This window comes from Pseudomonas sp. 10C3, from assembly GCF_036346185.1.
Taxonomy (GTDB): Bacteria; Pseudomonadota; Gammaproteobacteria; order Pseudomonadales; family Pseudomonadaceae; genus Aquipseudomonas.
In genome coordinates this window covers 1-57266 of record NZ_JASJVE010000032.1, presented here as the reverse complement: position 1 = coordinate 57266, position 57266 = coordinate 1, and the positions used below count along the sequence as shown (strand labels likewise).

The following is a 57266-nucleotide window of genomic DNA, read 5'->3' as shown; positions in this document are numbered from 1 at the left end:
CTTGGAACTGCTCGCCAGAGATGCCAAGGTAAACGTAAACCCCATCTAACGGTACGTGGGGTTTATGGGTCGCTTACAATTTATCTTGGTCTCGCACCGGTTTATTACGTTTATTTGATCTTGAAAATGACCGTGATTTTTGCGGCGCACAGCAGTGTCGCCTGGGACGATAAACTTTACCGCATTCCTGCTTTGCGGCCTCTTGTCTGGATAATGGAGCGCACCTTCTCTACGCCATCCACTCATTCTGCACATCACGGTTTGACGGCTGAGGATGGCGTCACGCATTACAAAGGTAATTTTGGCAATATGTTGTTTCTTTGGGATGTACTGTTCGGGACGGCAAAGATTACGCGCCGTCGTCCACCGGCTTATGGTATCGAGCACTTGTCGCCGATCAGTTGGAAAGAGGAATTATTCTGGCCAGTTGTTCGATCCCGCTGCGTGGCACCGACTGTGACTGCTGAGCAGAAGGTGGCACGATGAGTAGTCATATCGTTCTGCTGTCTGGATCGAATAGATCAGACAGTCAATCGGTCAAGGTCGCCAACTATCTGCGCGACCGATTAGAAAGACTCGAACTTTGCGAGTCAATAAACTTAATAGACTTAGCATCAAGCCGGCTACCACCCTGGCCGGAGAAAGACACTGATAACGTCTGGAGCAAACAGCAGTCAATTCTTAAAAAAGCAACAGCGCTGGTCGTCATCAGTCCGGAGTGGAACGGCATGGCTTGCCCAGCCTTAAAAAATTTCTTCCTTTACGCCGGTCTCGCCGAATTGGGACATAAGCCAGCGCTATTGGTGGGGGTTTCGGCCGGATTAGGGGGCGCCTATCCTATCGCTGAGTTACGTGGGTCCAGTTATAAAAATTGCCGGATCACCTACCTCCCGGAACAACTGATCGTCAGGCAAGTTGAAAGTATGCTGAACAATGGAGAACCTCAAGACGAAAATGACATTCGCCTTCGGGCGCGTGCCGATTGGGCTTTGCATATGCTGTGTTGCTACGATAAAACGTTGCAAACAGTGCGTAACGATATCGATATGTATCAGCCGGACTTCTCCAATGGTATGTAATTCATAAAAACCTCCACCCCAATACAATGCGCAGTCAATCAATTATATGGGGCGTAGCACTCAAACTATGCCCCTGAGGAGACACTGAATAATTCACCTGCTCGCACTTTTTGCCGGCGTTCAGATCACATACCCCCTCTTTGCGAAACAAAGAGGGGGGCGCTGGGTGGTCGCTTAAGGCGTAAACACTAACCCGCTCGATTGACCTGCATGGGTTGATTGATTAATCACTGATAGTCATATGCTGAATGGGTAGCTGGCTTCCAAGAAAATTCATTATCTCGCTAATGCGTTTTTCTCGATCTTTATTAAGTATGTCCCCGTCTTTTTGCTTGACGACTCTGTTGGTTGCGACACTTGCGATCTGCACTGACTCGAAAGCTTCCACGTTGACCATCGGCATGATTCCCCGAGGCCTTGGAATGCCCCAGCGCATTGCAACCTGAACAACCTGGATTCCACATACGCGAAAACCCAGGGCTTGGTAAATCGGAACCGTAGAGCTTGAAACCGAAGCTCCGCAGCCCCCAAGCAGCCTTCCAAGCTGTCTATGAAACCAGGGGCTATTCAGTAAGTTTTCGATTCTCGGGGAGATTGTTTATCAATACAACCCACTGACACCGATGCTAGAGCCTTGGAGTATCCCGTTCCGCAGCATGTCCTGATTGGCCATTCCCCACCCAACACGCTACCCTCGGCCCAATCACCATCCATCGACCGTCACAGTGAGTCACGGTCCGCATTGAATCAGGACGATGAACGACTATTCCTTCAAACTCGCGAACTACTGGCGCAATTCCTTGGCCGATGCCGAAAATGGCAACGGCGCCTTGTCCTCCAGCCAAGCCGAAAAACTCACCGCTTTACCCATTGAGGCCTTATTCGCAGGGTGTGTGCCGGCAGAGCAGGTGAGCCTGTTATTCGCCAACGAACCCGCCGAATTACCCTGCGTAGAAATCACCCTGCGGCCCTTGGTTTACAAGTCACGCCTGGAACACCGCAAAGCCCGCAACGGTCTGCCAGCGTTCATCACCCCGGTTATATGTCGAGTGTTAGTCGCCCACGATGGTCGTCTTTATCCGACATCGCAAACCCTGATGCCCCGCGACATTCTCGAACCGCTGGACCGCGACAATTTCGCCATCGGTGCCCAAGTCGATTTGGACGCGTTTTTGTCCGCCGAAGACGTGCCGCAGTTCGATTCATCCGCCGAGGGTGAAGAACTGACCGCAGACCAGCACCGCGACAAGTGGAATGCCTATCTGCAGTTCTGCATGAAAATGTTCCGCAAGGTCACCAGCGGCTGGGAGGGGGCAGAGGATGGCTTCGACCTGGTCAACTTCTGCTATTTGTTCAAGGAAGACAAAGCTGACGGCTTCAGCCGCAATATCGTCTGCCTCTACGACCACTTGCGCGACAGCAAGCCCGACGCACCCCTGTTCGACCGCTTCGCTCAGCGCGATTCTAGCCCTGACGAAGTTTGCTTGCCCGCCAATAGCCAGTTTGCCGCGCGACTTGGCCATGCCGGGAACGAATATGCCTTGGCGCCCGCCCAACGTGATGGCTTGGCTCATCTCCTCGTCGCTGATGCGGGGGATGTGCTGGCCGTCAACGGGCCGCCGGGTACTGGTAAAACCACCTTGCTGCTTTCGGTCGTCGCCTCGCTCTGGGCCAAGGCCGCAGTGGCCGGTGGCGAGCCGCCAGTGATCGTGGCCAGTTCCACCAACAACCAAGCCGTGACCAACATCATCAAAGCGTTCGGCAAGGACTTCTCAGAAGGGAGCGGCCCCTTTGCGGGGCGCTGGCTGCCCGATATCAAAAGCTTCGGCGCTTACTTTCCCAAGTCTTCGGCCGAAGCAGAAATGGCCCGCACCTACCAGACCAAAAGCTTTTTCACCGAGCTTGAGTCGCAGGCCTATCTGGACAAGGCGCAACAGGCCTACCTGGCCCGAGCCGTCATCGCCTTCCCCGATGATCTGAGCCCGAGCGTCCAAGGTGCGGTCAAGCAGCTCCAGGCCGCGATCCGCTCGCGACAGCAGCAACTCACTGATATTGAGCAGGCCTGGGCCAAACTGGTCGGCGCCCGCGAAGCCATCCAGGCACTGCTGAGCGATGATCCACAGGCAGGCATCGCGCGTATTGACGCGCAGCACCTCAATCAGGCCGAACAGCTTGCGAACGCGAAAGCACGTCTGAAGGATTTCAAACACTATCTGGCCCACGAGCCGCTGATCTACACGCTGTTCGGCTGGTTTGGCCCGGTCGCTGGCAAACGTCTGCGCTTGGCGAAATTACACCTCGATGAGGCCAACACCGAACTGCAAAACGCCGCCAGTGTTTGCGAAATCGAAACCCGGTTGACGGCCGCCGTGGCTCAAGCCAGCAAGGCCCAGGAAGTACTCGAAGCCCAACTGCAGCAGGCCCGACAATTGCTGGAAGCCGAGCAACGTCAGGTATTGAATTGGCAAGCAGTGATTGCCGTTCTGCCGATTCCTACCGACAGGCCTGCTGCCCAGGTGACTCTCAACGACTGCGACAGCTGGGCGGACACTTCCCTGCGTTTCGAAATCTTCCTGCTGACTACCCATTATTGGGAAGGCCGTTGGCTGATGGACGTCGCCGAAAGCCTGCCAGAAATTCTCATGAGCCGCGGCAAAAATGGTCGCAAGACCCTTGAGAAAAACTGGCGGCGGTGGATGAAGCTCACGCCCTGTGTGGTGGCCACCTTCTTCAGGCTGCCCAAGGAACTGCGCTGCAGGCGGCACGACGGTAACGGCTTCGTCGATGACTATGCGTTGAACTTCATTGATCTTCTGATCGTCGACGAAGCCGGCCAAGTTCTTCCTGAAGTCGCCGCGCCGTCGTTCGCGCTCGCCAAGCACGCGTTGGTGATAGGCGACACTCAGCAGATCGAACCCATCTGGTCGATTCCGGCTGCGGTCGATATCGGCAACCTGATAAGCGCCGGTCTGCTATCGCGCGACAAGGTCGATGACGACTATGCCGCCTTCTGCGATAGCGGCCGTAGCGCGGCCAATGGCAGCGTCATGGCCATCGCCCAGGCGACCAGTCGGTATCACTACGATCATGACCTCGCCCGAGGCATGTATCTGTATGAGCACCGTCGCTGCTACGACTCGATAATCGATTACTGCAATGCCCTTTGCTACAGGGGCAAGCTGCAACCGCGACGAGGGCGAAAACCGGAAGGTGGCTTGCCGGGGCTGGGCTACCTGCATATTGATGGAATGTGCCAGCAGAGCAATGGCGGTAGCCGTCATAACCTCTTGGAAGCGCAGACGATCGCTGCGTGGATTCAAGCAAATGGAGCCGAGCTGACAAAGCGCTACAAGAAGGATCTGTGGGAAATCCTCGGTGTGATCACGCCGTTCGGCGCACAGACGCAGGCGATCGTTCAGGCCTGCACAGCACGGGGCATCAAGACCGGTAAAGGCGATGGCGAGATGACTGTCGGCACGGTTCACTCATTCCAAGGCGCCGAGCGGCCGGTGGTGATCTTCTCGGCGGTCTATTCCAAACATGCCGATGGCGAATTTATCGACCGCAAGGACAGCATGCTGAACGTTGCCGTTTCTCGGGCCAAGGACAGTTTTCTGGTGTTTGGCGACATGGACCTGTTCAGCCAAGTGCCGAAAAGCAAGCCGCGTGGGCGTTTGACCCAGTTTCTGTTGGCGGATTCGGCGAACGAGCTGATTTTCGATTATCAACCCCGGGATGATTTACAAACGGCGCATACCGGATTGAGCCACCTGCATGAAGTTGAAGAGCATGATCGGTTTCTGATGCACACGCTGGAAACGGCTCGCCAGCAGGTTCAGATCGTAACGCCCTGGGTGAAATTGCGATGGATGCAGGAAAGCGGCGCGATGGACATCATGGGCAATACGGTGCAGCGCGGCGTCCAAGTGGTGGTGTATACCGACCTGCGATTCAACACGGGTATCAAACGTGCCAAGCCTGAGGGCGATCCCGAGAGAATTGCGGAATTCAAAGACGCGATTGCCGCGCTGAAAACGCGGGATGTTCAGGTGTGCGTGGTCAACAAGGTGCACAGCAAGATCGTTATGGCCGATGAGGAATTGCTGTGTATCGGCTCGTTCAATTGGCTGAGTGCGCAGCGCTATGGCGACTATGTGCACCATGAAACTTCCATGGTCTATCGCGGCCCTGATGTAAGCGACGAACTTGCAATCAACCGCACTAGCTTGGCGCAACGGGTGACGTCCAGCGGACTGTAAAAGCTGTACAGCCTTGGACTCAGAGGGTGTCGGGTCTTGCCGGTCGGCAGCATCGAGTGTCGTCAGGTAACGGTTGATGCTCGATTCAACTTCTTCCATTCTCGCTTCAATTTGGCGCTGGTGAAATTGCGGTCGCGATTGTTGACTGCCGTTGGGCTTCTCGTTCCAGCCGCTGGATCGACTGAATGCGGTTGAGATAACCGTAGATGTAGATCTTCAGCAGAATTGCAGGATGATAAGCAGGTCGGCCAGTGTCTGCCGGTATGTCGCCTTTAAATCCAAACCTGCCCAGGTCGAGTTCGTTGACAAAAACGTCGACTACGCGCACCGGATTGGTCTCGGTGACGTAATCGTCGAGACACTCCGGCAGCAGCGTCACCTGCGTCCGAGTCTCGCCCTCAATGAATCGCTTCATGATCGACCCCGATCAGATCTCGACGATCAAAAGGTTAGACAATCACTGGCGTTTTCACACAGCCTGGGCCGATTGCTGCCCGCCGCGACCAGCGGTAAACGACCCATCGCTGCCGGTGGGGAGTGGCAAAAACCGGCGAGGAGCGGTCCTTCAAAAATAACCTGGCAGGTTTGAGCTATTCAGTCAGGTCCATCCGCCTCTGAGCGCGGCTCAATGAACAATTACGTACCGCCCAACGCAGCACAGGCAAACTGCGTTTGATGCTTGCACGAACCAATTTGCTTTTTAGCGGGTTAGGGGAGATATCGAACATCTCACTGGCCCAGTGAGGTAAAAGGTCGATTCCCGCTTGCATCATCAACGTGCCGAACGGTCTCGCCAGCCGACTAGGTGACGGGGCGGCAAGTAATAGATTCAGAACTTCACGACTTCGACCGTCGCAGAGCAACTGCGGGCGCATCTGCTCAAGGTAGTCTGAAATTTCCCGCCTAGAGCGCGGTACCTTTTCGGCGCCCAACCGCTCAGCGATAGATGCCGTTTCATCGTAGTACCGGTCTTGATCATCCAACGACAAATGTGGATTTTTATATCGCAGGTGTGCTGAAAGAAAACTGCTCACCTCACCGACATGAACCCAGGTCAGCAAAACTGGATCGCTAGCGGCGTAAGGCCTCCCATCAACAGCAGTGCCAGTGATTTGCAAATGAATGGAACGTACTTTTTCGATCAGCCACTCGGCATCCTGTCGTGAGCCAAAGGTGGTTCCAGAAATAAACAATCCGGTTCGCCGCAATCGACCAATCATATCTTCACGAAAAGTTGAGTGATCCCAAATACCTGCCAACGCAAGCGGGTGCAATGCTTGCAACATAAGGGCACTAATGCCACCGATCAGCATGCTGCTGTAGTCCCCATGCACCTGCCAGCAGATCGAATTCGGCCCGAAAAGACCTGGATCACCCTTGGGGTTTTCCAGATCGATTTTGCCAAGAGACAGACCGGTCAAACTCATAACTTGAGTTTCGATATGACGACGAATAAATTCCATGAAAACTCAACTTGGAGAATACAAGTAATTAACATATCGTCTGGCTTTTTAATAAAAACCAGACAATACAATCTACTTAAGCGTACTCAATGATGCCGAGTTGCTTCGCCATGAATAATTCATTTCGCTCAACAATTTCCTCGACAATCATTCCATTTGCATTGAATCGAAAATAGGTTAATGCCGTCCATGCAAGGTCTTTTCCTGTGACATCAAATCCATGCCAAGTATTAGACCCCTTTGTCTGATGCGTCAACGCCACCACTACAATATCGCCAGTCACAACTTCTTTTTGGAAAGTTGTATGTAAAGACTCATATCTATCAGTCACATTCAGTTTCAACGCTTCTTTGAAAAGCTTCACGCCCACGATAGGGGCAACGCAGTCAGGCCGATGAACAACGACATCATCCGCAAAAAACTCAGTGACACGATCCACATCTTTTCCATCAACGCAGAATTTAAAATAGTTTTTTACTACTTCCAGATTATTACTCAATTTAAATTCCTATCGAATTTCCTTCAGCTCGGAAAATCTTTGCTGCAAGGGATAGAAGTAGATTAACGGTAGCAATTAAATTGAAAAAGCCTATAACTGGAAATGACATTTTCGCTCAATGGAACAATGCTGATGGATCGCTGGACCGAATATGAACTGTTTGTAAAGGTCACAGAGCTGGGTAGCTTGAACAAGGCGGCCGAGGCGCTGGGCCTGTCCAATGCTGCTGCAAGCCGCCACCTGGCGGCGCTCGAGGACCGTCTCGGGGCGAGGTTGATAGAGCGCAGTACCCGTCGATTATTTGTGACTGAGGTTGGAAAGGACTTCTACAACAACTCCAAAGCTGCACTGCTAGCCATGCAAGGCGCCACCGACGCCGTCTCCGCGACCAAAAGCCACCCAGTGGGTGTATTGCGCGTTACCGCCTCTTTATCGCTGTGCCTACAGCATATATTGCCGCTGCTGCCGAAGTTCAATCAGCAGTACCCTGATGTTCGCTTAGACATCGTTGCTGAAAACCGTTATTACGACATCATTGACGACAATATCGATGTAGCGCTTCGGACACGTGAAAGTGAACCTGACACCAGCCTGGTGATTAGGCGCTTGACTGAGACGCGGCGCACGCTAGCCGCGTCGCCTGACTATTTGCAACGTCACGGCTGTCCCGAACACCCTAAGGCATTAGTTGACCATCAACTTTTACTTTACACCTACGCCACCGACCCTTACGAAATGGTTTTCCAGCGAGAGAAGGAATCCATCACGATCTCGACAAAAGCATCACTTGAGTCCAACGATGGTCAGCTCTTGCGGGCAGTAGCACTGCAAGGGTTAGGCATTCTTGCTCAGCCCTCGTATGTGATACACGACGATATTGTTGCGGGTCGATTGATTCCAATTTTAACCGACTGGAACCTGCCCAAATTAGCCATCAATCTCGTTTATACGTCCCGACTGCATTTGCCTGCGAAAACGCGAGCGTTCATTGACTTCATTGTCAAAGAGTTTCAGCATTTAGACTAATGCATAGGCTCTATGCCCCGCCGTACCGGATGAAGACGGGGCAAATACTTATCTGTTTCCGTACAGTTTTGATCGGTGTCACACCACCTTGCGCACTGAATTCATGTTTGACATCTGCTTAACTCCTCGCCGAATGACTGCTATGGGTCGATTCTGTTGAAAAAGTCGGAATTTCAGGCGGGAAGAAGTCGAGGTTGGCCGTCACTTCAGGACCTATTCACCACGTTGAGTGGCTTTTCGGTTCTGCGTTGATCGTTGCAGCTTCGTAAGTGGGTTAATTTGAGGTTTTTTACTTACTCCGGGCGCACCTATCCCGTGGTTGGCGGCCCTTGAGAGGTCAGTTTGGCCAGTCTCCGCAGATTCTGTACCGCTGCTGCCAATGTAAATTCATCGTTCGCACCGCTCATGCCGCGTAGCCGCAATCGATCCAGTCTCAGGATTCGCTTGAGGTGAGCGAACAACATTTCGACTTTCTTGCGCTCATGGCGAGAACAAACGTATTGAGGCGTCGCGGCGATCCGCCGAGCAACATCACGCGCGGCTTCATGGATGCTACGGGCGATTTTCCGAACCGGAGTGTTCGGGCAGCAGCGCTCTTTCATCGAGCATTTCGCGCAGTCGGTTTGTCGTGATCGAAAGATGATGGTGTCGGCTTTCGTGACATGTGAGCGCTGGTTCTTGAAGGCTCGCCACTCGCTACGCAGTGCGTGTCCGGTGGGGCAGCGATACTCCTGTGTTTCTTCATTCCATTGAAAATCGCTACTTGAAAGGCTGCCGTTCTTGCGCTCGGTTTTATCCCAAACCGGCACATGTGGCTCGATATCTTTTTCGTCCACCATCCAGGCCAACATCGGTGCGATTCCATAAGCGGTATCGCCAATGAGGCGATCCGGCTTGATATCGAACTGTTCCTCGACCCGCTCAATCATGATCTTGGTGCTTTCGACCTCGGCTGTTCGATGAGCCGGTGTTGGCTCCACATCCATGATCACACCATGCTCGACATCAATCAGGTAGTTCGTCGAGTACGCGAAGAACGCCGGGCCTCCTGGAGCTGCTGTCCAGCGAGATAGTGGATCGGTCAGCGATAGGCGCTTGGGTAGTGTTTCTGCAAGCGCCTCTTCATCGAGCGCTTCAAGATACTCACGTACGGCACGAGTGCTGAGCAACGGGTCACTCCAGTTGACCTCTTCATCGCCTGGTACGCCACGCTGCCGACTGGCATCCGCCTTGATGACGCTGGCGTCCACGGCAAAGCCTTCACCCTTGACCAGACCTGCGTCCATGCAGCGACGCAGCACCTCGTTGAACAGCCAGCGAAACAGAGAGCTGTCGCGGAAACGGCCGTGCCTATTCTTGGAAAACGTAGAGTGATTTGGGACTTCGTCTTCGAGGCTCAAGCGGCAAAACCAGCGATATGCCAGGTTCAAATGAGCCTCTTCGCACAACCTGCGCTCGGAGCGAATACCGTAGCAGTAGCCCACGATCAGCAGGCGAATCATCAGTTCAGGATCAATCGAGGGACGCCCTATCGGGCTGTAAAAGTCGGCGAGGTAGTGGCGTAGATCGCTCAGATCGAGGCATCGATCAATATTGCGCAGGAGGTGATTTGATGGGATGTGATCTTCAATGTTGAACGAGTAAAACAGCCGCCCCTGTCCACTCGACAATTGTCCCATCATGCTGCGAATCCTCCCGCTGGCCGATGACCTTATTTTGCCGCAGGCCAGGCAGGAGATCTACTTTTTCAACAGAATCGGCCAAAAGCAGTCACTGAACAGCCTGTCAGCGAGTCCATAGCCCGCTACCCATGGACTGCTAACACTCGGCAATTTCGGCGGTTCGTCAGTTCATCCTGACGCGCTACAAAGGACAGATCGCCCCTGGGTTCTAGGCGCTAACGCCCGCTGGCTTGCCTGCAAGAGTCGTGTGTCAGGTGTTCGAGTGTTGCTGTCTGATCGGCAACGTAACTCGAAACGTAGTCCCCACGCCAAGCTCGCTGCTGACCGTAATGTCGCCACCGTGCTTTTTCACAATGCCGTAGGAGAGGGACAGGCCCAACCCTGTCCCTTGACCGACGGGTTTGGTGGTGAAGAAGGGGTCGAAAATTTTCTGCACGGTGTCGGGAGCCATTCCTGATCCAGTGTCGGCTATTTCGAGCCATACGTGCTCTGCTTCCATCCCGCTGCGCAGGGTGATTTTCCCGCGCTGAGGGCCCATGGCCTGGGCAGCGTTGACCACCAGGTTCATGATCACCTGGTTGATCTGCGAGGGTAGGCATTCAATGTCGGGAAGGTCGGCGTATTCCTTGATGACGTCGGCCTTGTATTTGAGTTCGTTGGCGACAATGTTCAGGGTCGATTCGATGCCCTGCTGCAGGTTGGCCCATTGCCATTCCTGATTCGAGTCGACGCGGGAGAAGTCTTTGAGGTCTTTGACGATTTTTCCGACGCGGCTGATGCCTTCCTTGGACTCCTTGATCAGCAGCGGGATATCTTCCCTCAGGAAGTCCAGTTCCACGCGCTCGCGCATGGTTTTCAAGTGCTCAAGAATCTCGGTCGAGGCGATGCCCTCTTCTGAGCGCTGGTAGGCGTCGAGCATGTCCTGCAATTTGCTGAAGTAACCTTCAAGGGTGCCTAGGTTGGATGAGATAAAGCCGATGGGGTTGTTGATTTCGTGAGCAACCCCTGCGGCCAGTTGCCCCAGGGACGCGAGTTTTTCGGATTGCACCAACTGGCTTTCCAGCTGTTCGCGTTCGTCGATTTCACGTTGCAGGGCTTCGCTGGCCTGTTTGAACTGGTGGGTCCGTTGCTCGACCAATTGCTCGAGCTTGCTCATCTGCACCGATGCGCGCTCGGTCATTTCCCATTTGGCGGTCAGGGTGTTGGCCAGTTGATGGACTTCGATGTTGTCGAAAGGTTTTTTCAGAATCAACAACCGGTCATGGCCATGCAGCCGTTCCAGTAACTCTTCCCAGGAGTAGTCGGCGTAAGCCGTGCAGACCACTACCTGCAGGCGCGGGTCTTGCTCCCATAGGTGCTCGATGGTCTCTACGCCGTCCCAACCCTGGGGCATACGCATGTCGACGAACGCCAAGGCATAAGGGCGATTGTCCTTGAGTGACTGGCACACCTTAGCCAGACCCTCCTGGCCCTGGTAGGCCGAGTCGAGTTCGAACAATGGAATCTCGATCTTGGCCGTTTGTCCGAACAGCGCTGCCTCCATCAGGTACAGGTCGGAGTTGTCGTCGACGGGAGGCAGGAGGATTTTGCGAAAGTCGTCATGAATGGCAGGGGTGTCGTCAATCAGCAGAATACGGCGGTTCGATAGACTGTTCATTGCTTATCCGTCGCGATTGTCAGGGGCATTTCAAGGGTGAACACTGCACCTTTACCAGGGCCGTCACTGTAGGCACTCAAGTGCCCATTCATCTCGATTGCGGCCAGCGCGCAACTGTGTAGGCCAAAGCCGTGACCCTCTTTGCGGGTGGTAAAGCCGTGGGCAAAGATTCGCGTCATGTTCTCTGGTGCGATGCCCTCACCTTCGTCTTTGACACTGATCTGCAAGATGGAATTATCGATGAATTTTACGCCCAGGGTCATTTTTCGAGCGCGGTCGTCCATGTTGGACATCGCGTATTTCGCGTTGCTGATCAGGTTGATCAGAATCAGCAGCAGCCGATGTTTATCGGCCATCACTGCAGGTACATCGATGAAGTCCTTGACCACCGTGACGTGGTGGCGGGTCAATGCGCCGGAGTTCATGCGCAGAGCATCTTCAAGCAAGTCGCTGATGTTCAGGGATTCAATCAGGTTGGACGCCCCAGCGTAGGACTGCTGGGTAGAGACGATATCCTTGATGTGATCAACACTTTTGGTCAGCTGCGCCAGCTCGTCGGTCATGCTTTCCTGCTCGGCGCCCAGCGCTTTGACCAGTTGGTTCAGGTAACCCGGTAACAGTTTTCCTTTCTCGTCGAGGGTGATGAAATCGCCCAGATCCTGCTCGTGCTCATTCATCATTTGCACTGCTTTACCGAGGCCGATTGACTTGCTGGAGCGCAGTTTTCGAGTAAGCAGATCGGCAGAGATGTTCACGCTGTTCAACACATTGCCGACGTTGTGCAGCACATTGGTCGCAATTTCCGCCATCCCGGCCAGGCGCGCGGTATCGAGCAATTCGCTCTGGGTGTCCTTCAGTTCATGGGTACGCTCTTCCACGCGTTGCTCAAGGCCTTCGTTGGCGGCATGCAGTGCTTTGTTGACACTGTTGATTTCGGCAAAGCTGCGCAGCAATCGGATGGCCAGATATAACAGCAGGAAGACCATCAATGCCGAGAAAATCAGCAGATACAGGTGGTACTGCTGACCAATTTTGACGGCCTGCTCCTGGTTGTTATTGAGAATGTTATTGATGTCCTCCAGTCGAGCGGCCACGGGAACGACGCCGATATGCTCCAGCAGATCGTTGACCACGGGTTGCTCGTGCAGAATCAGCTCCACATGTTTGAGCAGGATTTCCAGCGGAAGATGGAGTGGTTGCGGCAAACGACCTTTGTCCACACCCAACCGGTTCAGGCCGACCTGGATCTCGGCCGCTTTGTCGTCAGAGGTGATTTGAGAGAACTCCAGGCTGCCAAGTAGCAGGTCATAGATGTCCATTGAGGCGGCTTGCAGCACTGGGTCGCTTCTGTTGAGCGTGCCGAACTGCTTCTGGATATCGTCTTCGGCGATGGGCAGAAAGGCCAGTGAGTTACGCAATACGGCGTTATGCGATTTGAATTTTTCAACCAGCCGTGTTTTTTCGTCGACGGCAGCCAGATAGGCAGTACGACTGTCTTGCCAGAGGGCATCGGCATGTAGCACATGCCCGGACTGTATCGTATCGAACTGCCTCCAGAGGGTGTTGATTTTGGTCAGCGGCTCCACCAGCAAGTCGTAGTTTTGGCTGACGGAAACTCTTGCTTTGAGGATCTCTGTTTCCCAACGTGCATCCTGCTGTTTGATCTGACCAATCAGATCCCGTGACGCGATGTAGTTAGAGGTGTTATCGGCACTGGACCTGATATAGAGGAACACCAGAATAGATGCGAGTGCCAGCGTCATCGCGCCCAACAGCAGTGAGCTGAATCGATGAGACAGTTTCATAGGGGTTTGCCTCTGAGTTCACCGGTCAATGTCTTGAGAAACTCAATGATCAGAAGTTTGTCCTGTGCCGAAGGCGTGCGGCCCAGTTGATACGTGAACATCACGCTGACGGCCTCATCCAGCGTCTTGGCCGACCCATCATGAAAGTACGGGGCAGTGAGCGCTACGTTACGAAGGCTAGGAACTTTGAAGACGTTACGGTCGGCCTCATCCCTGGTTACCAGATAACGTCCCAGATCGCTCTCGGCCGGGTTGCCCCGCGCCTTGAAATAGTCGCTCATCACACCGAATTTCTGGTACATGTTGCCACCGATGTTGACGCCTTGATGGCAGGCGATACAGCCATATTGCTTGAAGCGCTGATACCCGTATTTTTCGTTAAGCGTCAGGATGTCGGTATTGCCCTTGAGGTAGAGGTCGAAGCGCGAGTCGGGCGTCAGCAGGGTGCGTTCATAGCTTGCTAACGCATTCTGCGCATTGGCTGCCGTGACCCCGTCCGGGTACGACCTGGTGAAGGCCGCGCGATAGTCAGGGTCTCTGGAGAGCGTGTCGATCAAGGCTTTCCAGGTGTTGCCCATCTCGACAGGACTTTGGACCACCTCCTCGATCTGTGCCTCCAGTGAGTCGGCCCGACCATTCCAGAACTGCTTGAAGTTAAGGCTCGCATTGAGCACGGTGGGTGTGTTGATGCCTAGCAGCGCGCCGTTAAAACCAGTGGAGAAAGGCTTGTCGTCGGCCCCACCTTTTTCCAGGTGATGACAACTGGCGCAGGACACGCTGTTATTGACTGACAGGCGTGCATCGTTGAATAACTGACGGCCTAGTTCGACCTGTACGGAATTGTTTATCACCACGTCAGGTAATGGCTTCAGCGGCTCGTCCAGTGGTGTAGCAGCTGCCAATTGGCATAGACCAAGCAGCAACGCGAAAGCAGTGGGCCATCCATGTAACTGCATCAATGATCCCCGGCTGCCGATAAATTTAATGGTGTCCCGGCCTGAAATACGCCAGCGGTCTCGTCCTGTCCGATTTATTCCAGTCGTGCCGCTTCCAATTGCTCACCACTCAATATTTTGGCGAATGCACGTGGCTCTACCGCTCGGCTGAAGAAATAGCCCTGGCCTTCTTCGCAGTGGTTGGTTTTCAGGAAATCAAGCTGATCCTGGGTTTCGATACCTTCGGCAATGATGTTCAGCTTGAGGCTTCTCCCCAGGCTGATAATGGCGCTGACCAACGCCGCGTCGTTGCTGTCGGTGCTCAGGTCGCGGACAAACGACTGATCGATTTTTAATACGTCGATGGGGAAACGACGCAGGTAACTCAAGCTGGAGTAGCCAGTTCCGAAGTCATCGATGGCCAAGCGGATGCCCATGTGCTTGATCGCTTGCAGGATCTGGATCGTCGACTCGGCATTTTGCATGAGCACGCTTTCGGTGATTTCCAGTTCCAGCAGCTCAGGGTTCATTCCGGTTTCTTCAAGTACGGTTCGAATCCCCTCGAGAAAACCCCTCTGGCGAAACTCAGTGGCAGAAATGTTCACCGACATACGAATCGGCGGTAATCCGGCCGCTTGCCACGCGCAGGTCTGGCGGCAGGCCTCGCGCAATACCCATTTGCTCAGCGGGACGATCAGGCCGCTGTCTTCGGCGACCGGGATGAACTCAGATGGGAAAAGCCAACCTTGCCCCGGTTTGAGCCAGCGGATCAGAGCCTCGGCGCCGACTACTTTTCCAGTTTTCAGGTTCAATTTTGGTTGGTAATGCAGGACAAACTCGTTGCGCTCCAACGCCAGTCGAATGCCTGACTCGATAGAGTGTTGCTCGCGGGCACGCTGGTTCATGGTGTTGGAAAAAAAGCAGAAGTTGTCCGGACCGCTGTCCTTGATGTTGCGCATGGCGGTTTCGGCTTTTTTGATCAGGGTGACGGCATCTTCACCGTCACCGGGGAAGATGCTGATGCCCAGGCTCGCGGTCACACTCAGGTCATGCCCGGCGACATAGCGAGGAACCTTGATGGTGGCCAACAACTTCTCCGCAATGCTTTTGGTTTGTTGGGGGTGATGGACATCGGACAGCACCAGGACAAATTCATCCGAGCCATAGCGAAACACCGAGTCGGACTCGCGTACGGTGTGGGCGAGGCATTGAGCGACAAGTTTAAGCACTTCATCGCCGATGGGATGCCCCAGCGCGTTATTGATCCGCTCAAAACGATCCAGGCCGATGAACATCACTGCCAATTGCGTATCATGGCGGCGGGACAGGGCAATCGCTTGAGTCAACCGATCACCCAGCAGCGTACTGTTGGGCAGCTCCGTCAACACATCGTACTGGAGCAGATGGGATACTTTCAGCAATTCCTGAACGCGCTCGGCGATGGTTTCCTCCAGGTTGCGCATTTTTGCCGCGGCATCCTGTGTCATTTGCCATTTGACCGTCAGCGCACTGGCCATCTGGCGGATTTCCAGGCTGTCGAACGGCTTTTTCAGAATCAGCAGTTGGTCGCTGAACGCAAGGCGCTCGGTCATCGCCTCCCACGAGTAATCGGAGTAGGCAGTGCACAGTGCGATTTGCAATTGCGGGTCGGCTTTCCACAGGTGCTCAATAGTCTCCAGACCATCCCAGCCGGGTGGCATGCGCATGTCGATGAAGGCCAGTGCGTAGGGCCGACCTTCTGCCAGTGCTTGCTTGACCCGTTCAAGGGCTTCTTGCCCCTGATAGGCGGAATCAAGCTCGAAATTTTTCCGAGTGACCTGTACTGTGCCGAAGAGCTCTTCCTCCGCTGCATCAAGGGACTCTTCGCTGTCCGGCTTCGGGCAGAGAATTTTACGAAAGTCCTGATGAATCGATGGCGTGTCATCAATGATAAGCACGCGGCGATTGGCGTGAGTGGTCGGGGTGCTCATTCAACGCTACCCGGCAGGTCTGCGATCAGATGAAAAATAAGCATACGGATTTCCCTTCCTGAAGGCGCGACAACGGTTACGTATACATTGGATCCCATTTTTCGGAGCATAGCCCTCGACGAGGCACTTCGCTGGGAAACCGTAGCTAATGTGCCATCAGTTTGTTAAAAATGCCTCAGCCCTTAGCCAAAAAAGCGAGGGAGCGAGGTTTTTATCATGAAAAACCCGAAAATGCCCTCAAATGAGTGATGTCAGGTAACGCTATGGATGAGCAATCCGCTTCTGTTTCGGCTTATAAACCCTGCGTGCTGCTGGTGGATGATGAAGAGTTCATTCTTAACAGTTTGCGCCGTCTGCTGCGCAGCCAGCCGTATGATTTGTTCTTTGCCGAAAGCGGTGAAAAAGCACTTGAGTTGATGGCCCACCAGCGTATCGATCTGGTGATGACCGATGCCCGCATGCCAAATATGGATGGCGCTACCTTGTTGGCGGAGATTCACCAGCGCTATCCAGGTACCACACGGATCCTGTTGACGGGATATGCCGACCTGGACACCATCGTCAAAGCGATCAATGAAGGAAAGATTCATCGCTACATCAGCAAACCCTGGAACGACGAGGAGTTGCAGCTGACCTTGCGGCAGGCCTTGGAACATCAGCATTCCGAGCGCGAGCGGCAACGCCTGGAGCGTCTGGCCCATGAGCAGAACGAGGCGTTGCAGGCGCTTAATGCCACCTTGGAAAAGCGGGTTGTCGCACGCATGTCCGAGCTGCAACAGACGGCGGACATGCTCGACCTGGCCTATGACGAGTTGAAGCACAGTTACGCGACCAGTACCGAGGTGTTCTCCCTGCTGGTCAATCAACGGTTGCCTAAAAGCAAGCAGACCAACCGGCAAATCATCGATTTGATTCGCACCTACTGCAAATCCCACCCCATGGACGAGGCGAGTAGCCGCGATCTGGCCATGGCGGCAGCGCTCTACAACATCGGCAAGTTGAGCTGGAGCGACAGCATGATGAGCGCGCCTGCCGACCTGTTGCACCATACGGATCGTGAGCGTTATCGCGGTTATCCGAAACAGAGCGAGTCGCTGTTGATGACGTTGGAGCCGATGCAGGACGCGGCCCAGTTGATTCTTCACCACCAAGAGCGTTGGGATGGCACGGGATTCCCCGACCACCTCAAAGGCGAGGCTATCCCGTTTGGTTCGCGCTTGCTGAAGCTGGCCGTGGACTTTATCGAGTTGCAGCGCGGGTTGATCCTCGAACGGCAAATGAACAGTGATGAAGCCCTGGTGTTTATCCGTAAGTACGCCGGCCGTCTTTATGACCCAGCGCTGGTGGAAGACTTCGTTCAGGTCTGTGCCGCCTACCTGAGCGATGTCACTCTGAACGATCCAACGGTCAAGGTGGTTGGCACCCGTGAACTGTTGAGGGGGATGGTGCTTGCACGCAACCTCAATGCCGACAATGGCATGCTCCTGCTCAATGCTGGCAAGGTAATCAGCATCGCGTTGGTCGACAAGTTGATCGCCTTTGAAGCCATGGAAGGCGCGAAGTACAGCATTTTCGTCAAAGTGCCGGACGAGCTGGCCGCCAACCGCCTCGTGAATGAGCCTGTGCCAGCCACTACGTGATGCGCAGGGGTGGCATGGCTGTGTGGTCAGGTTGCCCTGTTTATGTCGTCAGTTTTTTATGTCGTTAGAAACAGCATCTGCGGTGGTTCATGCATCAGAAAGTCCCGGTGCGAAATGTTCCAGGCATAGGCGCCTGCCAGGGTGAACACCAGCAGGTCATCAATCGCGAGGGCGGTGACTGTTTGCTGGCTTGCCAGCACATCTTTTGGCGTACACAGCTGGCCGACCAGGGTAACCTGCTGATTCTGCAACTGCGCGGGTTGCTGGCCCCGTATCACGACAAAAGGATGGTCATGCCCCTGGGCCGCCGGTGTCCGGAAGTGGTGGGTGCCACCCCGGCCAATGGCGAAGTACTGACCATGGCTGCGTTTGATGTCCAGGACTTGCATCACGTAGTAGCCGCAGGCCGCGCTGATAAAACGGCCGATCTCGAAGCGAATGCGCGTATCGCCCATGCCTTCTTCCGCGATCAATGCCTTGAGCCCTTGGCAGAATGTCGTCCAGTCGAACGAGTTCTGCGGGTCCTGGTAATTAATGCCCATGCCGCCTCCGACGTTGAGCAGGGGCAGCTGCAGACCGTGTTCGGCGCAGAGCTGGCTGAAGGTGCGACAGTAGCTGCGGATCAGTCTCAGGTGAGCGCCCACATCAAGCTGATGAGACAGCACATGAAAATGCAGGCCCTGCAGTTCCAGCCAGGGCTCATCACGCAACAGCTTCAGCGCTTCGTCCAATGCGTCTTCGTCCAGGCCGAAGGGGGTCGGTTTACCGCCCATCACCAGACGGCTATCGGGTGCTTCAGCCAGTTTCAGGTTCAGGCGCAGCAGGACCGGCGTCCGTTGGCGCCGTCTGGCAGCGATGCGCGCCAGGCTGCGTAACTCTGTCAGGCTCTCGACGTGAAAGGCCGAAATCCGGTAGTCCATGGCGATTTCCAGCTCACTGTCGAGTTTGCCGGGGCCGCCGAAAATCAGCAAATGCCCTGGGCATTGCTCATACAGCCAGCGCAACTCACCACCGGACGCGGCCTCGAAGCCGTCTACCAGCGGCGCCAGGGTTCGCAGGATCGGTGCTTCCGGGTTGGCCTTGGCGGCATAGAACAGCTCGCAGTTGGCGGGCAGCGTTTCACGCATGTTCCGAACGTGCTGCTCCAGCGCGACCAGATCATAGACGTAAGCACAGAGCGGTGTTTGCTGTTGCTCGCGCAATTGGCCGATGGCCTGGGTGACGCGTGTCGGCAAACTCATGAACGGGCCCTCGCGCGAGCAGTGAACAGCGGGCTGGGGAGGGCGGTGTAGCCTGCTTCGCGGTCGGCACGCATCATCAGCCGGGTCATGAAGTTTTCCTTGCTGGGCAGCGGTGCCCCTGCACATAACTCGCGCAGCTGCACGGGGTCATCCAGCACCGCTCGTTGTGCCTGCAACAGCGTGCCGATATGCATCCACAGTTGGTTTTCCAGCCCTGAATCGGCGTTGGCCAAATGGAAGATCGCTTCGCCCAGGTTGTTCACCAGCGCGCAGTAGGCGACGCGCTGCCAGGCCTTATCCTCGTTGTAGTACAGCGAGGCGCGGGTGCGCTCGTTGAGTTCGCTGAGTCGTTCCGGTGCCCAATGGCTGGCCACCAGCTTGGTGCCCTCCAGGTCGCGAATCCAGACCCGACAAGGCAAGCCGTCGGCGTCGAAACCCAGCAGGGTGTTCTGCAAGTGTGGCTCCAGCACCACGCCCTGACGGAACAGGCAATGCATTACCCCGCCGAGCAGTTGACGGGCATAGCCGTCGAGCCAGCGCAGGGTCGCCTCGGCCACGTCGATACGAAGACGCTCGGCACATTGCTGCACCAGGCTTTGACAAACGCTACGACCTTGCAGATCCCAGGTGAATAGCGCCATGGCCACTTGCGGTTGGTAGCGCTCGCGGGTGGCCTCATCCAGGTTCTGGCGGTAGAGGATGCCGAAGCATTCGGTGACTTCGCGGGCCTGCTCCTGGGTGCCAAGACTGCTCAGGTCCAGGGTGCTGGCGGCCGGTTCCGGCATCAGCAGAAAATCCGGAAGTGCGTGGGCCAGCTCGGCCATCACCGGTGCGAGCAAGCGGGTCAGGGCGACCGCGCTGTCCAGTTCGTACCAGGCGTTCTTGCGCACGCAATTGGTCAGCCGCACATGCATCGAAAATTTCAGGAAATAGGCAAGCTCGGGGTGATAGAGGGTGCGTACCGACGAGGTCGGGTACAGCGCCAGGCCTTGAGGGCCGAGGTACTCCAGCAGGCCACGCTGTTGTGCGCGACGGACCAGCGGGTCGGCCAGAATCCGCTCGACTTCCCACGGGTGGCAAGGGTACAGATCGTTTCGACCACACAGCTGATACAGGGTCTCTCGGGGATCGTCACCTTGATGCTGGATCAACGCCGGATCAACACGAAACCAGTGCAGCTCGAAGCACGCGCCGACTTCCGGCGAGCAGGCCAACAGGGCATTTTGCGAGATGCCTTCGCGGCTCTTGGGAGTTGGATGCAGGGCGTGCCCCCAAATCTGATGCTGTTCTGAAGCCAGCAGGCTGTCAGTCGGTTGATCGCGATCGGCGCGGGTATGCCGGAGAAAGGTCCGGGTGATCTGCAGGCTGTTATCGACCTGCTGCAACATCTCGCCCACACGGTCCGGCTGGCTCAGCGGCACGCACAGCAGACGCGCCAGTTCGGTCGCGTTCAACGGGTGCCAGCTGTGCCCATTGCCCTTGAAATAGGGGGCGCTGACAAAGCGGCAACGACCGAGCACACTCGCGCGGTCGACTCGCACCACCAGTCGCCCGCTGGGCAGCCGGATGCTGATGCACTGGCCATTGAGTTGACGCAGGCTCATGGGCAGATCCTGAGCACGATAGTCCAGGCTCGCCTCGTCGCGTGGCAGGGCGTATTCACGCAGATAACAATTGAGCAGGCATTCAATGGCGTGCCGTTGGGCTTCACCATCGAGAGCGCGTTCATGCAGGGAAGCGGTGGTCAGAGCAAGGGTCATGCTGGTATCTCCCGCGAGGTCATGAGTAGGGGGCGTGCCAAGGCCATCGCAGCAACGGCGGCCAGACAGGCAACGAGAAAAGGTGAGGTGATGCCGCAGGTCTGACTGACCAGCCCGGCGGTCACACCGGCAGCTGTGCCGGCCCATTTACCGCTGGCATCGAACCAGCCAAACATGCGCCCGGCACTGCCTTGGCGGCTGCGTTGGCTCAGGCAGCGATGCAAGCCGACAAAGCCCAGCAACATTCCTGCACCGCTGAGCAGGCGCAGGGCAAATAAAGGCTCGGCCTGGCTGCTCCAGAACTGCAGGGCATTGCTCACGGCCAGCAGCCCGAGGCCGGGCAGCAGCAAGTTGCTGGCATGCCGTTGGACCCAAGGCAGGGCGATGAGGTAAACCAGATGCGGCAGGCTGTAGAGGAGGCCGATCAGCGCGTCGTTGCCAATGCCCAGTGCTTCGCCGTAAGGGACGAAATAAGGGAAGGTGACGACCATGGCGAAGCTGAACAGGAATTGCACCAGCAGCAGACGTGGCATGTCCGTCGGCAGTTGGCTAAGTGGGCCGGCGGCTGTGGTCGCATTCGCCTGATGACGGGGTGTATCGGCGGGCAACGGCAGGATCATCACGAACGCCAGTAACGGTAACCAGGCCAGGTAGCGATACAGCTCCAGTCCCAACCCTTGCGCCGTCATAAGACCGAGCAGAATGGGGCCGCTGATCATGGCCAGGCGTGCCGAGTATTGAGTCCAGTTCAGGGCCCGAGACAGGTCGCCGTCCTTGAACTGGGTCGCCAGGTAGGCATTGGATGCGGCCATCGCCCCGCCAAAGGTGCCTTGAATGATCAAGGCCAGCACGAACATCGGCAGGTTGGTACTGAACCCGGCCAGGAGAAAGCCCGCAAACAGTCCGGCATGGGCACGCAGCAAGGACAGGCGACAGCCCCGTCTATCCGCCCAGCGACCCCAGAGTGGCGCCGTCAGAGCGGTACACAGGGTCGGCAGGACAAACAACACACCGATGCTCCAGCCCGGCGCATCCGGCGCCAGGTCGGCGAGGATGCGTGGCAGGTACAACGGAATGCCGAGGGCGGTGAAGGCCGATAGATAGTGGCCAAGCAATACACTGGCGATCAGTCTGCGTTGCACGGGTGCGCCTCCCGCAGGAAGTTTGCCGCGCTGTAGCCATAGAACTTGTTGATGTCCTGGGCGCCTGAGTATGCTTTGCTGAACAAGCTGCCGGCACTGAGCAGGTATTTCACCGGTAGTTTCGGGCTGTCCAGCAAAACGCGCTTGGCTTCAGTGCAGTCCAGGCCTTCGCCCTCTAGTTGCCCGATGCAATCGATCAGGCGCTGGCGCAAGGTGGCGTAGAGTGGCCCGCGGGGTGCCAGGTCGGCGGCAATGATCGCTTCCAGCACCGCGACGATGTTCAGTTGCAAGGTGATGGTGCAGAACATCTCGGCCAGTGGCTGGGCATCGTTGACGCGGATGCGCTCGTCCCGCAAGTCTGCAGGACGCTGCGCAAGGTCGGGGCAGGCTGCGGCGAAGCGCTCGGGCCAGAGGCGTGCGGCGTCGTTGTCTTTCATCAGCAAACGCAGTGGGCGATCAGCCTCGAAGATCAGCACGGCGTTCTGCTGATTGGCTTCCAGCGCGATGCCATAACCCAGCCACAAGCGCAGGTGCACGTGCAGCAGCAGGTCCAGATAATCTTCGAGCCAGCGTTGCAGTGAGCCCTGGTAGAAGCGCTCGACCAGTTGCTCGACGAACAGTCGACCATCGGGCAACGGGCTGGCGAGGCCGGCGACCGGCACCAGTGTGGCGACGCCCAGTTCGCCGGGGTAGTGACGCGCAATATAGGCCAGGTGGCGGCTTTCATCGGCATGCCCGCCATGTTCCTCATCAACGTGCAGATAGCGCATGCCCAGCTGAGGATCGCGTTTAGCCAGTGCTTGCAGCGTGGTCTGAAACCAATGGCCGTCATACAGCGTGCTGGGTTTGATCAGGCGCAGGTTGCGGGCGCCCAGGGTGGTCACTAGCAACGGTAGTTTGATGTGCCAGTGCGGTCGCTCGACGCACATTACGGTACGCACCGACAGGGTCGGCTCAACGTCCATAGCGCTGTGCGGTGCCTTGATCGTGCCTTCGGGTAACCCGTATTTTTCCAGCTCTAGCCACGTCAGCGGATGCACCGGTAGCAGGGTATGGCTGGTTTCGAGGCTCTGTTTCAGACCCAGCTCGACAAAGCTCGGCCAATGTTTGGGCGGCGAACTGCTCAACGTCAGGGCCGCATTTGGCAGCGCCAGCCAATTGAGTTTGAAGCGCGGGGCGAACTCCGGGGCGTAGCGTTTGAGGGCTGTGCTGTCGAAGCCACTTTTGGCGCGGGCGGTAGGGTAATACGGATGGTCCAGGTAGCTGGCGAGTCGGTCGATACCGATCAGGCGTTGGTCCCAGGCGGGCTTGTCGAGGATGTCGCTCAGTTCGGTCGCGTGTTCTTGATAGGCTGCATGACACAGCGCGCGATGGTGCACGGCGCAGTCGGCTTCTTTGCGGTACGCGGCAAACAGCTCAAGGCTGGCGTCGTCCAGGCCGTTGCTCAACTGTTCGAGCCAGCGTGCGTAACCGTGCTCGATGCGGACGTGCCCGTCTTGCTGGCAGAGCCAGGCATGGCTGGACGTGCTCCAGGTCTGCAACGGGCCGCCTGGGTGAACCGGCAGCCAGAGTTCATCGGCGTCCAGGTGGGCGATGCGCAGCCAGTAAGGACTGACGGTTGCGGTCCAGTGTTCGTGCAGTTCGGTGGGCAGGTGCTGGACGATGCCTTGGCTGAGCAGCCCGCGAATATCTTCGCGCAGGCAGCAATCGATAATGCGTTGGCTGATGGCTGCGTGATCAGCATCCTGCGCCACAACGCTCATGCCATCACCCAGCGCAGATCGGCCAATGTGGCGGCGAAACGTGCGTCCAGACTGGCAGTATCCGGGGCGATCAGGCGCAGTACGCCCAGATAATCCTTATTCGAGTGACTCACGTGAATGTCGTCGCCAATCTCGCGCAGCGCACGGTAGTCGCTCCAGTGATTGTCCTGCTCGTAACGAAAACTGCTGGAAGCCTGCTGCAAGCGGCCAGGTGTGTCGGCGACCAGATAATGCACCAGCGCTTGCGCCAGGCCGGGCTGGGCATCTACCAGTGGTTCGCCAAGGTGCACGCCGAGGATGCGGTCGAACCAGCCTTGGGGCAGCAGGCGGTCGAGAAGGAACTCGCGGCCATCGCCGATACTGCGGTAGTTGATTTCCACCAGCACCGGTCCTTCGGCAGTGAGGATGAATTCGCTGTGGCACACGCCGAAGTTGATGCCAAAAGCAGCGACCTGAGCCAGCGCTCCCGCCCGATGGTTAACGCTCAATGAGCCGTTCCAGCGCGCAGCGAGTTCGACGAAGTGCGGGGGTGGCGACAGGCTGACATCAAAGCCGCCGATGGCTTGCAACCGCTGACCGTCGCCGAGAGTCTCGAGGGTAAACAGTGGGCCTTCCATGTAGGCCTCCAGCAACAACGCACGACCGGGTTGTTGCTGCCAGAACCGGGCGCAGTAATCGCTCAGCTCGTCGGCGTTGTGGCACAAGCGCACATCAAGGCTGGCCACGCCTTGGGTGGGTTTCACCACTAGCGGAAATACTGCATCGTCGGGCACCGCGCTGCCAGCGGTCAGCACATGAAACCAGGGGCCGGGCAAGCCCAGATCCTGCATGCGTTCACGCATGACCGCCTTGTTTTTTGCCCAGTGACACATCAGCCAGACCTTGCCGGGCACGTTGAAGGTTTTCGCCACTAACGCAGTGGCGGTTTGCAGGTGATCGCTGTTGGAAAACACTGCTGCAGGGCGCAGGCCATGAGCGTTGATCAGTTCAATCACCGCAAGGGGATTGAACACGTCGCACTCGAGGATCAGTAAGTCCTGCGCGGGAAAGTCGGACGTGGCGAGCAGGCGCCGATGCTCCTGGGCATGGTCGCTGATCAGCACCACTGACAGTCCGCGCTTGCGGGCGGCGGGCAGAAAACCTTCGGTAACGGCGGCGTGGGTGACGTGGCTGAGGATGACGAGAGGACGGTGCATGACGAGTTTCCTGGGGGCAGCAGTCGCCCGTCCCAAGCAGGTGGGCGACTGATTTTACAGGGGCGCGGGTGCGCAGTTAGAAGCGGTAATTTGCGCCGAGGGTGAGGGCGCGCTCCGGGGCCGGCTGGCGACCCCATGGGCTGGTGTCGATACCACGGAAGTAGTATTCGCGGTTGAGCAGGTTGCTGATGCCGACGGATGTGGTCAGCACACTTTTGTCGTCAAGCTTGAATTCGCGCTCAAGCGCCGTATTGAAGACCCAATAGGCCGGTAGCCTGCCAACCGATGCACTGGCGTTTTCCGCGCCGCTGTTGGCCGCATCGGTGTAGGCACTGCTGACGTAGAGGCCATCAAGGCTGTAGGTCCAGTGCTGGGCGAAGTGATAACGACCTTCGGCGTTGAACTGGTGTCTGGACGCGAAAGGCACTTCGTTGTCTTTGAAGTCACCGGCTCGCTGCTTGGCATCGAGGTAGGCGTAGCTGACATGCAGGTCCAGGTTCGGGGTCACCGACGGGGTCCAGAACAGTTCAGTCTCGATACCCTGATGGCGGGTGCTGCCCAGGTTCACGTAACGGTCGGTGGTGGCGTTGTACTCGATCTGATTATCGAAATCGATGCGGTACAGACCGACATCGACGCGCAAGCCTTGCCATGGCGTGTAGCGCACGCCGGTCTCGTAGTTCCAGGCGATTTCCGCGCCCACGTCGCCTTCCTTGACGATTTGGGTGATCTGCGGTGGACGCAATGAGCGCTGGGCGTTGGCGTACACGAACCAATCGTCGTTGGCCTGGAAACCCACGGTCAGGCCGGGCAACCATTCTTCGGCCAGGTTGCTGTGCTGAAAACCGGTGATCCCGTCGCTATAGTCCATTCGCGCGTTTTCGTAGCGAATGCCCGGGGTGATGGTCAGGCGCCGGTCGAACAGGCTGATGGCGTTGCTCAGGTAGGCGGCTTTGGCTTCGTCGTTGAAATGCCAGTCACGGAAGACGCTGGTCACGCCAGTGCCGAGGGCTTCGCGATCAACCCGGTAATCGATGTCTTCCTTGACGTAGCGGGCACCCAGCACCCAGGTTTGACCGACCTTGTCACCGTCGATGCTCATGCTCAGGCGCGGTTCGCTGCCCCAGACCTTGAAGTCACGCGGACCGTCCTGCTGGGTCACAGCGGTACCCTCCGGGGTGAACGGCAGGCCAACAACGAAGTTGCGGTAGCTTTTGTGGGCGAAGTTGGTCCAGCTGAACTCGACTGAATCGAAAGGGCCCATGGCGCCAAACTGTTGCGTGTAAGTGCCCCAGACCCGGTCGGTATCGCCTTCGAAGCGGTCTAGGGGACGGGTCGACTGGCGCGGATCGTCCTTGTAGTCCTTGACACTCAGGGCGCCTGCCAGGTCCATATCGGCCGTGTAGTGCTGCACGCCAAAACTCAGTGAGCGGTCATCATCGATGTTCCATTGACCTCGCAGACGGTAGTTCTGGATGTCGGTATCGGAGTGCTCGCGGCCGTATTCGCCCTGAATGGTATTGACGTCCAGTTGCAGGCCGAAGTTGTCGGTCAGGTAGCCACCGGTCCCCAGGTAGGTGTCGAACAGTTGGCGCCCGCCGGCGGCGAAGGTGGTGCGCTCCTGAATAGTGGTCTGCATTTCATGGGGAATCGGCGCGCTGATGAAGTTGATCACGCCGCCGACATTGTTCGGGCCGTATTGCACTGCCGCGCCGCCGCGCACGATGTCGACGCGGTCGATTGTCGCCAGAGTCATCGGAAACAGCGACAACCCCGTCTGGCCATAGGGCGCCAAGGCCAGAGGAATACCATCGGACAAGGCCTGAATGCGCCCGCTTCGGCTCTCGTATAGACCGCGTACGGAAATCTGCGGCAAGGCGCCGGTGCCGGTCTCATCGAAAATCTTGACGCCGGGCACGCGCTGCAAGGCATCGTCAATCCCGCGGACACTGCCTTTCCTCAAGTCGGCGGCGTCGATCACGCTGCGGCTACCGGAGTAGGTCCGCACTTCCGGATCGCTGGCGGTACCGAGCACGTCACCCTTGATCACCATAGGGGCGAGCGAGTAATCGGCAGGCGGGTCGTTGGCCAGTACGGTTTGGCAGATGCTCAGAGAGAGCAGGCTGAAGGGAAATGCAAACAGATAGTTTGTTGTTTTCATCTGGACTTCGTTCAGGCTCAGTTGGGAAATTGAAGGCTGTTCAAGCGCGCTTTCAACGCGTTGTGCAGCAGGCCGCGGTCTTCGCCAGCGAGAAAGCTGCGAATCCCCCGGTCACGCCACCAGGCATGTTGTTCGGGCGAGCGTGGATTTGCGCAAAAGGGAACTTCAGCGGCGGCGCAGGCATCGGCCATGCCTTGTAGGGCTTGCCAGACACGCGGGTGCAATGGATCAGGACCCAGTTGCAAATCGAGGGCGAGATCGAGCGCGCCTTCGAGCACCATGCCAACGCCGGGCAGCGCGAGAATGTCGGGCAGGGCTCGAAGCCCTGCGGCGCTTTCGATCATCGGTACGATGGGGCGTTGGCGATTCGCCAGTTCGATATAGTCGGGCAATGACACATGGCCAAAACCAGTGATGCGACCGCCGCTGATTCCGCGCTTGCCCAGCGGTGGGAAATACGCCGCTTCCAGGGCGCGGGCGACTTCGTCGGCGCTTTCGACACGCGGCAGAACGATGGCTTCGGCGCCTGCGTCCAGCGCACGGCCAATCAGTTTGACGTCGACTTCCGGGATACGCAGCCAGGCCGAAATCCCTGTTGCTTCGCAAGCGCGTATGCAATGCATCAGCTCATCGCCGGACCGCAGCAGGTGTTCCATATCGAGAATGACGAAGTGATAACCGGCGCTGGCAATCATTTCGCACAGCAGGGGGGAGGGGACTGAATTGAGTAAACCGTAGACGCTTTCGCCGCCATTGAGGCGAGAAAAAACGGGTGACTTCCTGATCACTGGGCATATTCCGTAATGTGAAACATATCGCCAATGATAATCGTTATCGTTTGTATGTAAAGCTCTTATTTATCTAGGCGGATGCCCAAGGCCTGATTCTAGATGGCTGAAATGCCCAGCCAGGCCCTCATAGCCCGTCTCGCAGCATTTGCAAATACTGAGGGCTGTCGGAGATAGAGTTGTGGTCTTTGCCGGGGATTACCTGCAGCGTGGCCACGCCGTTGGCGAAGTGTGTGCGGAGTTGCTCCGTGCTGGCGCGGGGTATGATTTCGTCTTGCCCGGCCGCGATCAGCAGTGTCGGCACGGTGATGAGTGGCGCGTAACGCCAGGATTCAAACGTGTCCCGCATAACCCATTTCACCGGGAACAAGGGCATCCTGCTTTGGGCCAGTTCCAAGAGGCTGTTATAGGGGGTAATCAGGATCAGTCGCGATGCCGGGCGTTCGCTGGCGAGGCGAATGGCGACGCCCGAACCCAGGCTGCGACCCACAATCGTAACGTGAGGGTGGACAGCGTGGACCTTGTCGAACAAAGCGAGGGCGTCACGGTTAATCGACTCCTCGGAGGGTGAACCGGTGCTGCCGCCGAAGCTGCGGTAGTGGAGCAGATAAAGGGCCTGGTCCGGGAACGCTTGCGAAAACTGCAACAGGTTCAGGGAAACATCCTCGGCATTGCCCCCGAAGTAAATCAGCGCATTGGGGCTGGCGCGTGGCCAGACCGATACCAACACCTTCGCATCCGGTTGCGAGAGCTCAAGAACAGTCGAGGGGCTACTCATGGCGCGAGGTTGCGGGAAATAGATAAGCGAGCGCTGGAACACGAACAGCAGCACACAGGCCAGTACGTACAAAACAGCGGCTAATGCCAGCAGTGAAATCAGGATTCGCGCGATGCGGCTAATCGTTGTCATGAGCGGCAATCACCCTATAGAGTCAACCGTTCTGCTGAGGTTAGTCGAGTGTCCGCACTTGGATGCCTGGAATGTTTTTTTCGTCGCTCTGTTCCTGCCGGAAACCCTTAACAAGGAGCTTGAAGTCTATGCCTGAACTCATCGAACCCCGCAGCGGCGGGAAAATCCTGGTCGATGCGCTGCTGCACAATGCTGTGGACACGGTCTATTGCGTGCCCGGCGAAAGCTATTTGCCGGTGCTCGACGCCCTGCACGATGCACACGCCATCCGCACCATCGTCACCCGCCATGAAGGCGCCGCCTCGAACATGGCCGACGCTTACGGCAAGCTGACGGGGCGGCCGGGCATTTGCTTTGTGACCCGTGGCCCTGGCGCCACCCATGCGAGCAATGGGGTGCACACGGCCAAACAGGACTCGACCCCGATGATTCTGTTCATTGGCCAGATCGAAAGTGGCTTCAAGGGCCGCGAGGCCTTTCAGGAAGTCGATTACACCCAGATGTTCGGCGGCCTGGCGAAATGGGTGACCGAGATCGATAGTCTGGAGCGTATTCCGGAAATCGTTGCGAAGGCGTTCAGCATTGCACTCTCCGGGCGCCCGGGGCCGGTGGTGATCAGCCTGCCGGAAGAAGTGCTGTTCGGCAGCGGTCTGTGTCTCGACGCGTCGCCGGGCCGCGTTGCCTGCGCAGCGCCGGACCCGGCCGCGATGATTGAGTTGCGCGAGCTGCTCCGTGCCGCTCGCAAGCCCTTGGTGGTGTTGGGTGGCACGGGTTGGGATGCCGAGGCTTCCCGGGCGATCAAGCATTTCGTTACGGTGAACAACCTGCCGGTGGCGGCGTCGTTCCGTCGCCAGGACCTGTTCGATAACCGTGATCCGCATTATGTCGGTCAGTTGGGCCTGGGCATTTCGCCCAAGCTTGCCGAGCGCCTGTGCACCACTGACCTGTTGTTGGTGATCGGTTCGCGCCTCAGCGAAACTGTGTCCAATGGCTACACGCTGATCAAAAGCCCGGTGCCGACGCAGCCATTGGTCCACGTGCACCCCGATCCGCAAGAGCTGGGGCGGGTGTATCAAGCCCGATTGCCGATTGTGTCTTCCCTGCGCGGTTTTGCTGCTGCACTGACGCAACTCGAGCCGCTTGCGGAGCAGCCGTGGACGTCCTGGACCGAAACTGCGCGGGCTGATTACGTGGAGCATTCAACGCCGCCCCAGGCTCACCCGCAACTGGTCGGCGTGGACATGGCGCACGTGGTTGCACATTTGAACGATGTACTGCCCGATGACGCCGTGATCAGCAACGGCGCCGGTAACTACACCGTCTGGGTTCATCGTTTCTACCGCTATCGGCAACCGGGCACTCAGTTGGCGCCTACCAACGGCGCGATGGGGTACGGTTTTCCCGCCGCGATTGCCGCCAAGCTACGCAACCCCGAGCGCACCGTGGTCTGCTTTGCCGGCGACGGCTGCTTCATGATGTACCCGCAGGAGTTGGCGACCGCCATGCAGTTCGGTGCACCGCTGGTGGTCATCGTAGTCAACAACGCCATGCTGGGGACCATCCGTATGCACCAGGAACGCGAGTACCCCGGCCGGGTGTTGGCGACCGACCTGGTCAACCCTGACTTCGTGGCCTTCGCCAGATCCTTTGGTGCTTATGGTGAATTAGTCGAGCGCACCGAAGATTTTGCCGATGCGTTTCAGCGTGCCCGGCAGGCGGGCGTTCCTGCGTTGATTGAATTAAGTACGGACCCACGGCAGATATCGCCCCAGGTGCGCCTCTTTGACGGGCCACGAGAGCATTGAAATGATTAAGCTTTGGACCGTGTTGTTTATGTTGGCATCGACGGCTGCCCATGCCGACACAACACTGCACACCGACCTGCCGTTGAGTTACATCGAGCAGGCCGGTCCCGACTCACACAATAAACCGCTTATTATTTTTCTTCATGGCTCTGGGAGCAATGAAGAGGACCTGTTCGACATAAAAGATCAATTGCCCGCCGACTACACCTATCTGTCGGTGCGGGCACCGTTTGAGGTCGAGTCAGACAGCTATCAGTGGTTCAACAAAAAGGCGGGCGAGGGTGATTACGATGGCGAGACGGATGAGCTGAAGAGCAGCGCAGGGAAGATCGTTGATTTCATCGCCAAAGCCACCGGGAAATACCACACCCAGCCTGACAAGGTGTTTCTGGTTGGTTTTAGCCAAGGGGCGATCATGAGCTATGAAGTTGCCCTGCGCGATCCCGAGGTCGTGCGCGGGATCGCGGCATTGAGCGGGAAGATTCTGCCGGTGTTGAAGTCTGAATTGAAGCCTGCCGACAACCTCAAACAGGTGGCTATTTTTATCGGTCATGGCACCGCAGACCGAAAGCTTCCTTACGCGGGTGCAACCGACGCAGAGACGCTGCTGCAAAGCCTGTCCCTGACCCCGGAGTTTCATGCCTACCCAGGCATTGGCCACACGATCAGTCAGACCGAAATAGTGGACCTGAACAGTTGGTTGCAGCAGATCAATCAATGATGCCTGGAAGCGGAGCCTCACTCGCTTCACAGGCGCATCACCTCATTGACCACCGACGATTTGCTTGATCAGTTTATCGTGCCCAGCCTGGTCGTCCGCGCGGAATATGACCTGAACCACCGACATGTGAGTGCCCGACCCGGCCAGGAAAGTGGTGCTGAGGGTCCTGCCGCCGCCCATGGTGGCGGTGCTGTCGATCTGGCGCACGCCTAGACCTTTGAGGGTCAGTTTCTTCTCGCTGAGCTTCTTGAAATCAGGCAGTCCTGCACTCTGTTGTTTGAGAAAGCCGGCAACCGCGCCGTCGAGAAAATCAGCGTCATTGTCTTTCGCGTTCACCCCAGCCTGCAGAGGGTGTTCGACGGCGATGACCACGCTCTTCGTCGTTTTATTGACGTACATCGTTCCGGTCTCACCCGCAGTGCCGCTGGCTTCATCGCCTGCGGGCAATGGGTTGGCCACATAGCTGTCGGGAAGTTTGAATTCGAATTTTCCGCTGAGTGTCGATACTGTCTGCATCGCCGGTTTTTGTTTGGTCGGCGCAGTCGCCGCATAGCTGTTTATACCGCCCAGACTGGCCGCCATCGCCAGGATCAAAACAGCGGCCTTTTTAACGAAAAAAGACATTTAATCTCTCCTGATTGATTGCGCGCAGCGCCTTGTGGGCGTCGAAATGAATGACGCCACCGCGCATTGATGGGCTGGTGAAGGTGCGAAAATACCCTGCGGAACTATTGCAGGGAAGTAAAAGCTGCCAGGAAGTAAAAGCACACGGCTATCCGAAGAACACACCGTTCAACGATCCCAATAGGGTGTCGGTCCAAACCGCTCGACAAAGAAATCGATCACTGTTCTGACTTTGACCGAGAGGCGTCGGCTGGTCGGCCACAGGGCCGCGATCTGTTGGGGTTCGAGACTGGTCGATACGTGAAACTCGCTCAGTACCGCTTGCAGCGTCCCTTTGTGCAGTGCCTCGCCAATCAGCCACGAGGGAAACATGACCAGGCCCATGCCGAGTTCGGCGGCCTGGGTCAGGGTTTCGGCGTGATTGCCGGTCAGTGGGCCTTTGACGGTGTAAGGCACCCAGTTGTCCTGGCCAAGGCGAAAGAACCAGCGCTGCTGGCCGGTCATGCCTTTGTAGGCCAGGCACTGATGCGCCGCCAGCTCATCCGGGTGCTGCGGTGTACCGTGGCGTGCCAGGTACGCCGGGCTGGCGGCAAGCCGATAGCGTTGCGGGGCGAGGATGCGCGCCTGCATGCTCGAGTCATTCAGGACGCCGATGCGGAACAGCAAGTCCGCACCTTCCTGCAAAGGGTCAACGAATGTATCGGTCTGCTGCACGTCGAGTTGCAACTTCGGATAGCGGCGGCACAACTCGGCCAGCCCGGGCGCCAGATGCCGTTGGCCGAAGACCACCGGTGCATTGATCCGTACGAGACCGCTGGGTTCACTGTCCTGCTCCTGCAAGGCCCGCTCGGCTTCCTCCAGTTGCGCGAGTACCAGGCGGGCATGATGTTCGAGCAATCGCCCCGCCTCGGTCGGCGTAACGGCGCGCGTATGGCGATACAACAGTTGTTGTTGCAGCGCGTTTTCCATCACCTGGATTTGCCGCGAAATCGAGGAGGGCGCCACACCTTCACGGCGCGCAACTTCGGAAAAACTCCCTCGATCAAGCACGGCGACGAACAGGCGCAGCGCCTTGAATCCCAACTCGTTGAAGCCGTGCATGATTAATCCTGCTGTGCGGGTTGCGCAAAAGTACTTTGTGAATAGTCCCATTTTACGCAAAGGACGATCAACCCATACTTCGTGCCCTCGGCAAGGCCTTGGTCTTGCACCTCGATTTTTGTAGAAGGCGCACCTGATGCACGTCACACCGCTGGAAAACGCTGTACTTGAAGATCAGGACCGGCACGCCCGGCTGAAAAAGTTGCTGCTGCTGCCGCTGGTGATTCTCGCGGGCATGGGCCTGTCGGTCGAAGCCGGATTGCTCGGCCCATTGGGTGTGCAGGTCGGACACTTGTGGGCAACCCTGAGTATCTTTGGTGTCGGTGCCGCCCTGCTGTTTTTGCTAACGCTGCTCAGTGGGCCGCAACAGGGGCCCGCGTTGTCTGAGTTGCCGCGCTGGCAATTGCTGGGTGGCTTCCTTGGGCCGATGTATGTTGTGGTGCTGACAGTGGCGACGCCCCACATCGGCATCGCGATGACCATGATTGCCATTCTGTCCGGCCAGGTGGGTAAAAGCGTGTTGATCGACCATTTCGGCTGGTTCGGTGCGGCCCGCAAGCGGGTCAATGTTGAACGCTGGGTGGCCCTGATACTGATTCTGGTGGCACTTATTCTGATTGCGCGAGGTTGATGATGAACGTGACTCTATTGTTGATTCTGGTGGTGGCTGCTGGCGCCGTTCTAAGCATTCAGGCCGCCATCAATGGTCGTCTTGGAGAGGCTGTGGGTGTATTGCGCAGCAGTTTGCTGACCTTCGTAGTGGGCGCGGTGATCACCGCACTGCTTATCCTGTTCTTCGAACCCGCGCATTCCATCAGCGTGCTGGATGTGCCGAAATGGCAGCTGGGCGGTGCCTTTTTCGGGGTGATCTACATGATGGTGATGGTCGGTGCCGTACCACGGGTGGGTACGGCTGTCGCGACCGTTGCGGTGATCGTCGGTCAACTGGGCATGGGCATGTTGATTGATAACTTTGGCTGGCTGGGCAATCCCGCCATCGAGTTGTCGGGCAGCCGTATCCTGGCAATGGTCTGCCTGGGACTTGCCTTGGTGTTCATGTACCGCAGCAGTGCGGCCGCGCCGGAATCCGCCGATAAAGCGCAATGAACTAAGTTGTTATTGGAGGGGGCCGTACAAAAACATATAAAACAATTGAAATACAGCGCGATAAGCTTTAAACAAAAGGATTGTTAGCACATCGATTACTACAAATAAGATGTGTACCGCCAGTTTCTGGCTCATGGAGCGCAGATGAGTTTCCGTCCTTTGACCGACACCTTGGGGCAATCAAATGATTGCGGCGATGTCGCCTCTCAAACTATCGGCAGCTCGGGCGGCGCCAGGGATGCGATTGAAACGCTGTTGGCGGCAGCTCAGAGCTGGAACCACACAACGTCATGGGTCGTGTACAGAGCCGGTGAGCAAATGCACCGGGTGGGGCAGGGCGATCCGCAGGTGCAATGGCCTGCCAGTATCGCCAATGACGCGTTCGATGCTTTTTGCGTCGCCTGGAAACTGCACCGTTGGCCAACGGGTAGTGGCGAAAGCGCACTGGGTTGGCTATTGGCGCCACTGGATGACGCCGCAAATCCTGCTTTGGCCGACTTTGCCCTGCGTCTGGGCCTTCAGGTGCAGACCGATACGCTGGCTCGGGCACAAATTACCCAACGTGTGCTGTATGAAATCACCTACCTGGCCAGCTCCACACGTGAGCGTTCGGTCTTTCTGGTCGGGGTTCACCGTTTACTCGCGACGCTGATCGACGCCGAGAATTTTTACCTCGCGCTCTACGATGCTCGCAGCGGCAAAATTACCTACCCCTATTACGTCGACATCATTGATGTTGATGCACTGGAAGCCGAGAACTACGAATTTCTCGATCCCACGCACGTGTCCTTGACCGGGCAGGTACTGACCAGCGGCCAGCCATTACTGATCGACGCCGCCGGTATCCGTACAGCCCAGGCGCAGGGTCGATTTTTTTGTGTAGGCCATCGGCCCAAGTTCTGGATGGGCGCGCCGCTTAAAAATGCATCGGATGATGTGTTCGGCATGTTGGCGATGCAGGTGTATGACGTTTCGCGCGTTTACAGTGCCGAGGACCGGGCGCTGTTCCTGGTCGTTGCGCGGCACGTGGCCATGGCGCTCGACCGGATTCTGCACCGTGCCGACCTAGAAGAAACGGTGTTGCGACGCACGCTGGAACTGTCGGAGCTCAACAATGCACTGCGTCAGGAAGTGGCGGACAGAGAGCGTGCTGAACACCTCCAAAGTGCGCTGTTTCAGATTGCCGAACTCTCGAGCCAATCCGGCGACATGGAGGAGCTTTTTCAGCGTCTGCACGGGATCGTGGGCGATCTGTTGTTTGCGAAAAACTTCTACATCGCGTTCTTCGACGACACGACCGCAGAGGTCACGTTTCCTTACTATGTCGATGAGCGACAGACGGCGCGACCATCGTCACGACGCGGTCAGCGTGGGTATACCGAATATGTGATATGCCAGCGCCGGCCGCGTCTGATTGATCGAGATGAAGCCTTGAGGCTGGAGAGACTCGGCGAAATCGAAATTATCAACGAGTCCACCCGATCTTATTCCTGGCTTGGCATCCCACTGTTCGATGGTGACGTGGTTCGTGGCGTGCTCGCGGTGCAGAGCTATACTCCTGAGGTGAGCTATTCACAGCGCGATCAAGAGTTGCTGTCCTTCGTGTCGCGTCATATCGACACTGCGTTGTCGCGTCGTAGCGCTGCCGAAGCGATCCACGCGGCCAACCTCAAGCTCGAAGCGAGGGTTCAGGATCGCACCCGCGCACTCGACCACGCCAATGCCAAGTTGCAACACGAGAACTCCCACGACGCCTTGACCGGTCTGCCAAACCGCGGCTATTTGCAGCAGCGCCTTGATGTGGCATGGATTCAGTTTGGCAACGACGGCCTGCCGCTCGCCGTGATGTTCATCGACCTTGACCGCTTCAAGATGGTCAACGACAGTCTCGGCCATCACTTTGGCGATCTGTTACTGATGCAGGCGGCTTATCGTTTGCGCAGCTGTCTGCGTGAGAGCGACCTGCTGGCGAGGCTCGGCGGCGACGAGTTTGCGGTGCTTGCGCCCGATGCACCACTCGATGCGGTGGTCGATATAGCCGAGCGGATTCTGGCTGCGTTCGACCTGCCATTTTTTATCAATGGCCATGAAGTGTTTTCCTCCTGCAGCATCGGTATTGTCAGCGCTGACAGTCAATTTCACCATGAGCCGGCCGACCTGTTGCGCGATGCGGACATGGCGATGTATCGGGTCAAGAGTGGCGGTCGCGACAGCTATGCCGTGTTCAATCAAGAGGTGCGGCGCGAGGTGTCGGACCAGGTCGAGCAGGAAGGCGCACTGCGTAATGCACTTAAGCGCACTGACGAACTGGTGCCCTATTTCCAGCCTATCGTCTGCGTGAGAACTGGCGAGTTGGTCGCGTTAGAAGCGCTGATTCGCTGGCACCAGCCTGACGGCCGGGTCATTGCCCCAGGCCAGTTTCTACCCGCTGTAGAAGGCCTGCGCCTGATCGGACGACTCGACCTGTACATGCTGACCAGTATCGTCGTCATTCTGGCGCAGCCCGAACACGCCCACTGGCCGCCCGTACATGTGAACTGCTCCAGTTACAGCATGACCCGGCCGGAGCTCGCCAGTGAAGTGCTGACGCTGCTCGCCCGACACGGGGTCGCACCGTCGCGGATCTGCCTGGAACTGACCGAGGGCGCGCTGGTGGCCGAACCGGACATTGCGCGGCAGACCATGCAGCAACTGGCCGACAATGGTATGTCGGTGGTGCTTGATGACTTCGGCGCGGGGTTTTCGTCACTGAGCTATGTGCACCAGTACCGCTTCAGCGGCCTGAAAATCGACAAGTCATTCATTCTCGAACTCACCGCCAGCCCGCGCAGTCGCGCCATCGTCAGGGCCATCGTGCGTATGGCCGAATCACTCGGCCTCTCAGTGGTGGCCGAAGGCGTGGAAGACGTCGAGACCCTCGACCTCCTGCGCGAAATGGGGGCTGGTCAGGCTCAGGGTTATTACTTCGCCAAGCCCATGGCGCTGAACGAATTGATCCAGACCTCAAAGGCTCCAGGGACCTGGCGGCTGGGGTAAAGAGCAAAGCACTCGCGGGGATACCCCACGCGCGGGCCTGTTTGTCGGACAAAGTCCTCTGCCGAGAACGCCTTTAGCTTGATCGGTAACCTTGGCGTGCGCATGCGCTGGTGAGTCCCCCCTTAAACCCATCCGTCCGGGGCTGGCGTCAACTAAAATGACAGGTGACAGTCGGCGAGACATGTTTGGGAGGTTTCTGTGAGCAGTCGTTGGTGGCGCAATACAGTGCTGTTGATGTGGCTGCTCGGGGTGCCCGTGGGGGCGACTGCTGCAGACGGTTCGGTCAGGGTGTTGGCGGTGGATGATGTGATCGGCCCGGCCAGCGCCGAGTACGTGGTTAATGGTTTGGCCCGGGCTGCGGACGAGCAGGCTCAGTTAGTGGTGCTCACCATCGATACCCCTGGCGGGCTGCAAAGCTCGATGCGGGTGATTGTGCAAGCTATTCTCGCTAGCCCGGTGCCGGTGGTCAGTTATGTGTGGCCCAGCGGTGCCCGTGCGGCGAGTGCCGGCACGTATATCCTCTACGCCAGCCATATCGCGGCCATGGCACCGGGCACCCATCTGGGCGCCGCCACACCTATTCAGCTTGGCGTTCAGCCTGCGCCGTCAGAATCTCCCGCAACCGACACCGAGACGCGCAAGCAAATCAGCGATGCGTCAGCTTTTTTACGTGGGCTGGCTCAATTGCGCGGGCGTAACGCCGAATGGGCCGAGCAGGCGGTACGTGACGCTGTCAGCCTGACTGATTCTGAAGCCGCGAAACTTGATGTCATTGAGTACCGTGCCAAGGATTTGAGCGATCTGCTCGGGCAACTGGACGGCAAATTCCTGAACGTGGAAGGCCGGAATGTGCAGTTGCATACCGCGAATGCGACGGTGATTCACGACGATCCGGGCTGGCGCATCCGCGCCTTGGCGATCATCACCAATCCCAATGTAGCGCTGGTGCTGATGATGATCGGCGTGTTCGGTCTGATTTTCGAGTTTTTTAACCCTGGCTCGGCAGCTGGAGGTGTCATCGGTAGCATTTGTTTGCTGCTGGCGATGTATGCCTTGCAATTGTTGCCAGTGAGTTATGCCGGTGTCGGTCTGATCATGCTGGGGATGGCGCTGATGGTGGCCGAGGCGTTTCTGCCGAGTTTCGGGGTGATCGGTTTTGGCGGCATTGTTGCTTTCATCGGCGGCGCGACGATGTTGATGGACACCCAGGCCCCTGGATTCTCGGTGGCGTTGCCGTTGATCATCGCGATGGCAGCGGTCAGCGCCCTGTGCCTCATCGGTTTGGTCGGGGTGGCGCTCAAGTCCCGGCAGCGCCAGGTCGTCAGCGGTGACGCGGGCCTGGTCGGCAGTATGGTCACGATAACCGCATTGCAGGCGGATGACCCCTTGGGCGGTTGGGTGCAACTGCAAGGTGAAAACTGGCAGGTGTTGAGTCAAACACCGTTACGGCCCGGTCAACGGGTCCGGGTAGTGGCGCGTCGTGGCCTGCTGCTGGAGGTCACGGAGGTGCCGGATAAGCCTCAACAAGGAGACTGATCATGTTTGTGCAACTGGGTTTTGGCGCGCTGGTGTTGCTGTTGGTACTGCTGGCGCTTTCTACCTTTCGTATCCTGCGTGAGTATGAGCGAGGGGTGGTGTTTCAGCTGGGGCGATTCTGGCAGGTCAAGGGGCCGGGCTTGATCCTGCTGATTCCGATGGTTCAGCAGATGGTGCGGGTCGATCTGCGTACGGTGGTGCTGGATGTGCCGCCGCAGGACGTGATCACCCGGGACAACGTTTCGGTGAAGGTCAACGCAGTGCTGTATTTTCGGGTGCTTGATCCGCAACGGGCGATCATCCAGGTCGAAGACTTTCTCATGGCCACCAGCCAACTGGCGCAGACCACGCTACGGGCCGTGCTGGGCAAGCACGAGCTGGATGAGCTGCTGGCCGAGCGTGAGCGGCTCAATGTCGATGTTCAGAAGGTGCTCGACGCACAGACCGATTCCTGGGGGATCAAGGTGGCGAACGTCGAGATTAAACACGTCGACCTCAACGAGTCGATGATTCGTGCCATCGCCAAACAGGCAGAGGCTGAACGTGAGCGTCGGGCCAAGGTGATCCATGCCGAAGGCGAGTTGCAAGCCTCGGAGAAGTTGGCAGAAGCCGCTGAGGTGCTGGGCCGACAACCTGGCGCCATGCAACTGCGCTACATGCAGACCCTGAGTGTGATTGCCAACGACCGCACCTCGACGATTGTCTTCCCATTGCCCATTGAGTTGCTTAAGGGCATGGCCGACCTGTCGCCCAAGGTGTGAGGGCAAGATGTACACCTGATGCAACTTCCGACACGGCCTCAATGAGCATCAGGTGATGGCGAGGCGGGTGGCACGACCGTGTGTATCAGTGGCACCGTTGCGCCCTCCGCTTTGAACCCGCACAAGGGGGGGAAGGGCGATTGGGACGAAGATGTGTGGACGTGTTCGAGGGCTACGCCGTATTGCGTATTGTCTTTGTGGGCAGTCACTGAGTTTAACGGAGTGCGGGGTTATTGTTACCAAAACAGCACATAGTCTTTATCAGAATAGGCACTGTAAGTAAGCACCGTTGCCGCCTACCCTTCACCTCACTAACCATTGAAACCCGAACAGACACGTTGATCACTCACGCCTGCAAGATGAAATTGACGTGTCGTGAGTTCGGCTGCCTGTCGCACCTAAAGTGAGAGGGATGTAAAGATGAAAGCGTCACTGCTGTTTTTATTAGCCTGTGTGTCTGCAGTCAGCATGGCCGATGAAAAACATGAAGGGACTGCCCAGCAACAGCCTGCCGTTGAACACTACGACTATTCAATGAAACCGGACATTGCGAAGGTCCTGTCAATTTCCGATGCCCGAGGGGGCTGTGAAGCGGTTCCGGTGCAAATGAACTACCTGGACTCTGCTGGCAAGGCACATATCCTTGAATACTTGGTGATGGGTACCGGTTGCTCTAATGGTGGATAGGCCATCGTCGGGTGCGCTTTGATAAAAGCTATATGACCTGATTTATAAAAAAGGCTCTGTGATACAGAACCTTTTTTATCGGTATGTTTTTTGGTGTTCAGGTCGCTGATAGTTAGGCGGACAGTTCTGTCAGTCGTTGGCTGCACGCGTCATCAAACGCCACATAAAGACGCTCCGCGATCTGACTTTTAATGCACTTGCCGCTCTCCAGTCCCAGGACGAATCCTTCAGCTTTGCCCCCAGCGCGATTCAAATCATCGGCCGTACCTGCTTGGGTAATGGCGTCCAGCAGCTTCTCGGCGTCGGGTCCCACGCCTTTTGGTAACACGATCCCGTCGAGGCTCATTGTTCGACCCCTTGCTGTGGATGCCGGCCATCAAGTCGGCCTGAATGCATGCGGTGTTGGTCGGTCATGGTGATTCCTTAGCGTAATCGGGCCCTGCGTGAAACCACAGGCCGTGGCGATGGTAGGCCAGCGCCCGGCTAATGGCGAGCGATTGAGCGGGGTCAGCCGTCGCGGTACGCACCGTTGACGTGCAGACGGCTGCCGAGTCGATAGCGTGATGAGGGATGAACCAGGCGTACGTAAGTGACAACCTTGCCGCCGCACCAGGTTCGACGCATCAGCACCAGGCAGGGTTCGTTGGCGTCGATCTGCATGTATTTGCTTTCGTCGTTGCTGGGGTGACTGGCTTCTACGATGTGTTCCATTTCGTCAGGGTGGATCACCTGTAGCAGGTACCGGGACGCTTGCAGGTGTTCGCCGAATGTTTGCTGAATGAACTCGGGCGCCAGCTCGGGGTTGACGTACCGGTCCTCAAGTTGCACCGGCACGCCGTCTTCACAGTGCACGCACAACAGGTGAAACACCGAGGTGCCGGTGGACAACGCCAAGGCAGCGGCCACGGCCATTGAGGCGGCTTCGCGCCCCAGATGCAACACATGGCAGGAGTACCGGTGGCCACGGGCGGTGATTTCGTCAGCGATGTTGGTGATGCGCAGCAGGTTCGATTGCGGCTTGCTCTTGGCGACAAAGGTGCCGACCCCTGAGACCCTCACCAGATGGCCTTCCTCGGTCAGTTCGCGCAGTGCCCTATTGACGGTCATGCGCGACATGCTCAGTTCCTGCACCAGACGGTTTTCCGAAGGAATCAAATCGCCGGGCTTCCATTCGCCGGAGCGAAGTTTGCCTTGAACAAAGTCCTTCGCCCGCTGGTAAAGGGCCTGCGGTGCGGCTTTTATCATCAGGCGCTCCGCACGTGTTGTTGGGTGAGGACGCTTGCCAAGGCCTCAAGAAACAGGTCGTTATCCTCACGACTGCCGACGGATACTCGCAAATACCGGGTATGCCCGGCCTCACGCCAGGGTTTGATGATCACGCCCAGGTGTAACAGCGCCTGGTTGACGGTCTCGGCGGCAAGGGGTGTGGAGAAAAACAGGAAGTTGGCCATCGACGGCACACTGACGATGCCCAAACCCTGCAGCGCAGTGGCCATTCGTCTACGTTCGCCGGCGACATGTTCGAGGGCCGCGTGCAGGTGCTCATCATCGGCCAATGCCGCAACCGCCGCAGCCTGGGCCACGCGGTTGATATTGAAAGGCGTGCGCAGGCGATCAATCAGGTCTGCCAACACGGGATCACTGACGATACCGTACCCGATGCGCAGACCAGCCAGCGAGTAGGCTTTGGAAAAGGTGCGCAGCAAAATGAAAGGTTTAGCGCTGTCTTGGATCAGGCCCAGGCAGTCCGGGTACCCGGCTTCATGTTGCGCGTATTCGTAATAGGCTTCGTCGAGCACCAGCAAACAGTACGCAGGCAATGCCGCGAGCAATTGCTGCAGTTCATCGGCGTTTAGGGTGCTGCCGACCGGGTTGGACGGGCAGGAAAACATCAACAAGCGCGTACGCGGCGTCAGTGCAGCAATCATTGCCGCTACGTCGAAGGCGCCGTCGGCGGTCATCGGTACGCCCACAACCCGGGCGCCTGCGGCCATCGGATAGATGAAGTGCAGGCAGAAGAACGGCACCACAGTCACCACTTCATCGCCGCGGTCGAGAAACACTCGGCTGACGATACTCAGGAGATCCTCCGAGCCATTGCCGAACACCAATTGATTACCCGGCACCCCGAGCTTTTTCGAGAGGGCGGTGCGTAACGTCAGGGAGCTGGCGTCCGGGTATAGGGCAATTTCGCTGCACGCCTGGGCCATGGCGGCGGCCACGGCAGGTGCCGGGCCGAGCGGATTTTCATTGCTGCCGAGTTTGGCGACGCGGGTCAGGCCAAAGCGTTTGCGCACCGCCTCCGAGCTGAGGCCGGCGTTGTAGCTGGCAAGGTCGCGTACTTCGGCGCGAGCCAGCAGGTTCAAATCGGTCGTGCTCATGCCGGGTTCGCTTCTTTGCTGTCCTGCCAGAACGCATTGCGGTCCAGGTAGTTCTGCAAAAACTGCTGTAGGCGCGGGTGTTCGGCGTTATGAAATATCTCGTGCGGCGTGCCGCGCGCGACGACTTCCCCCTGATCGAGAAACACCACCGAATCGGCCACTTGCGCGGCGAAGCCCATTTCATGGGTGACCACGACCATGGTCATGCCTTCTTTGGCCAGGGTTTTCATGACGTGCAACACCTCGCCGACCAGCTCCGGGTCGAGGGCCGAGGTCGGCTCATCGAACAGCATGATGTGCGGCTCCATGGCCAGGGCTCGGGCAATCGCCACACGCTGTTGCTGACCACCGGAAAGTTGGGCTGGATAAGCATCCGCCTTGTGGGCGAGGCCAACTTTATCGAGCATCGCCATGGCCCGCTGCCGCGCATCGGCGGCAGACAGCTTACGCACGCGCAGCAACGCTTCACTGACGTTGCCCAGTGCGGTCATGTGCGGCCACAGGTTGAACTGCTGAAAGACCATGCCGACATTGCGCCGCACCAGATTGATCTGGGATTGCGCAGCGCGCTTGCGGCCTTTGCCGTTGTCTGGCACCCAGCCAAGCAGTTTTCCCTCAATATAAATCTCGCCTTCGTCGTACTCTTCGAGAAACGCCATGCTGCGCAGCAGGGTACTTTTACCCGAGCCTGAGGGGCCGATCAGACACACCACTTCAGAGTGCCGGACCTGCAAGTCGATACCCTTGAGTACGCGCAATGGACCGAAACTTTTGCCGACGCGGTGCAGTTTCAGCATCGGCTCGCGGTTGTCGGAGAGTGCTTCGGGAGTTTTCATCGCTTCACCTGATTCTTGCAAGGCTGATAAGTGCGTGGGTGCCAGGCGCGGGTCTGTGGCGGGGCGGAGGGCATTGTTCATCGCGGTTGCTTCTGCATGAAACGCCCGACCCGCACTTCAAGCAGCATGCCCAACCGTGAGCACGCTTCCACCAGCAACAGGTAACCAATGCACAGCACCAGCAGGGTTTCGACAAAGGCGAAGGTTTCCGAGCCGATGCCGGTCAGGACCATGGTCAGTTCGGGGATGGTGATGATCGACAGCACGGCGGTTTCCTTGCACAGGATGGTCACCAGATTGACCAGTGCCGGGAGGATGATCACCAGCATTTGCGGAATCTGAATACGCGTGATGCATTGCAGGCGGCTGATGCCCAGGCAGTCGGCTGCTTCCAGTTGGCCGCGGGCCACGGATTCAAAGCCGGTACGGAAAATCTCGGCGAAATAGACACTGCCATAGATGCCCAGGCCGAGGATGCCGGCCGGGATGGGCTCCAGGCTGAGACCAAAAGACGGCCCGCCGTAATACACCAGAAACAGCTGGACCAGAAACGGCGTACTTCGAATCACCTCGATGAATACGCGCAGCGGCGTGCGAACCAGGGTGTTGCCGAACAGCTGCGCGACGGCGATCAGCATGCCCAGCATTAATCCAAGGACAACACCGGCAGACCAGGTGCCGAGGGTGACCATGAAACCCTGGCCGATGTCACCGAGGTGCTCGGTGATGATCCTGGGGTCGAAAATCATAGGGCTCGCTTCTTCAGATGGCGTTCCAGCAGGCCACCACAAAATGCCAGCGGAATGTTGATCAGGCAGTAGAAGCCAGCCAGCATCAGGTAATCCTGAACGAACATGTAGTCACTGGCCGCTATGTTCTGTGCGGTACGGGTCAGGTCGGCCAGACCCACTACGGATACCAGCGACGATGCCTTGATCAGCAGAATCATTTCATTGACCAGCGCCGGCAGGGTCAGGCGTACGGCTTGAGGCACGCGAATGCGCACCAGCATTTGTCCTGTGCTCATGCCCAGCAGGCCGGCGGCTTCCAGTTGCCCGCCGGGAATGGCGAGAAAACCACCGCGCATGATCTCGGCGATATAAGCCCCGGCCGCTAGCGACAGGCCGATCACTGCCGCCACCATGGGCGAGACGTTCGGCAGGCCGATGCGCGGCAGGAAGTAATAGATGAACAGCAATTGCACCAGCAGCGGAATGCCCCGGAACACGAATATATAGGCGCCACCCAGGCGTCTTAACAGCGGCACGGGTGACAGCCGCAAGCTGCCGACGATCACGCCGATGACAAAACCAAAAACCAGTGCCGCGACCGAAACCTCAAGGGTCACCAGCAAGCTGTTCAGCAGTAACGGCAGGTTTTGCAGCAGTAAAGGCCAATCGAACATCGTCGTGACTCCACCCTCGATGATCGCCGGCCCGGTTGAGCCGGCGATCCGTTGATTCAACCCGCTAAAGCTGTTTACCAGGTTGGGTCGAAGTCAGCTTTAGGCACGTCCATTTCGGCCCCCAGCCATTTTTTCTGCAGGCTGGCGAGGCGACCGTCTTCATGCATTTTCAGCATGGCGGCGTTGAGGGCGGCGATCAGGCTGTTGGCGTCGTCATCCTTGCGTCCCAGATAGGCGAAGTAGGATTTCTTGCCGAACGGTGGCATGACCACTTTGTACAAGTTTGATTTCTCGGCCGCGACGTAGGAAATGTTCGGCAGGGAGTTGGCGACTGCGACGATGCGCTTGGCAGCCAGGTCGGCATAGGCTTGGTTGTTATCGACGTACTCGCGGATCGTGACTTTCTCTGGCAGGGTCGCGGCGAAGGATTTGAGTTCTTCGAGCTGTGCCGATCCTTTGCCTGCGCCGACGGTTTTACCAGAGATGTCTTCAGGCTTTTTGATGGTCTCGTCTTTGGCGCCAATCATTAGCGCTACAGTCGCTTCGGCAATCGGCATCACGAAGTGGTAGCGCTCTTTGCGCGCCTTGGTGACGATAATGGGGCCAGCGACCACGTCGAATTTCTTCGCTTCCAGCCCTGGCAATACGCTCGGCCACGGCAGGTCGAGAAATTTGATTTTGACCCCCAGTTCTTTGCCCAGTTGTTCGAACAGTTCGGCGTTCAGGCCTTTCTGTTTACCGTTGTCGGTGAAGTCGAACGGTGCAAATTGCAGTTCGGTGCCCACCACCAGCTCACCGGCTTTTTTCACATCGGCCAGTTGATCGGCATGCGCCGTCAGGGGAGCAACGGCCAGGGCCATGGCGACGCACAGGCCGTTGAATGTCTTACTGAACAGAGAATCGAGTTGCATGGGGTAACTCCTTCATCAGATGCAGTGAACGCTGGTGGTTTGTGTCGGTTCTTGTATTGGCTGTGGTGTTGATTTTTATGATCGTTGCGTAAGGGTTATTGCCTATTGCCTATTGCCTATTGCCTATTGCCTATTGCCTATTGCTCAGTGCAGTTAGCGTGCCGTACCTGTATGTACAACCTGAGATGAGCTTCAGCCGAGTATTTTCCCCGGATTGAGAATGCCGTTGGGGTCATAGCAATCCTTGAGCTGCTGCATCGCCTGACGCGCTTCATGGCTGACCGAGTGATGAAGAAATTCACGCTTGAGCAGGCCGATGCCATGTTCAGCGGACACCGATCCGCCCAACTCGCCGACAGCGGTATAGACCAGTTCTTCAATCTCGAAAACAGGCGCTGGCTGTGGCAATGAATCGCAGTCCACGGTCAGGTGCAGGTTGCTGTCGCCGATGTGGCCGAAGTACACGCTGCGGTTACCCGGCCAGCGTTGCTCAAGGCGCTGCCGACACAGCTCGGCGAAGTCGCCGATCTGGCCAATGGGTAAGCTTACGTCGAAATTCAACGGCGTCATGCGCAACGGAAATTCACCGGTCGCTTCGCGAATCTTCCACAGTGCGCGGGCTTGGGCCTGTGAGCTGGCCAGCACTGCATCCACCACTTCGCCAGCGTTGATGGCATCTTCCAGGGCCTGTTCCAACCGCTCGCGGGCGGCGGCGGATTCCAGCAGCACGTACAGTGGATAATCCCGCGACATCGGCGCTACCGGACTTTCCAGCCAGGAAACGCCCAAGCAGAAGAAGTCCTGCCACATCAGCTCATAGGCTTGCGGTGTGCCAACGCTGCGTTGCACTCGCCGCAGCAGGCTCACCGCGCTGGCGTAGTCGGGCAGGGCGCACAGCAGGGTCGTGGTTTCACCGGGTAATGGCGCGAGCTTCAAGATGGCGCGGGTGATTACCCCAAGGGTGCCTTCGCTGCCGATGAAGCACTGTTTCAGGTCATAACCGCAGTTGTTCTTGATCATCTTGTTCAGCAGATTGAGCACGCGGCCATCGGCCAAAACCACTTCCAGGCCGAGCACCAAGTCTCGGGTCATGCCATAGCGGATCACGGCATTGCCACCCGCGTTGGTCGCGATATTGCCGCCGATCTGGCATGAGCCTCGGGCACCCAGGTCCAGCGGAAATAGAAAGCCTGCGTCGAGCGCCGCGTGTTGAATTTCTTGCAGGGTGGTGCCTGCCCAGACACTGATGGTGGCGGCGGCGGGGTCGATTTCCTCGATGCCGTGCATCCGCTCCAGGGACAGGGCGATGTCGGTTTCCCGAGGCACCGCGCCGCCGGCCAGCCCGGTCATTCCCCCTTGAGGCACGATCGTTTGCCGCGCTGCGTTGCAAATACGCAAGGCGGCGGCGACGTCCTCAGTGCTCCTTGGCAGCAACACCGCCGCCGGACAGGCAGGTGCGTGGCCGGTCCAGTCGCTGTAGTGCCGTTGATTGATCGCGGCGCCCGTGACTACCGCCGCGTCACCCAATGCTGCGCGCAATTGCTCGAGGGTCTGTTGCAAATGAGGCATCGGCCTAGCTCACGGTAAGAGAAGAAAGAGGATTCAGGCGCAACCCGCGACTGTCGAGTTGGCTCAAGTCCGGTTGACCGAGCAACGACAGGGCCAGACGTAACTCTTGTGTCAGCAGATCAAGAGCATGCCCTGCACCGGCCTGGCCGCCGACGGCCACTCCATACAAGGTAGCGCGTCCCAGCAGAACCGCATCCGCAGCAATCGTTGGCAAGCCATATGCTCTTGTCTATACAGGTAAGGCAAGATGCAGGCCAATGCGTCGATTGCAAATCATGAGGGTCGTTCCTTCGCCTGTGTTTATAGAATCAAACAGGATTGCCGGGGTATTCCTGGCAGCTGCTGTCACCGAAAGTTGCACCCATTGAGGTCGTTCCGCCCACTGATGAGGCAAAGGGAAACCAGGTAATTGCTGATGACAAGGCGGCGTTGGTCGTTAGAAAAACAGGCGGTCAGCGTGAGCATGAGGGTTTGCGGAAAAGGACAATGTCGGCGGCACAGTAAATGCTTACACCTGTATATACCGCGCATTCTGCTGTTCGATTGATCCCTCCATTCCAGCCCGGTATAACCCCTGTAAACAGGAGCGAGCATGACCTCTAGCGCTAATCTGCCCTTGATCGATATGTCCGGTGTTCGTGAAGGTGACCAGGCGAGTATTCGCCGGGCCGGTGAGGCCATTCGCGTGGCCTGCAGCGAAACCGGCTTCTTCTACATCATCAATCACGGTGTGCCGCAGGAGGTGATTGATCGGGCGATGGCGGCGGCAGCGCAGTTCTTTGCCTACCCGGCCGAGGTCAAGCGGCAGGTGGCGGTGAATAAGCGGCACCGAGGCTGGCATGCGTTGGGCGGGGCGACCATGTATGAGGCGACCAAGCCTGATTTCAAGGAGTTCTTCAGCATCGGGCTGGAACTGCCTGAAGACGATCCGTGTGTGGTAGCTGGAGAGGCTTTACGCGGACCGAACCAATGGCCGGCATTTATGCCGGGGCTGCGCACTGCGCTGGCTGAGTATTACGTCGAAATCGGCAAGGCCGGGGCCGATCTGTTGAAAGCGGTGGCAGCGGGTCTGGGCATAGAACAGGATTTCTTCAACAGCAAGTACCACACACCGCTGCAACGGACTCAGATGGTGTATTATCCACCCCATCCGCCGATGGCCGAAGCCGATCAATTCGGGGTTGCACCGCACACGGATTACGGCTGCATTACGTTGCTGTATCAGGACAACAGCGGGGGCTTGCAGGTGCGTGAGCTGGGCTCTAACCGCTGGATCGATGCCACGCCGATCCCTGGCAGTCTGGTGGTCAACGTCGGCGACCTGCTGGCGCATTGGTCCAACAACCGTTTCCGCTCGACCTTGCATCGAGTGATCAATAAGTCAGGTCATGAACGCTATTCCATCGCGACCTTTTACGACCCGACCTACAGCGCGGTGGTCGATCCCTGTGATTTAGGTATCGATTCGGCATCGAGCCTGTACCCACCCGTCGCAGCGGGAGATTACATCCTCAAGCGGATTGATGATTCGATGGCGTATCGCAAAAAAGCGCAGTAAATCACGTGCCTTTGATGGGTGTCTGGCTTACATAAAAAAGGGGAGTCAGCTCACGCTGACTCCCCTTTGTCTACCGCCAACGACCGTCAGATCACCTGAACAATCGCCTTGGTCACGACGTCGATGTTGCTCTGGTTCAGTGCGGCAACGCAGATCCGGCCGGTGTCGAGGGCGTAGATGCCGAATTCATTGCGCAGGCGATGAACCTGTTCGGTGGTCAGTCCGGAGTAGGAGAACATGCCGCGTTGACGACCGACGAAGCTGAAGTCGTGATCGGTCTGGGCCGCCAGCTTCTCGACCATGGCCTTGCGCATGCCACGAATCCGCAGACGCATTTCGCCCAGTTCCTGCTCCCACATCTCGCGCAGCTCAGGGTTGTTGAGCACCGCAGCGACGATGGTTGCGCCGTGGGTTGGCGGGTTGGAGTAGTTGGTGCGGATTACGCGTTTGACCTGTGACAGAACCCGTGCGGTTTCGTCTTTCGATTCAGTGACGATCGACAACGCGCCAACGCGTTCGCCATACAGCGAGAACGATTTGGAGAACGAGCTGGAGGCGAAAAAGGTCAGGCCCGACTCGGCAAACAGGCGCACTGCGGCGGCGTCTTCTTCGATGCCGTCGCCGAAGCCTTGATACGCCATGTCCAGGAACGGCACGTGGCCTTTGGCTTTGAGCACGTCGAGGACATTTTTCCAGTCCTCAGGGCTCAGGTCGACACCTGTCGGGTTATGGCAGCAGGCGTGCAGGACCACGATCGAACCTGACGGCAGGTTCTGTAAATCTTCGAGCATGCCTGAACGGTTCACGTCATGGCTGGTCGCATCGTAATAACGGTAGTTCTGAACCGGGAAACCAGCGGTCTCGAACAGCGCACGGTGGTTTTCCCAGCTTGGATCGCTGATGGCCACGATCGCGTCGGGCTTGAGTTGCTTGAGGAAGTCGGCACCGATTTTCAATGCACCGGTACCGCCCACGGCCTGAACAGTCAGGGCGCGCCCGGAATCCAGCAACGGCGACTCGGCACCGAACAACAGTTTCTGCACGGCCAGGTCGTAAGCGGCGATGCCATCGATCGGCAAGTAACCGCGTGCGACGTGTTGAGCCACGCGAATGCTCTCAGCTTCGGCGACGGCACGCAGGAGTGGAATTCGCCCCTCTTCGTTGCAGTACACCCCGACCCCCAGGTTGACCTTAAAGGTACGGGTATCGGCATTGAATGCTTCGTTGAGGCCCAGGATTGGATCGCGTGGTGCCATTTCGACAGCGGAGAACAGGCTCATTTTTACGGCAGCTCTGAATGGAGGATTGAAGAGGTACAACGCTCCGGCCGAGTGCACTAGAGCGGTGCGCAAACGGGGACCTAGTATAGAGAGCATCGTTCAGCGCTGCGACAGGCTGAAGCGCGTTTTTCAGAGTTTTTTAGGGTTTTCCACGTTTATTTTTCGACCGTTAGTCAAATTGCAACCGCAATTGTTTTGGGCTTGTAGGATGGGTCGCTTGAAAGGTGATGTCTTTGACTCCATTTATAGTCTCTTCATGTCTTTTCCCGGCGGCATCGGTCGTTCGCGGTTTTCTCGTTTCAGCGCTGTTTTGCAGGCCGGAATGAACCCAGAGGTAGCGTATGTCTGAGTTTGAGCTCGTAACCCGTTTCCAGCCGGCCGGTGATCAGCCGGAAGCTATTCGCTTGATGGTCGAAGGGATCGAGGCCGGGCTGGCGCACCAGACATTGCTCGGCGTAACCGGTTCGGGCAAGACCTTCAGCATCGCCAACGTGATCGCGCAAGTGCAGCGTCCGACCCTGGTGCTGGCGCCGAACAAAACCTTGGCAGCGCAGTTGTATGGTGAGTTCAAGGCGTTCTTTCCGAACAACGCAGTCGAGTATTTCGTTTCTTACTACGATTACTACCAGCCAGAAGCATACGTGCCGTCGTCGGATACGTTTATCGAGAAGGATGCTTCGATCAATGACCACATCGAGCAGATGCGGTTGTCGGCGACCAAGGCGTTGCTGGAGCGCAAGGACGCGATCATCGTCACCACGGTGTCGTGCATCTACGGTTTGGGCAGCCCCGAGACGTATTTGAAGATGGTGCTGCACGTCGATCGTGGTGAAAAACTCGATCAGCGCGAGCTGCTTCGGCGTCTGGCTGACTTGCAATACACTCGCAACGACGTGGACTTTGCTCGTGCGACGTTTCGCGTGCGCGGGGACGTGATCGACATCCACCCGGCTGAATCGGACTTCGAAGCGATCCGCATCGAGCTGTTCGACGACGAGGTCGAGAACATTTCGGCCTTCGACCCGCTGACGGGCGCAGTGATTCGCAAACTGCCACGCTTTACGTTCTATCCGAAGAGTCACTACGTAACGCCGCGCGAAACACTGCTGGATGCGATGGAAGGGATCAAGGTCGAGCTTCAGGAGCGGCTGGAGTACCTGCGCAGCAATAACAAGCTGGTGGAAGCGCAACGGCTGGAGCAGCGCACCCGCTTCGATCTGGAGATGATCCTGGAACTGGGCTACTGCAACGGTATCGAAAACTACTCACGCTACCTGTCTGGACGACCTTCCGGTGCGCCGCCGCCGACGTTGTATGACTACTTGCCGGCCGATGCATTGCTGGTGATTGACGAATCCCACGTCAGCGTGCCGCAGGTGGGCGCGATGTATAAGGGGGACCGCTCTCGAAAGGAAACCCTGGTCGAGTATGGCTTCCGTCTGCCGTCGGCTCTGGATAACCGGCCGATGCGCTTCGATGAGTGGGAAAGCGTCAGTCCGCAGACGATTTTCGTCTCGGCCACCCCCGGCAACTATGAGGCGGAGCATGCCGGTCGAGTGATTGAGCAGTTGGTGCGACCTACTGGTCTGGTCGACCCGCAGATCGAGATTCGCCCGGCACTGACTCAGGTCGATGACCTGCTGTCAGAGATCGGCAAGCGTGTGGCCGTGGGGGAACGGGTATTGGTGACCACCTTGACCAAGCGCATGTCCGAAGACCTGACCGATTACCTGGCCGACCATGGTGTTCGGGTGCGTTACCTGCATTCGGATATCGAAACCGTGGAACGGGTCGAAATCATCCGCGATCTGCGTTTGGGTACGTTCGATGTACTCGTGGGCATCAACCTGCTGCGCGAAGGCCTGGACATGCCTGAGGTGTCGCTGGTGGCGATTCTCGACGCTGACAAGGAAGGCTTCCTGCGTTCAGAGCGCTCGCTGATTCAGACCATTGGCCGCGCCGCACGTAACCTCAATGGACGGGCGATTTTGTACGCCGACCGTATCACCGGCTCCATGGAGCGGGCGATTGGCGAAACCGACCGTCGGCGTGACAAGCAGATTGCCTACAACCTGGAACACGGCATCACCCCTAAAGGCGTGTTCAAGGACGTTGCCGACATCATGGAGGGCGCCGTCGTGCCGGGTTCGCGCAGCAAGAAGCGCAAAGGCATGGCCAAGGCCGCCGAAGAGAACGCCAAGTACGAAGCCGAATTGCGCACGCCGGGCGAGATCGGCAAGCGTATTCGTCAATTGGAAGAGAAGATGTACCAACTGGCCCGCGACCTCGAGTTCGAGGCCGCGGCACAGATGCGCGACGAGATCGGCAAGCTGCGTGAGCGGTTGTTGACGGTTTGATGTTGCCCCGGGTCAATGCAGGTGCTGGCACTCTTTAATGCGCCGCCCCGCCCTTGACGCCAACAGGCAGCGCTTTGGTCAGCAGCACGGCGATCATGCTTATCCCTAGTGCGATACCGACGAAATGGAAGGCGTCGTTGTAGGCCATGATGGATGCCTGCTGGTGCGTGATCTCACTGAGTCTGGCCAAGGCGGCTTGTTCGTTGCCCAGCTTGTCGGTGAGCAAGGCCATGCGCTCGGCGACTTGCGGGTTGCTCGGGACAATGGCTTCGCGCAAATAGTCGAAATAGGTCTTGGTCTTGGCATCAAGCAGGGTGGAGAGCAGGGCGATACCAACGGCGCCTCCCAGGTTTCGCAGGATGTTGAACAGGCTCGAGGCTGAGCCCGCGTCCTTCGGCTGGATATAGACGGTGGCGATCAACGAAATGGTAACCATGATCATCGGTTGGCCGAGGGCGCGCACGATCTGGATCTGATTGAGCTGCGGTCCTGCGAAGTCCAGGTTGAGTGCTCCGGACGCGAAGCTGGCAAACCCGAACAGCCCGAAACCGATGGCGCACAGGAGCTTCGGCGGTATCACTTTCATCAGTTGTGGCACCAGCGGGATCAAAAACAACTGCGGAATGCCCATCCACATGATCACTTCGCCGATCTGCTGCGCGTTGTAGCCTTGAATTTGCGCGAGGTACAGCGGCAACAGATAGATCGAACCGTACAAGCCCACACCCATCCCCACGCTGGAGATACTCGACAGGCCAAAATTGCGTTCTCCTAAAATACGCAGGTTGATCAGTGGCTCGGGTTTGGACAGTTGCAGAATCACGAAGGTGATCAGGCTGACCAGGGCGATGCTGCCCAAGCTGACAATCAGGTGGGATTCGAGCCAGTCCTTGCGATGACCTTCCTCCAGAAACACCTGCAGGCAGCCTAGGCCGACCCCCAGGGTAACGATGCCCGCGTAGTCGGTGCTTTTCAGCAGTTCCCAGTGCGAAGCTTTCTTTTCCAGCCCGTAGAGCAAGCCGGCGATCATCAGCAGGCCGGGCGGTATGTTGATGTAGAAAATGTACTGCCAGCCATAGTTCTCTGTCAGCCAGCCGCCCAGTGTCGGGCCGATCGAGGGCGCGAATGTCGCTGTCATCGCAAACAGGGCCATCCCTTTGGCACGATGATGCTCGGGCAGTTTGATCAGGGTCATGGTGAACGCCAGCGGGATCAGCGCGCCACCGGTGAAGCCCTGCAAGGCGCGGAACACGATCATGCTGTCCAGACTCCAGGCCATGGAGCAGAGCATGGAGGACAGCAGAAACCCGCCCGAAACCCAGACCGCCAGGCGTCGCGCTGAGAGCAACTGCACCAGCCAGGCGGTGAGCGGAATCATAATAATTTCCGCCACCAGGTACGAGGTGGAAATCCACGAGCCTTCTTCAAGGGTCGCCGACAGCGCGCCCTGAATGTCCTTGAGCGAAGAGTTGGTGATCTGGATGTCCAGCACCGCCATAAAAGCGCCCAGCATCACGCTCATGACCGCGATCCAGTCCCGTCGGCTTGGCTCGCCAGCGGGGCGGATCAGTTGATCACCGGCCACTGTCAGCGCCGTTTGCCTTGATGTTGACCTTGACTGTCACCGACATGCCGGGGCGGATTTTGCCGTGCAACGGGTTATCGGCGGCAAAGGTCAGCTTCACTGGAATACGCTGTACCACCTTGGTGAAGTTGCCGGTGGCGTTGTCCGGCGGCAGCAGGCTGAATTGCGCACCGGAGGCGGCGAACAGGCTTTCCACCCTGGCGTTGATGGGGGTGTCGGAATAGGCGTCGAAAATCAGTTCGGCTGCTTGTCCTGGCGCCATATGGCCGATCTGGGTTTCCTTGAAGTTGGCCTGAATCCAGATGTCTTCATCCGGCACGATAGACAGCAGGTACGCGCCGACCTGTACATATTGGCCGTTGCGCGCCCCGCGTTGGCCTATCATCCCGCTGAGTGGCGCACGAATCTCGCTGCGTTGCAGGTTGAGTTCAGCTTGGGCAAGGTCGGTGCGGGCATTGGCGATCTGCGCGTCGAGGCGTTTGATTTCCGCCGAAAGGGCGACCACCTGTTGCCGCTGGCCTTGTACTTCGGCCTGGGCCTTGGTGACCTGCGAACGTGCGATATGGCTGTCGGCAGACAGGGTGGTGACGCGCTCTTCGGAAATGTAGCCGGGTTTGCGCAAAGTCTCTGCGCGGTTTAAATCGATTTGTGTGCGTCCGAAGGTTGCTTGACTGGCTGCCACTTGGGCTTCGGCGGACGCAATCATGCTGGCTTGCTGGGTCAACTTGCTGTTTGCCTGAATCCGCTCGGCTTCACGGGTATCGAGCATGGCCTTCGCCCGGTCAACGGCCAGATGGAAGTCAGCGGCATCTAGCTTCACCAACAGTTGACCTTTTTCGACGTGCTGGTTGTCCTGGACCAGAACTTCGTCGACGCGCGCGGCGAGCTGGCTGGAAATTCGGGTGATTTCGCCCTGTACATAGGCGTTGTCGGTGGTTTCATAGAAGCGGCCCTTGAAGTACCACTGGGCAAAAAAGGCGAGGGCGATCAGTAGGGCAATCGTGAAGAAGATGTACAGGCGGCGTTTAAGTTGGGCGGGCATGGGCGTTCTAAATTATTTGAAATGTAAGCAAACTTATCAGTGTTTAATTCTGGCATATAGCCATACGCCAGAATAATGACTGCAGGTGATGTTTGGGTATTCATTTAGTCCGTTATGCCTTGTATCTACCTTCTATGAGGTATGCAGGCGCTCGGCCGTACGTTGATTACGCCCCTGCGCTGGAGCCATGGGGGGTGCGCCTGTTAAGATTCGACGCTTGTTCGACCTATTCGAGATCTTTCATGACCACCGTCCGCACCCGCATCGCGCCATCGCCCACTGGCGACCCCCACGTTGGCACTGCCTACATCGCATTGTTCAATTATTGCTTTGCCAAGCAACACGGTGGCGAGTTCATCCTGCGCATCGAAGACACTGACCAAGTGCGCTCGACACGTGAGTCTGAACAGCAGATTTTCGATGCGTTGCGCTGGTTGGGAATCGAGTGGAGCGAAGGCCCGGATGTCGGTGGTCCTCACGGCCCGTATCGGCAGAGCGAGCGGGGCGACATTTACCAGAAGTATTCCAAGCAGCTGGTCGAGATGGGCTACGCGTTCCCGTGCTTCTGCACCGCGGAAGAGCTCGATCAGATGCGTGCCGAACAGATGGCCCGGGGCGAAACCCCGCGCTACGACGGCCGTGCACTGTTGCTGTCGAAGGAAGAGGTTCAGCGTCGACTGGACGCTGGCGAACCGCATGTAATCCGCATGAAAGTGCCAAGCGAAGGCGTTTGCGTGGTGCCGGACATGCTGCGTGGCGACGTCGAGATCCCGTGGGATCGCATGGACATGCAAGTGTTGATGAAGACCGATGGGTTGCCGACCTATTTTCTGGCCAACGTCGTCGACGACCATCTGATGGGTATCACCCATGTCCTGCGCGGCGAAGAGTGGCTGCCGTCGGCACCTAAACTGATCCTGCTGTACGAGTATTTCGGTTGGGATCAGCCGGAGCTGTGCTACATGCCGCTGCTGCGTAACCCGGACAAGAGCAAGCTGTCCAAGCGCAAGAACCCGACTTCGGTGACGTTCTACGAGCGTATGGGTTTCATGCCTGAAGCCATGCTCAACTACCTGGGTCGCATGGGCTGGTCGATGCCGGACGAGCGCGAGAAGTTCTCGCTGGAAGAAATGGTCGAGCATTTCGACCTGTCGCGGGTTTCCCTGGGCGGGCCGATTTTCGATATCGAGAAGCTGTCCTGGCTCAACGGCCAATGGCTGCGCGAGTTGCCGGTCGAAGAGTTTGCCCGTCGTGTGCAGAATTGGGCGCTGAACCCCGAGTACATGATGAAAATCGCTCCTCACGTTCAGGGGCGCGTAGAAACTTTCAGTCAGATTGCGCCGTTGGCCGGTTTCTTCTTCGCCGGTGGCTTGCAGCTGGATGCCAAACTGTTCGAACACAAAAAACTGTCGCCCGATCAGGTCCGGCAGTTGATGCAGTTGATTCTGTGGAAACTGGAGACTCTGCGCCAGTGGGAAAAAGATCCGATTACAGGCTGCATTCAGGCTGTGGTCGAGCACTTGGAGCTCAAACTGCGCGACGCCATGCCGCTGATGTTTGCTGCAATCACGGGGCAGGCCAGCTCGGTCTCGGTCCTCGACGCGATGGAAATCCTCGGTCCGGACCTGACACGCTTCCGTCTGCGTCAGGCCATCGACTTGCTTGGCGGCGTATCGAAGAAAGAAAACAAGGAATGGGAAAAGCTGTTGGGCGCCATTGCCTGACACGCTCACCAGGCGTTGTGGGTCATTGTGTCTGCCTGGAGTAGGGCGCACAGTGGCCGTTGCGCCCCCGGATTTACGGGGGTTGGACGGTAAGTGATTGTTATGCCGACGAAAAATATTGAAATTTGTTGAAAATATATTTGACAGGTTCCAAGGTCGCGCTTAATATGCGCCCCGTCCACAACGTGGGGCTATAGCTCAGCTGGGAGAGCGCTTGCATGGCATGCAAGAGGTCAACGGTTCGATCCCGTTTAGCTCCACCAA

At 57.6% G+C, this 57266-nt stretch carries 45 protein-coding genes, 1 tRNA gene and 1 pseudogene; 17 read left to right on the top strand and 30 right to left on the bottom strand.

Annotated elements, in window-relative coordinates; translation table 11 throughout:
* The 3 genes from QN399_RS23360 to QN399_RS23350 all read left to right on the top strand — a co-directional run.
* Window positions 1-486 (top strand): sterol desaturase family protein (locus tag QN399_RS23360; RefSeq protein WP_330201761.1); only part of this gene is annotated, 486 nt, incomplete at its 5' end.
* On the top strand, window positions 483-1079 hold the full coding sequence (locus QN399_RS23355; protein WP_322179613.1) for an NAD(P)H-dependent oxidoreductase: 597 nt from the start codon (window positions 483-485) through the stop codon (window positions 1077-1079). The genes QN399_RS23360 and QN399_RS23355, both read left to right, overlap by 4 nt.
* A gap of 755 nt (window positions 1080-1834) precedes the next feature.
* Window positions 1835-5338, top strand: coding sequence for an AAA domain-containing protein (locus tag QN399_RS23350; RefSeq protein ID WP_330201760.1), 3504 nt, complete (start codon window positions 1835-1837; stop codon window positions 5336-5338).
* Here QN399_RS23350 and QN399_RS23345 read toward each other — a convergent pair.
* From QN399_RS23345 to QN399_RS23335, 3 genes and pseudogenes are all read right to left on the bottom strand, one after another.
* Window positions 5339-5753, bottom strand: a pseudogene (locus QN399_RS23345) (transposase); the annotation flags it as partial.
* Between the two features lie 175 nt (window positions 5754-5928).
* Window positions 5929-6801, bottom strand: coding sequence for an oxygenase MpaB family protein (locus QN399_RS23340; RefSeq protein ID WP_330201759.1), 873 nt, complete (start codon window positions 6799-6801; stop codon window positions 5929-5931).
* A gap of 76 nt (window positions 6802-6877) precedes the next feature.
* Window positions 6878-7300, bottom strand: a complete 423-nt coding sequence (locus QN399_RS23335; protein WP_330201758.1) for an ester cyclase — start codon at window positions 7298-7300, stop codon at window positions 6878-6880.
* Between the two features lie 132 nt (window positions 7301-7432).
* Here QN399_RS23335 and QN399_RS23330 point away from each other — a divergent pair, with 132 nt between their 5' ends.
* Complete coding sequence (locus QN399_RS23330) at window positions 7433-8326, top strand: LysR family transcriptional regulator (protein ID WP_322215785.1); 894 nt, start codon at window positions 7433-7435, stop codon at window positions 8324-8326.
* 308 nt (window positions 8327-8634) lie between these two features.
* On the opposite strand, the gene QN399_RS23325 is transcribed toward QN399_RS23330, so the two are convergent.
* The 5 genes from QN399_RS23325 to QN399_RS23305 form a co-directional block, all read right to left on the bottom strand.
* On the bottom strand, window positions 8635-10008 hold the full coding sequence (locus QN399_RS23325; RefSeq protein ID WP_330201757.1) for an IS1182 family transposase: 1374 nt from the start codon (window positions 10006-10008) through the stop codon (window positions 8635-8637).
* Window positions 10009-10258: 250 nt separating this feature from the next.
* On the bottom strand, window positions 10259-11665 hold the full coding sequence (locus QN399_RS23320) for an ATP-binding protein (protein WP_323566059.1): 1407 nt from the start codon (window positions 11663-11665) through the stop codon (window positions 10259-10261).
* Window positions 11662-13470: a DAHL domain-containing protein gene (locus tag QN399_RS23315; protein ID WP_322179608.1), complete on the bottom strand. Its 1809-nt coding sequence runs from the start codon at window positions 13468-13470 to the stop codon at window positions 11662-11664. The genes QN399_RS23320 and QN399_RS23315 overlap by 4 nt, the downstream gene beginning before the upstream one ends.
* On the bottom strand, window positions 13467-14426 hold the full coding sequence (locus QN399_RS23310) for a cytochrome c peroxidase (protein WP_322179607.1): 960 nt from the start codon (window positions 14424-14426) through the stop codon (window positions 13467-13469). The genes QN399_RS23315 and QN399_RS23310 overlap by 4 nt, the downstream gene beginning before the upstream one ends.
* Before the next feature lie 74 nt (window positions 14427-14500).
* Window positions 14501-16375, bottom strand: coding sequence for an EAL domain-containing protein (locus QN399_RS23305; protein ID WP_322179606.1), 1875 nt, complete (start codon window positions 16373-16375; stop codon window positions 14501-14503).
* 263 nt (window positions 16376-16638) lie between these two features.
* Between QN399_RS23305 and QN399_RS23300 the strand changes: the two genes are divergently transcribed.
* Window positions 16639-18015 (top strand): HD domain-containing phosphohydrolase, encoded by a 1377-nt coding sequence (locus QN399_RS23300; RefSeq protein WP_322179605.1) that lies wholly within the window; start codon window positions 16639-16641, stop codon window positions 18013-18015.
* 56 nt (window positions 18016-18071) lie between these two features.
* Here QN399_RS23300 and QN399_RS23295 read toward each other — a convergent pair whose 3' ends face one another.
* The 8 genes from QN399_RS23295 to QN399_RS23260 all read right to left on the bottom strand — a co-directional run bounded on the left by QN399_RS23295 (window position 18072) and on the right by QN399_RS23260 (window position 28985).
* Window positions 18072-19256: a type III PLP-dependent enzyme gene (locus tag QN399_RS23295; protein WP_322215812.1), complete on the bottom strand. Its 1185-nt coding sequence runs from the start codon at window positions 19254-19256 to the stop codon at window positions 18072-18074.
* Window positions 19253-21016 (bottom strand): IucA/IucC family protein, encoded by a 1764-nt coding sequence (locus QN399_RS23290; protein WP_322179603.1) that lies wholly within the window; start codon window positions 21014-21016, stop codon window positions 19253-19255. The genes QN399_RS23295 and QN399_RS23290 overlap by 4 nt, the downstream gene beginning before the upstream one ends.
* Complete coding sequence (locus tag QN399_RS23285; RefSeq protein ID WP_322215816.1) at window positions 21013-22158, bottom strand: MFS transporter; 1146 nt, start codon at window positions 22156-22158, stop codon at window positions 21013-21015. Before QN399_RS23285 ends, QN399_RS23290 begins: the two co-directional genes overlap by 4 nt.
* Window positions 22143-23921, bottom strand: coding sequence for an IucA/IucC family protein (locus QN399_RS23280; protein WP_322179601.1), 1779 nt, complete (start codon window positions 23919-23921; stop codon window positions 22143-22145). Before QN399_RS23280 ends, QN399_RS23285 begins: the two co-directional genes overlap by 16 nt.
* Complete coding sequence (locus QN399_RS23275; protein WP_323566106.1) at window positions 23918-25117, bottom strand: siderophore biosynthesis protein PvsA; 1200 nt, start codon at window positions 25115-25117, stop codon at window positions 23918-23920. Before QN399_RS23275 ends, QN399_RS23280 begins: the two co-directional genes overlap by 4 nt.
* 76 nt (window positions 25118-25193) lie before the next feature.
* A complete protein-coding gene (locus tag QN399_RS23270) occupies window positions 25194-27278 on the bottom strand; it encodes a TonB-dependent siderophore receptor (protein ID WP_330201756.1) in 2085 nt (694 codons plus the stop codon).
* A 17-nt stretch (window positions 27279-27295) separates the two neighbouring features.
* Window positions 27296-28066: an aldolase/citrate lyase family protein gene (locus tag QN399_RS23265; RefSeq protein ID WP_322179598.1), complete on the bottom strand. Its 771-nt coding sequence runs from the start codon at window positions 28064-28066 to the stop codon at window positions 27296-27298.
* Between the two features lie 127 nt (window positions 28067-28193).
* Window positions 28194-28985 (bottom strand): hypothetical protein, encoded by a 792-nt coding sequence (locus QN399_RS23260; RefSeq protein ID WP_322179597.1) that lies wholly within the window; start codon window positions 28983-28985, stop codon window positions 28194-28196.
* Window positions 28986-29104: 119 nt separating this feature from the next.
* Here QN399_RS23260 and QN399_RS23255 point away from each other — a divergent pair, with 119 nt between their 5' ends.
* Together QN399_RS23255 and QN399_RS23250 are read left to right on the top strand one after the other, a co-directional pair.
* Entirely contained in the window at window positions 29105-30781 is a 1677-nt protein-coding gene (locus tag QN399_RS23255; RefSeq protein ID WP_330201755.1) for a thiamine pyrophosphate-binding protein, read from the top strand.
* Between the two features lies 1 nt (window position 30782).
* Window positions 30783-31502, top strand: coding sequence for a dienelactone hydrolase family protein (locus tag QN399_RS23250; RefSeq protein WP_322179595.1), 720 nt, complete (start codon window positions 30783-30785; stop codon window positions 31500-31502).
* A gap of 42 nt (window positions 31503-31544) precedes the next feature.
* Here the strand turns inward: QN399_RS23250 and QN399_RS23245 are convergent, their stop codons facing one another.
* Together QN399_RS23245 and QN399_RS23240 are read right to left on the bottom strand one after the other, a co-directional pair.
* On the bottom strand, window positions 31545-32126 hold the full coding sequence (locus tag QN399_RS23245) for a hypothetical protein (RefSeq protein WP_322179594.1): 582 nt from the start codon (window positions 32124-32126) through the stop codon (window positions 31545-31547).
* 168 nt (window positions 32127-32294) lie between these two features.
* Complete coding sequence (locus QN399_RS23240) at window positions 32295-33227, bottom strand: LysR substrate-binding domain-containing protein (RefSeq protein ID WP_322179593.1); 933 nt, start codon at window positions 33225-33227, stop codon at window positions 32295-32297.
* Between the two features lie 136 nt (window positions 33228-33363).
* On the opposite strand from QN399_RS23240, the gene QN399_RS23235 reads away from it, so the two are divergent.
* The 6 genes from QN399_RS23235 (at window position 33364) to QN399_RS23210 (ending at window position 40354) form a co-directional block, all read left to right on the top strand.
* Entirely contained in the window at window positions 33364-33858 is a 495-nt protein-coding gene (locus QN399_RS23235) for a DMT family transporter (RefSeq protein WP_322215830.1), read from the top strand.
* 2 nt (window positions 33859-33860) lie between these two features.
* Window positions 33861-34334, top strand: a complete 474-nt coding sequence (locus tag QN399_RS23230; RefSeq protein ID WP_322179592.1) for a DMT family transporter — start codon at window positions 33861-33863, stop codon at window positions 34332-34334.
* Window positions 34335-34478: 144 nt separating this feature from the next.
* Window positions 34479-37370, top strand: coding sequence for an EAL domain-containing protein (locus tag QN399_RS23225; protein WP_330201754.1), 2892 nt, complete (start codon window positions 34479-34481; stop codon window positions 37368-37370).
* 198 nt (window positions 37371-37568) lie between these two features.
* Window positions 37569-38906 (top strand): nodulation protein NfeD, encoded by a 1338-nt coding sequence (locus QN399_RS23220; RefSeq protein ID WP_330201753.1) that lies wholly within the window; start codon window positions 37569-37571, stop codon window positions 38904-38906.
* 2 nt (window positions 38907-38908) lie between these two features.
* Window positions 38909-39667, top strand: coding sequence for a slipin family protein (locus QN399_RS23215; RefSeq protein ID WP_322179589.1), 759 nt, complete (start codon window positions 38909-38911; stop codon window positions 39665-39667).
* Window positions 39668-40087: 420 nt separating this feature from the next.
* A complete protein-coding gene (locus QN399_RS23210; protein WP_322179588.1) occupies window positions 40088-40354 on the top strand; it encodes a DUF2790 domain-containing protein in 267 nt (88 codons plus the stop codon).
* 112 nt (window positions 40355-40466) lie between these two features.
* On the opposite strand, the gene QN399_RS23205 is transcribed toward QN399_RS23210, so the two are convergent.
* The 9 genes from QN399_RS23205 to QN399_RS23165 all read right to left on the bottom strand — a co-directional run bounded on the left by QN399_RS23205 (window position 40467) and on the right by QN399_RS23165 (window position 47670).
* The gene (locus QN399_RS23205) at window positions 40467-40700 is read right to left on the bottom strand and encodes a hypothetical protein (protein WP_322179587.1); all 234 of its coding nucleotides are present in this window, start codon (window positions 40698-40700) and stop codon (window positions 40467-40469) included.
* 161 nt (window positions 40701-40861) lie between these two features.
* A complete protein-coding gene (gene hutC, locus QN399_RS23200) occupies window positions 40862-41599 on the bottom strand; it encodes a histidine utilization repressor (protein ID WP_322179586.1) in 738 nt (245 codons plus the stop codon).
* On the bottom strand, window positions 41599-42735 hold the full coding sequence (hisC, locus tag QN399_RS23195; RefSeq protein ID WP_330201752.1) for a histidinol-phosphate transaminase: 1137 nt from the start codon (window positions 42733-42735) through the stop codon (window positions 41599-41601). The genes hutC and hisC overlap by 1 nt, the downstream gene beginning before the upstream one ends.
* Window positions 42732-43571 carry an amino acid ABC transporter ATP-binding protein gene (locus QN399_RS23190; protein WP_369125138.1) on the bottom strand — a complete coding sequence of 280 codons (840 nt, stop codon included), beginning with the start codon at window positions 43569-43571 and terminating at the stop codon, window positions 42732-42734. The genes hisC and QN399_RS23190 overlap by 4 nt, the downstream gene beginning before the upstream one ends.
* A 77-nt stretch (window positions 43572-43648) precedes the next feature.
* The gene (locus tag QN399_RS23185; RefSeq protein WP_322179584.1) at window positions 43649-44320 is read right to left on the bottom strand and encodes an amino acid ABC transporter permease; all 672 of its coding nucleotides are present in this window, start codon (window positions 44318-44320) and stop codon (window positions 43649-43651) included.
* Entirely contained in the window at window positions 44317-44976 is a 660-nt protein-coding gene (locus tag QN399_RS23180) for an amino acid ABC transporter permease (protein ID WP_330201751.1), read from the bottom strand. Before QN399_RS23180 ends, QN399_RS23185 begins: the two co-directional genes overlap by 4 nt.
* 74 nt (window positions 44977-45050) lie before the next feature.
* On the bottom strand, window positions 45051-45887 hold the full coding sequence (locus QN399_RS23175) for a transporter substrate-binding domain-containing protein (protein ID WP_322179582.1): 837 nt from the start codon (window positions 45885-45887) through the stop codon (window positions 45051-45053).
* Window positions 45888-46079: 192 nt separating this feature from the next.
* Window positions 46080-47456 carry an FAD-binding oxidoreductase gene (locus tag QN399_RS23170; protein WP_323566098.1) on the bottom strand — a complete coding sequence of 459 codons (1377 nt, stop codon included), beginning with the start codon at window positions 47454-47456 and terminating at the stop codon, window positions 46080-46082.
* Window positions 47457-47460: 4 nt separating this feature from the next.
* Window positions 47461-47670 (bottom strand): alpha-hydroxy-acid oxidizing protein, encoded by a 210-nt coding sequence (locus QN399_RS23165; RefSeq protein ID WP_322179580.1) that lies wholly within the window; start codon window positions 47668-47670, stop codon window positions 47461-47463.
* 378 nt (window positions 47671-48048) lie between these two features.
* Here QN399_RS23165 and QN399_RS23160 point away from each other — a divergent pair, with 378 nt between their 5' ends.
* Window positions 48049-49014 carry a 2-oxoglutarate and iron-dependent oxygenase domain-containing protein gene (locus QN399_RS23160; RefSeq protein ID WP_322179579.1) on the top strand — a complete coding sequence of 322 codons (966 nt, stop codon included), beginning with the start codon at window positions 48049-48051 and terminating at the stop codon, window positions 49012-49014.
* An 86-nt stretch (window positions 49015-49100) separates the two neighbouring features.
* On the opposite strand, the gene QN399_RS23155 is transcribed toward QN399_RS23160, so the two are convergent.
* The gene (locus QN399_RS23155; RefSeq protein WP_322179578.1) at window positions 49101-50294 is read right to left on the bottom strand and encodes an amino acid aminotransferase; all 1194 of its coding nucleotides are present in this window, start codon (window positions 50292-50294) and stop codon (window positions 49101-49103) included.
* 341 nt (window positions 50295-50635) lie between these two features.
* Between QN399_RS23155 and uvrB the strand changes: the two genes are divergently transcribed.
* On the top strand, window positions 50636-52651 hold the full coding sequence (gene uvrB, locus QN399_RS23150; RefSeq protein WP_330201750.1) for an excinuclease ABC subunit UvrB: 2016 nt from the start codon (window positions 50636-50638) through the stop codon (window positions 52649-52651).
* Between the two features lie 34 nt (window positions 52652-52685).
* Here the strand turns inward: uvrB and QN399_RS23145 are convergent, their stop codons facing one another.
* Window positions 52686-54173, bottom strand: coding sequence for an MDR family MFS transporter (locus QN399_RS23145; RefSeq protein ID WP_322215848.1), 1488 nt, complete (start codon window positions 54171-54173; stop codon window positions 52686-52688).
* A 52-nt stretch (window positions 54174-54225) separates the two neighbouring features.
* Window positions 54226-55278, bottom strand: a complete 1053-nt coding sequence (locus QN399_RS23140; RefSeq protein WP_322215850.1) for an HlyD family secretion protein — start codon at window positions 55276-55278, stop codon at window positions 54226-54228.
* A 242-nt stretch (window positions 55279-55520) separates the two neighbouring features.
* Between QN399_RS23140 and gltX the strand changes: the two genes are divergently transcribed.
* Window positions 55521-57002, top strand: a complete 1482-nt coding sequence (gltX, locus tag QN399_RS23135) for a glutamate--tRNA ligase (protein WP_322179574.1) — start codon at window positions 55521-55523, stop codon at window positions 57000-57002.
* 187 nt (window positions 57003-57189) lie between these two features.
* Window positions 57190-57265, top strand: a tRNA-Ala gene (locus tag QN399_RS23130).
* Window position 57266: the final 1 nt, after the last annotated feature.

Coding starts and splice junctions, on each gene's coding strand:
- QN399_RS23355 (WP_322179613.1), top strand. CDS start 483: ATGAGTAGTCATATCGTTCTGCTGTCTGGATCGAATAGATCAGACAGT.
- QN399_RS23350 (WP_330201760.1), top strand. CDS start 1,835: ATGAACGACTATTCCTTCAAACTCGCGAACTACTGGCGCAATTCCTTG.
- QN399_RS23340 (WP_330201759.1), bottom strand. CDS start 6,801: ATGGAATTTATTCGTCGTCATATCGAAACTCAAGTTATGAGTTTGACC.
- QN399_RS23330 (WP_322215785.1), top strand. CDS start 7,433: ATGGATCGCTGGACCGAATATGAACTGTTTGTAAAGGTCACAGAGCTG.
- QN399_RS23325 (WP_330201757.1), bottom strand. CDS start 10,008: ATGATGGGACAATTGTCGAGTGGACAGGGGCGGCTGTTTTACTCGTTC.
- QN399_RS23320 (WP_323566059.1), bottom strand. CDS start 11,665: ATGAACAGTCTATCGAACCGCCGTATTCTGCTGATTGACGACACCCCT.
- QN399_RS23315 (WP_322179608.1), bottom strand. CDS start 13,470: ATGAAACTGTCTCATCGATTCAGCTCACTGCTGTTGGGCGCGATGACG.
- QN399_RS23310 (WP_322179607.1), bottom strand. CDS start 14,426: ATGCAGTTACATGGATGGCCCACTGCTTTCGCGTTGCTGCTTGGTCTA.
- QN399_RS23305 (WP_322179606.1), bottom strand. CDS start 16,375: ATGAGCACCCCGACCACTCACGCCAATCGCCGCGTGCTTATCATTGAT.
- QN399_RS23300 (WP_322179605.1), top strand. CDS start 16,639: ATGGATGAGCAATCCGCTTCTGTTTCGGCTTATAAACCCTGCGTGCTG.
- QN399_RS23295 (WP_322215812.1), bottom strand. CDS start 19,256: ATGAGTTTGCCGACACGCGTCACCCAGGCCATCGGCCAATTGCGCGAG.
- QN399_RS23290 (WP_322179603.1), bottom strand. CDS start 21,016: ATGACCCTTGCTCTGACCACCGCTTCCCTGCATGAACGCGCTCTCGAT.
- QN399_RS23280 (WP_322179601.1), bottom strand. CDS start 23,921: ATGAGCGTTGTGGCGCAGGATGCTGATCACGCAGCCATCAGCCAACGC.
- QN399_RS23275 (WP_323566106.1), bottom strand. CDS start 25,117: ATGCACCGTCCTCTCGTCATCCTCAGCCACGTCACCCACGCCGCCGTT.
- QN399_RS23270 (WP_330201756.1), bottom strand. CDS start 27,278: ATGAAAACAACAAACTATCTGTTTGCATTTCCCTTCAGCCTGCTCTCT.
- QN399_RS23255 (WP_330201755.1), top strand. CDS start 29,105: ATGCCTGAACTCATCGAACCCCGCAGCGGCGGGAAAATCCTGGTCGAT.
- QN399_RS23250 (WP_322179595.1), top strand. CDS start 30,783: ATGATTAAGCTTTGGACCGTGTTGTTTATGTTGGCATCGACGGCTGCC.
- QN399_RS23245 (WP_322179594.1), bottom strand. CDS start 32,126: ATGTCTTTTTTCGTTAAAAAGGCCGCTGTTTTGATCCTGGCGATGGCG.
- QN399_RS23240 (WP_322179593.1), bottom strand. CDS start 33,227: ATGCACGGCTTCAACGAGTTGGGATTCAAGGCGCTGCGCCTGTTCGTC.
- QN399_RS23235 (WP_322215830.1), top strand. CDS start 33,364: ATGCACGTCACACCGCTGGAAAACGCTGTACTTGAAGATCAGGACCGG.
- QN399_RS23230 (WP_322179592.1), top strand. CDS start 33,861: ATGAACGTGACTCTATTGTTGATTCTGGTGGTGGCTGCTGGCGCCGTT.
- QN399_RS23225 (WP_330201754.1), top strand. CDS start 34,479: ATGAGTTTCCGTCCTTTGACCGACACCTTGGGGCAATCAAATGATTGC.
- QN399_RS23215 (WP_322179589.1), top strand. CDS start 38,909: ATGTTTGTGCAACTGGGTTTTGGCGCGCTGGTGTTGCTGTTGGTACTG.
- QN399_RS23210 (WP_322179588.1), top strand. CDS start 40,088: ATGAAAGCGTCACTGCTGTTTTTATTAGCCTGTGTGTCTGCAGTCAGC.
- QN399_RS23205 (WP_322179587.1), bottom strand. CDS start 40,700: ATGAGCCTCGACGGGATCGTGTTACCAAAAGGCGTGGGACCCGACGCC.
- hutC (WP_322179586.1), bottom strand. CDS start 41,599: ATGATAAAAGCCGCACCGCAGGCCCTTTACCAGCGGGCGAAGGACTTT.
- hisC (WP_330201752.1), bottom strand. CDS start 42,735: ATGAGCACGACCGATTTGAACCTGCTGGCTCGCGCCGAAGTACGCGAC.
- QN399_RS23190 (WP_369125138.1), bottom strand. CDS start 43,571: ATGAAAACTCCCGAAGCACTCTCCGACAACCGCGAGCCGATGCTGAAA.
- QN399_RS23185 (WP_322179584.1), bottom strand. CDS start 44,320: ATGATTTTCGACCCCAGGATCATCACCGAGCACCTCGGTGACATCGGC.
- QN399_RS23180 (WP_330201751.1), bottom strand. CDS start 44,976: ATGTTCGATTGGCCTTTACTGCTGCAAAACCTGCCGTTACTGCTGAAC.
- QN399_RS23175 (WP_322179582.1), bottom strand. CDS start 45,887: ATGCAACTCGATTCTCTGTTCAGTAAGACATTCAACGGCCTGTGCGTC.
- QN399_RS23170 (WP_323566098.1), bottom strand. CDS start 47,456: ATGCCTCATTTGCAACAGACCCTCGAGCAATTGCGCGCAGCATTGGGT.
- QN399_RS23160 (WP_322179579.1), top strand. CDS start 48,049: ATGACCTCTAGCGCTAATCTGCCCTTGATCGATATGTCCGGTGTTCGT.
- QN399_RS23155 (WP_322179578.1), bottom strand. CDS start 50,294: ATGAGCCTGTTCTCCGCTGTCGAAATGGCACCACGCGATCCAATCCTG.
- uvrB (WP_330201750.1), top strand. CDS start 50,636: ATGTCTGAGTTTGAGCTCGTAACCCGTTTCCAGCCGGCCGGTGATCAG.
- QN399_RS23145 (WP_322215848.1), bottom strand. CDS start 54,173: ATGAGCGTGATGCTGGGCGCTTTTATGGCGGTGCTGGACATCCAGATC.
- QN399_RS23140 (WP_322215850.1), bottom strand. CDS start 55,278: ATGCCCGCCCAACTTAAACGCCGCCTGTACATCTTCTTCACGATTGCC.
- gltX (WP_322179574.1), top strand. CDS start 55,521: ATGACCACCGTCCGCACCCGCATCGCGCCATCGCCCACTGGCGACCCC.